This is a genomic window from Thalassotalea algicola (assembly GCF_012932965.1).
Lineage (GTDB): Bacteria > Pseudomonadota > Gammaproteobacteria > Enterobacterales > Alteromonadaceae > Thalassotalea_F > Thalassotalea_F algicola.
Genome location: NZ_JABBXH010000009.1, coordinates 1 through 57671, shown reverse-complemented (window position 1 = coordinate 57671; position 57671 = coordinate 1). Strand labels below are relative to the sequence as shown.

Genomic DNA, 57671 nt, shown 5'->3' with positions numbered 1-57671 from the left:
ATGCAATAACATAATCTGGCAGACGGCCTTCTTGTTTCAATAGCTGCTGCTTGGCTTCCTCACCAATCATTTTTTGGAACTCTCGAACTATCGTTGGGAAAGGATGAGGGCCCGCAGCGGTACCAAGTAAATAATGCGCATTGTCATAATTGCCTGACCAGTCACGCAACGCTTCATTTACGGCATCTTTTAGTGTGCCGCTACCAGCGGTTACAGGAATGACTTCTGCGCCCATTAACCGCATGCGGAATACATTTGGCTGCTGACGTTCACAGTCTTTTGCTCCCATGTATACTCGACATTTTAACCCTAGTAATGAACATGCAATTGCAGATGCTACTCCATGTTGTCCAGCACCGGTTTCTGCAATGATTTCAGTTTTTCCCATACGTTTAGCCAGTAGTGCTTGGCCAAGTACTTGGTTGGTTTTATGAGCACCACCATGCAATAAATCTTCACGCTTTAAATATATTTTGGCCAGAGGGTTAGGCGATAAATTTCTACAAAGCGTTAATGGGGTTGGTCTACCGGCATAATCGGTTAGTAGTCGATTAAATTCTTCGATAAACTCTTCATCTGATTGCGAGTCAACAAAGGCTTTTTCTAGTTGTTCTAGGGCGGGAACTAATAGTTCACTAACGTACATCCCCCCGAAATCGCCAAAATAAGGCGGTAGTGTTTCTAATGCTTTTGGTTTTTCAAATTCTTGAGTGGTCATTATTAATAATTCCTAATATGGGCAAATACTTGTTCGATTTTTGCCGCAGACTTGATACCAGGCTCGTTTTCAATCCCAGAGTTAATATCAAGACCAAATAATTCATGTTGTGTTGCTGTATCTATCGCGGTATCAATATTGTCGATACCTATACCTCCGGCCAATAAACAAGCTGATAAGTCTTGTTCTGAGCTGGCTAACGCTTGCCAATTAAAAGCCTTGCCACTTCCGGGCGATTTACCATCGAGTAGCCACTTGTCTACCTTTAAGTTTAGATCTGGTACTTGGTCTTCAACTGATATTGCTTTCCAAATAACGCAACCTGCCGGTAACAAAGGTTTCAGCGCTGCAATGTAGTCTTGATTTTCATTACCGTGAAGTTGCACAGCAAAGAGATTAATGGTGTTTGCTATTTCAGCGACTGTCGATACCGGATGATTTACAAAAACACCGATATAATTTAAACCGTTTACCTTATTAGTAATGGTTTTGGCTTGTTCAATATCGATACAACGAGGCGATTTTTCAGCAAAAATTAGCCCGCCATAAATTGCACCTTGTGCCTTTATTGCTAAGGCATCCTCATTCCTTGTTAAACCACAAACTTTATTGTGACCATAAATGAGTTCTCTACAAGCTAGGTCAATGTCATCTTTTGCCATTATTGAGCTACCAACTAAAAAGCCATTAACAGCTGGCGCTAATTCGCGAACTTGAGCATTGGTGTATATACCAGATTCTGATATGACTAATCTGTCATCTGGAATGTAAGGAGCAAACTCAAATGTACGAGTAATGTCAGTTGAAAGATCACGCAAATTACGATTGTTGATACCGATTAATTTTGCATCTAATGCTATGGCTCGTTCAACTTCTTCTTGATTAGATACCTCAGTTAATATCGCTAGATTATACGACTTTGCCACGTTTGCTAATGATTGATATTGCTCATCGTTTAGCACACTTAACATAAGCAATATTGCGTCAGCGCCATAATAACGAGCCAAATGAACTTGGTAGGTGTCAATAAAAAAGTCTTTATTTAGTACAGGTGACTTAACAACGTCTGTCACTTGTTTTAGGTAGTCAAAAGTTCCTTGGAAGTACTTTTCATCGGTAAGAACAGATATACCCGCGGCATACTTGTCATAGGTTTTAGCAATTTCAACCACATCAAAGTCTGGACGAATCAAGCCTTTAGAAGGTGAAGCTTTTTTACATTCCAAAATAAATCCAGCATCATCTTTGGATAATTCGCCATAAAGATCTTTTTGTGTCGGCTTCAACTGGTTAATAAAGCTTTCAAGTGGTTTACTTTTTTTCAAGGCATCAATTTCAATATACTTATCAGCGACAATTTTTTCTAATACATTTGCCATTATTGCTGCTCCTGATTAGACAAGCGCACTAAATCATTTAAGGTGGTAAATGCTTTGCCTGAAAGTAGTGTTTGTTCAGCAATAGACCTTGCTTCTTGCAGATTGTTAGCTTTGCCATGTAAATAAAGCAAGGCCGCACAGTTAATAATTACCGCAGCATTATGAGCCGCTGGGCCACTGCCGGAGAGGATCTGCTTGATAGCTTGAGCGTTTTGCTCTGGTGTTCCGCCTTTAATATCTTCCAAGCTATATGAATCAAGCCCAAAATCTTCAGGTGTAATGGTTTTCTCGGTAACCGTGCCGTTGTTTAGTTCAATGATCTGTGTTGGGCCGTGCAAGGCAATTTCATCTAAACCGCTGCCATGTATTACCCAACCTCGTTTGACACCGGTTAATACCAGCGCATCAGCCATCACTTTTAGTAATTGCGGGGTGTACACACCTAACAACATTGTTGTCGGTGCAGACGGGTTAACGAGTGGTCCTAGGATATTGAACAAGGTTCTTACACCCATAGCCTTTCTTACAGGTGCTGCATGCTTAAACCCGGGATGATAAGCTGGCGCATATAGGAAACAAATATTAGCTTTTTCTAAACAGTTTGCCGCGGTTTGTGGCGACATCATTAGGTTGACGCCAAAAGCTTCGAGTAAATCTGCAGAGCCTGACATGGAAGAAACACTTCTGTTTCCATGCTTAGCCATTTTTAAGCCGCACGCGGCTGCTAAGATTGCTGCAGTAGTCGAAATATTAATGGTATTGGCGCCGTCTCCTCCGGTGCCGACACAATCGGCTACAGTAAAATCGAGTGACGGGAATGACGTAGCGTTATTTCTAACGGCTAGAGCGGCACCGGCTATTTCTTGCGGTGTTTCGCCTTTTATTTTTAACGCGGTTAGTACCGAAGCTAATAATTCTGGTGCAACATCACCTTGGATCATTTGCTCAAAAAACGTAAGTGCTTGCTCTTGTGTTAATGATTGTTGACTAATTAGGGTGTCTAATACTGAATTCATGGCAACAATTATCCTTTTTGTTCTATGTAGTTAGCGCTAAATAAGTGAAATACATGGTCAATGGCTTGGGCTAGTAAGTGGCTGCCATACGTGGTGAGCACTGACTCTGGATGAAATTGAAATCCAACCACGGCATCAGTTTTATGCTCAATGGCCATCACTAAATCATCAACAGTTGCAGTTGTAGTTAGTGTGTCTGGCATTACAGTCGCTACGAGAGAGTGATAGCGTGCAACTGGAATAGGATTATTGATCCCATCAAAAGCGCCACATGCACTATGTGTAATAGCAGAAGATTTACCATGGACAATTTGCGGTGCCCGATCCACTTTCCCGCCATAGTGCTCTATGAGGGCTTGGTGGCCCAGGCAAATACCGACAATAGGATACTTGCCAACTGTCTTCGCAATTAACTCCATTAAACAGCCGGCTTGGCTAGGGCAACCTGGACCAGGGGAAAGCACCAACAGTACTTCACCTTCTAGCTTTTCAATTTGTGAAATAATGAAGTCCACATCAATGGTATTTCGGTAAACCTTTGGTTCAAAACCAAGTTGATAAAATTCATCAACTAAGTTGTAGGTAAATGAATCCAAATTGTCGAGCATAACAATATGTCGAGTGTTGATTGCTGCTTCCATTAGGCTTCTCCTTGCTCAGCAATGGCAATAGCATTTAAAACTGCTTGCGCTTTTTGTCGAGTTTCATTTGCTTCGGCTTGAGGATCAGAGTCATAAACAACACCAGCACCGGCTTGAACATGCGCAGTTTCATTTTTCACAAAGGCGGAACGGATAACAATACAGGTGTCCATTTCGCCCTCGCCTGTCATGTAACCGACAGCACCGCCATAACTACCACGACGTTTTCCTTCAAATTGGCGAATTAATTCAGTTGCTTTTACTTTTGGCGCGCCAGATAAAGTGCCCATATTCATACAAGCTTGATAGGCGTGAAGGGCATCTAAATCAGGCTTAAGTTGCCCGCAAACACGTGATACTAAATGCATAACATGAGAATAACGATCAACTTTTAATAGTTCTGCAACGTGGCGCGTGCCAGGAATTGAAACTCGAGCGATGTCGTTACGTGCTAAATCAACCAGCATGATATGTTCGGCTAGCTCTTTTTGATCTTGCCTGAGCTCAAGTTCAATACGACTGTCCAAATCAGGTGATAACTCACCGTTAATTTTTCCACGAGGGCGGGTACCTGCGATTGGATATAGCTCTACTTGGTTATTTGATGTTTGATATTTTAATGCTGACTCAGGTGACGCGCCAAAAATACAAAAATCGTCGTCTTGCATAAAGAACATATAAGGGCTTGGGTTAGTCCTTTTTAATGCTTGGTAAGCTGCAATAGGATTTGGACAAGGCAAACTGAATGTACGAGAAGGTACTACTTGAAATATATCGCCGGCGCGGATATGTTCCTTAAGCGCTTCAACGTTTTGACAAAATTGCTCGTCTTCAATATCAACATTTACGCTTGGCGCTGGTGAAGTTTGCTTATTCTCATTCTTTGCTGAAATTGAAATAGGCGTGGCTAATAGCTGTTTGATTTCGGACAGTCGGCGACTGATCTCAAAATAACATTTTTGCTGCTCAGGCCCTGAAAACACATTGCCGATTATTTCCGAACTTCGTTTTTCATGGTCTACAACCACTATAGTTTCGGCAAGATAGAAAACATAATCGGGGCAGGTGTTTTCACCGTCGTTCACATGGGGTAATTGTTCGGCAACCGACATCATATCAAACGCAAAACAACCGGCTAAAAATATTGCGAAGTCGTGATGATCGTTATTGGTGATTTGTTTAAAAGCACGCAATGCATCAAATGAATTACTCGCTTTTAAGCGTGATACTTCATCAAGGTTGATATTTACAGAATTAAAAGTAGCCGTTATGCCATCTTTAGAAGTCACTAACTGCGCTTTACTTGCTAATTGTTCTGCTACATAAGTTAATGCAGCTTCACCATTGAGACTTAGTGCTTTAAACGTCACTTGGTTGCCATTGCAGGTTATTTTTACTGCGCTATCGGTGACTAGTAAGCTTTTCAATTCATGCTTTTTATCTATTTCCGCAGATTCTAGCAATACGCTATTTGGTTTATGCTGGCACAAGCGTTGATATACTGCTAGCGGATCACTTTGGTAATTAGCATTGCCAGACAATGTATTAACAGCACCAATTTCCTTGTTAATGTCGACTCTCATGTCATTTCCTATTTCATCGTTTTGCCAGCGGCATTTACGAAAGGTTTTATATCTGCCATTAGCTTAGCAAAGTCATCTGCGGTTAATGCTTGATGTCCGTCAGATAATGCTTCTTTAGGATTTAAATGTGCTTCAACAATAATACCGTCAGCGCCCACGGCTGCAGCAGCGCGAGAAAGCGGGTTAATTAATGATTTCACGCCAGTACCATGAGACGGGTCGACCAGTACCGGTAAATGAGTTTTTTCTTTTAAATAGGCGACGGCATTTAAATCAAGGGTATTACGAGTTGCCGTTTCAAAAGTGCGAATGCCTCGCTCACATAAAATAACGTTAGGGTTACCGGCATTAATAATGTATTCGGCGGCTAGTAACAGCTCTTCAATAGTCGCGCTCATTCCGCGTTTTAATAGTACCGGAATTTTTTGTTTACCAACGGCCTCTAATAACCGAAAGTTTTGCATATTGCGAGCGCCTATTTGATAACAGTCTATATACTCTGCCATCAACTCAGCATCAACAGGGTCGATGATTTCAGATACTGTCGGTAATTGATATTGTGCTTTGGCCGCTTTAAGTAATTTAAGTCCGTCTTCACCCAAACCTTGGAAGCTGTATGGACTTGTTCTAGGTTTATAAGCGCCACCTCTTAATAAAGGCACGCCATGAGACTTAATCATTTCAGCAACACTAAATAATTGCTGCTCTGACTCTACTGAACATGGCCCTGCAATAACCGTAAAGTTACCACCACCGACTTTGGTACCACCAATTGATACAATAGAGTCATGAGCTTGTAGCTCTCGGCTTACTAATTTATATGGGCTTAATACAGGTTTGATTTCATCTACCATTGGGTAGCTATCTAAATGAAGTTGGCGAAGTACTCGTTCGTCGCCAAGTGCACCAAGTACCGTGCGTTCTACTCCTGGCATATAAAGAGGTTTTAAACCTAAAGAGGCTATTTTTTCTAAAATTTCGTTTGCGTCCGCTTCTGTCGCTTGCGGTTTAAGTACAATAATCATTTGTTATGTTTCCTAATCGTTAATTTATTTGTGTCATCCGGCGTAAATTGGCTGTAGCCACCAAATAAACCAACTTTTTACTTTTGTTGTTAACATTTTAATTTCCAAAAAATCAAAGCGTATAAATGCAAAAACCCGCCAGAAGGCGGGTTTTCAGAATCTTTTTTTATCATTTACATGACATGCACAAAAGCTCATAACCCACCTATGTAGAGTTATGCCACCACCAAATCAGTTGTAATGTATATTTTGTGTTGTTCATGTCTTTATCGTAATTGCTGTTAATTAATGTTGGTTCCAAGTAGAATCAACGCTATATATAAGAATGCATATTTGGTTTTATGTCAATAGCTGATTTTGACTTTAATTTATCCACTCGTTGTGATTTTCATACACACACAAACCTTTCAGACGGCAAGCTAAAGCCAGAGCAGCTCATTGATAGAGCTGTAAATTTTCAGGTTCAGGCTCTTGCCATTACCGATCATGACACGGTTGCCGCGTTCGATAGTGCAAATCGTTATATTTTAGAACAATCTTATAAACTGACACTTATTTCTGGTATTGAATTGTCCACATTGTGGCAAAATTTTGAAATTCATATCGTGGGCTTGAACATAGATATTGAACACCCAGCATTATTAGCATTGATAGCAAAGCAGCAACAGGCTCGTGAAGCTAGAGCGTTAATGATGAATGAAAAGCTAGCTAAGTGTGGCTTTGATAGTATGTTGTCAAAAGCGAAAGCTTTAGCTGGTGAGGGCTCTATTACTCGCGCCCACTTTGCACGGGTACTTCATGACGAAGGTCATGTAAGTACAATGCAAGCCGCTTTTGATAAGTATATTGGCAAAGGAAAACGCGCTTTTGTGAAACCACAATGGTGTGATATTGAAGCGGCTGTTTCAGCAATTCACCAAGCAGGTGGCACGGCAATCATTGCGCATCCAATGCGCTATGATATGACGTCTAAATGGTTGAGACGACTAATTCTTGATTTTAAGGAAGTAGGTGGTGATGGAATGGAAATCGTTTTGCCACAAATGAACCCAGAACAAAGGCGACTTATGCTAACCTTTTGTCTAGAATATGATTTATATGCATCGCTTGGTTCAGATTTTCATTACCCGAGTAAATGGAGTGATTTAGGGCGCAATTTATCCTTACCTGAACAAGTAAAACCGATTTGGCAACTTTGGCAGTAAGCCGCAAAGGAATTTTCTATGAGCCAGTTCTTCTATGTACACCCAGACAACCCTCAAGGCAGACTAATGAAACAGGCCGCAACACTTATTAAAGATGGTGCTGTGGTCGTTTATCCAACTGATTCAGGCTATGCGCTTGGATGCCATTTAGGTGATAAAAAAGCACTTGAACGTATTTGTCAGATTAGAAATATCGATATGGATCATGACTTTGCTTTGGTTTGTCGTGATTTATCTGAATTATCTGAATATGCCAAGGTTGATAACACCGCTTTTAGGTTGATGAAGAATAATACGCCAGGAGCATATACTTTCATTTTCAAAGCGACGAAAGAGGTGCCTCGGCGTTTAATGAACCCTAAAAAGAAAACCATAGGGATCCGAATTCCAAAAAATGAAATCACTCAAGCACTATTAACCGAACTAGGTGAACCGTTAATGTCTACTACGCTGATAATGCCGGGCGAAGATATGGCAGAGTATGACCCTGAACATATTCGTGATATTTTAGAAAAACGCGTAGATCTTATCTTAAATGGTGGTTACTTGGGGGAGCACCCAACAACCGTTATCGACTTTTCTGAAGGCGACGTAGAAATTGTTCGTGTCGGAGAAGGTGACGCTAGCCCTTTTGAATAACTAATTATAAATGGAACAGCAAGACTTACCGTTGGCGATAGTACGTGGCGAAAATTACACTGAAAAGCCCAATGATCTATATATTCCTGAAGATGCGCTAGAAATACACCTAGATGCTTTCGAAGGGCCTCTCGATTTGCTGCTCTACTTAATCAAAAAACAAAAGTTTGATATTGCCGACCTACCCATTGCGCCTATTTCAATACAATATTTTCGATACATTGAACAACTAGAGCAACAGGATATTGATTTATCTTCAGACTATTTAGTGATGGCTGCAACATTAGCCCATATTAAGTCACGTTTATTGTTACCTAAACCAGCTATAGAGGAAGATGAAGAAGATCCAAGAGCAGAGTTAGTTAGGCGGTTACAAGAATATCAGCGAATTAAACATGCTTCTGAAGTTATGGAGTCTTTGCCGAGAGAAGAGCGAGATTTTTTTGTTAGTGCTGTAATAAATGAACATGTTGAACCACGTGCATTTGAGGAAGTTTCACTAAACGAACTGGTGGTTGCTTTCCAGAAAATATTAAAAAAACAAGCGGCTTTTGAGCATCATCATATTCAGCGAGAAGCAATTGCTACACATGACAAAATAGAATATTTGCTGTTGATACTCACAAATGAAAATAAACCAATGCCACTGAATGAATTGTTTAATGTTGAAGAAGGTAGGCAAGGGGCTGTCGTCACGTTTTTAGCAGTATTGGAGCTGTTGAAGCTGCAAAAAATTAATTGTCTAGAATACAATGGAATACTTGAGGTTTCATTAATATGAGTGAGCACATCAAAGGACTCGTTGAAGCTATTTTATTTAGCCATAGCCAGCCACTTAGTAGTCAAAAGCTTAAACAGCTGCTTAGCGAAAATATCGGCATTGCAGTGTCTTCACAACAAATTAAACTAGCCATAAATCAGTTGGTAAATGACTATGATGGTCGTGGTGTCAACCTGATATCGGTTGCAAACGGATATCGATTTCAAACGGCCAATAGATTTAAAGATGAATTAACATCGCTTCATCAAGAGAAATCAACTAAAATCTCGCCGGCGATGATGGAAACCTTGGCAACAATTGCCTATAAACAACCAATAACTCGCTCAGAAATAGAAGAAATTCGCGGAGTGGCCCTAAGTAGTTATATAATAAAGACACTTAGTGAGCGTCAATGGATTAAGGTTATTGGCCATAGAGAAGTTCCTGGGCGGCCGGCAATATATGGAACGACCAAAATATTTCTATCGTATTTTGGCTTACAATCGCTAAAGCAGTTACCAGAGGTAATGCCAATCAGTCATTCAACTGTAGAGGTTGAAGACATTAATATTAAAGAGACAGAAGCGTAGCGCACTTTATTTGCGTGAAGCTACTGACGTATTGAGATAAAGACCTATGTCTGAAAAGTTACAAAAAGTACTTGCGCGTGCAGGTAAAGGCTCTCGTAGGGAAATGGAAGCTGTTATAAGTGCTGGACGAGTAAGTGTAAATGGCAAAACCGCCTACCTTGGTGATCGTGTTGAAGGTAACGAACAAATTCGTGTTGATGGTCATGCGGTTGTTCTTAAGCCGGCGGAAGAACAAGTCTGTCGCATTCTAATGTACAATAAGCCTGAAGGCGAAATGTGTACTCGAAAAGATCCAGAAGGTAGACCAACCGTTTTCGATCGCTTGCCACCGTTAGAAAGTGGACGTTGGATCGCTGTCGGCCGTCTTGATATCAACACTTCTGGCATGTTGCTATTTACCACTGACGGTGAACTTGCCAACCGTCTTATGCACCCATCCCATAAAATAGAACGTGAATATGCCGTACGTGTCTTTGGTGAAGTAGATGATGCTATGCTGCAACGCCTGCGCAATGGTGTAAAACTTGAAGACGGCCCAGCCAAATTCCAAAAAATAACGTACCGTGGTGGTGAAGGACGAAATCATTGGTTCCATGTGGTGTTATCTGAAGGTCGTAACCGTGAAGTTCGTCGTCTATGGGAAAGCCAAGATGTGCAGGTAAGTCGTCTGATCCGTGTCCGCTATGGAGATTTAGAATTACAGCGTCAACTGCCAGTTGGTGGTTGGACTGAGCTTGGTCTTAAAGATGTTAACTATTATCGTAAAGCCGTCAAACTTCCTGTTGAAACGGAATCTAAGGTTAAGGTAAACGAAAAAATGATCGACAATGCGAAAAACAGGCGCATTCGTCGTAGTGTTAAAAAGCACCAACAACGTCATAAGCAATCTGTACGAAGAAATAGAAAGTAACAAATACCCGTTTCTACTTGGTTTCTTCGTCAATTTACGATAACGTGCAAGCCTTGTAACCACCTATGATTATTCAATTGTATAGGTGGTTGAACAGTTAATTTACCTAAGTTCATTATGCGTTAATCAGGGCGGTTTATACGTGCAGCGTCATTACATTCAAGATCAAACATCACTTAATCAATTATGTGAGCACTATCAAAATGCAAAAGTATTAGTTGTTGATACTGAGTTTGTACGTACAAGAACCCTATACCCAAGATTAGGCTTACTTCAAATCAATGATGGCCAGCAATTAGCGCTAATCGATCCGATAGAAATTAGTGATTTAACGCCGTTTTGGCAGCTATTAGAAAATGACCAAATCAAAAAAGTCATCCATGCCTGCTCAGAAGATTTAGAGGTGTTCTTAACCGCAGGTAATTGTCGGCCGAAAAATCTAATTGACAGCCAAGTAATGATGACGTTCTTAGGGCACGGGCTATCACTTGGCTATGCGGCGACGGTAAAGCACTATTTAGACATTGAACTTGATAAGTCAGAGTCTCGCACTGACTGGACCAAAAGACCGTTAAGTGAAAAGCAAATTCGTTATGCACAAGCTGATGTTGATTATTTGTATCAGTTGTATCCAAAATTGTTAGAAGAAGTAGAGCACAAAGGGTGGTTACAAGCTTGTGAGCAAGAAACGGAATTAATGGTAGAGCGTAAGTTCACTGAAATTAATGAAGATGAGCTGTATCGAAATATTAAAATGGCTTGGAAATTAAACCCTAAGCAACTTAATAACCTAAAGCATTTAGCGCGTTGGCGTTATCAAAAGGCTAAAACCAAAGATCAACCTTTAAGTTTTATTGTTAAAGATCATAGTTTGTTCTATGTCGCTCAATATTCGCCAAAAAATACCGGAGCTATGGCGGCTATCGAAGGTGTTGAAAATTTGGATATACGTTATCAAGGAAAGGCAATGTTAGCTGTACTAAGAGAAGCACAACAAGAATCGCCTGAACTATATCCGCAAAAGATTACACGCTTAGATGAATATCCAGGTTATAAGCAGATATTTAAGAAAGTGAAAAACTTCGTCGCGCAAACTGCAGAGCAGCATGCATTAAGCCCTGAGAACTTGGCCTCAAAAAAGCAAATTAACCAGTTCTTAACCCATTACTTTAAATTAAATGGCGCAGGCGATAACGCCGAGCAAGTTGATATATTGCGCCCTTGGCGAAATACCATTTTAGGAACGTCGTTAACGGTATTTGCTGACAATGGATTTAGTGAGTAAAACGATTATCTGCTTTAACACAAATTTTCACGATTAACCGATTTCAAGCCAACATGGCTCATGTTATATTGGCATTTCGTTTATTTTCAACAACTCATAGGTCTCCGTTATGCTATGTGCGGTGTATAAAAGCCCCAAAAAAGATCAAACATATTTATTCGTCAACAAACGTGATGATTTCTCTGAGGTACCAGAAGCGTTATTAAAAACCTTTGGCTCCCCGATATTAGTTACCGTATTGAACCTTGCTAGCCAAGAAAAACTCGCTTTAGCAGATATTGATAAGGTGAAAGAAAACCTTTCAGAACAAGGCTTTTATCTGCAATTACCACCGCCTCAGGAAAACCTGTTAGACGAGCATAAAGCGATGTTAAAAAAACAAAAAGAGGGTTAATTGGCCATGTTATCTTGTCGTAAAATTAGTTCGATGGCGCTCGCTATTGCACTGAATATTTCTCCTTTCTTCTTTTCAAATGCAATGGCTGCTGGACAAGCCGACGATGAAATTATCGATGCAAAAATCAGCTATGAAGAGTATGTCGAAATATTAAAAACTGAAGCACTCGCCAAGGGGTTTTCACAGCAATTGCTTGATCAAAGCTTTGCAAATATCCAATTTTATAAACGAGCAGTGAAAGCGGATCGTAATCAACCGGAAACTGTCGAAACACTTGATACTTACTTGCCCAAGCGTGTGCCACAATGGAAGGTTGATAGAGCAAGAAAGCGATATAAAGAACATCAAGAGTTATTAACCAAGATTGGCAATGAATATGGCGTACAGCCAAGGTTTATCGTAGCGCTTTGGGGCTTAGAAACTAATTTTGGTAAAATCATGGGTAACTTTAATGTTGTGTCAGCATTATCAACCCTTGCTTATGAAGGTCGCCGAGAAGCTTTCTTTAAGAAGCAACTTTGGGCAGCATTGTCAATTTTAGAAGAAGGTCATATTAGTGTTGAAAATATGAAGGGCTCTTGGGCTGGTGCAATGGGGCAAAATCAGTTCATGCCAACATCGTTTATGAGCTATGCCGTTGATGGCGATGGTGATGGCAAAAAAGACATTTGGGGCAATCAAGCCGATGTCTTTGCTTCAATGGCTAACTACCTTAAGAAGGAAGGTTGGAGCGATGAGTTAACCTGGGGAAGACAAGTTAAATTACCAGAAGGTTTTGATACGTCCTTAGCCATTCCAAAGAATACTGGTAGTCGTAAAAACTGGTTGAAAGCCTGGACTAACACTGAAAAAACGTTGCAAGAATGGCAAGAGCTAGGGGTTAGACGCACTGACGGTACGGCATTACCCAAAGTGGAGATAAAAGCTGCTTTAGTATTTCCTGATGATGCAAACGGTAGAGCTTATCTTGCTTACAATAATTATAAGAGTTTGATGCATTGGAACTTGTCTTATTACTTTGTAAGTTCTGTCGGTCACCTATCTGATCGTATTAAGTTTCCACCAATTCAGTAGAGCGCCGCATGTATCAACATATTGATATCAATGGACACGCCATAGAACTTCCTGTTGGAAAGGTGGTTTGCGTGGGCCAAAACTATCATGATCATATAAAAGAAATGAATAGCATCGTTAATGGTGAAGCGGTGCTATTTATGAAACCCAACACTGCGATTTGTTCGCTTTTATCGCCCGTTGTTATCCCTAGTGGGCAAGGTGAATGTCATAACGAAGCTGAAATAGCAGTATTAATTAATAAACCGTTAAAAGCGGCCTCTCCTCAGCAAGCAATAGCTGCAATTTGGGGGGTAGGGATAGGCTTAGATTTAACGCTTAGAGATGTTCAACGCGCAATGAAAGAATTAGGTCGACCATGGGAGGTTGCCAAGTCGTTCGATTTGTCGGCACCAGTTTCGCCTTTCATTCCGTTAAATAAAGTTTCAGATTTAAGCAAGATAGAATTTAGCTTAACGGTAAATGATGTGTTAAGGCAGCAAGGGCAATCAGCATTGATGATCCGCAGTATTGCCGAGCTTGTTTCGATAATTAGCAAGCATTTCACCTTGCTACCGGGTGATATAGTGTTTACAGGTACACCTAAAGGTGTAGCACCACTATTTGCTGGTGATAAGCTATCCTTAACGTTAGAGAATCACCAATTTGAAGGTGTTGTTAGCAATGACTAAGCCTGCTATTCCCCCATTTTGGGAAACTAAATCGTTAACTGAAATGACTCGCCAAGAATGGGAGTCGCTATGTGATGGTTGTGCTAAATGTTGCTTACACAAATTCATAGAAAGCGAAGACACCGCTGAAGAAGACGAGTTTAAACCAACTGACTATATTCATGAAGATGAACAGTTAGTTTATACCAATATCGCTTGTTATTTATTGAACGATAAAACTTGTGCCTGCACGCAATATGAAAAGCGTACTACATTAGTACCAGACTGCGTAAAGCTAACGCAAGATAACCTTGATGATGTATTTTTTATGCCGCCAAGTTGCACATATCGCCGCCTGCAAGAAGGTAAGGGGATGCCAAGCTGGCACCCGTTATTAAATAAGGGGAAGAAAAGTGCAATGCACAAAGCTGGAATGTCAGTTCGTGGAAAAATAGTGAAAGATAACGATGTTTACCTTGAAGACTATGACGAGCATATTGTTACATGGCCACTGAATGAATTGGATTAATACCTAACATCCTAGCTTAGTTTAAACTGTGAATTGATTTAAATACCGGGTTAATCAAGCGCAGTTAAGTGCTTAACGTAGTGCTGGCCGTTATGGACATAATGGTCGGCTGACTTTCTCAGTAAATCATGTGTTTTTTCATCTAGCGGCTTAACCACTTTTGCTGGTGAGCCTAGCGCTAAATGGCCATCAGGCACTTCCATATTTTCAGTAACTAGGCTGTTGGCACCAATAATACAATTCTTACCAATTTTTGCACCATTAAGCACTACAGCATTCATGCCAATTAAGGTGTTATCACCTATGCTGCACCCATGAAGCATAACTTTATGACCAATAGTTACACCTTCACCAATATCGATAGGAATTCCTTTGTCGACATGCAACACGCTACCGTCTTGAATGTTCGTATCTTTAGCTATTTTTATTTCGTCCATGTCGCCACGCATGACAACGTTAAACCAAATGCTGACATTTTCGGCTAACACTACATTACCAATAACAGCACTGTTAGGAGCAATAAAACAACTAGGGTGAATATCGGGAATAAGTTTATTTAATTGGTAACGCATTGTTTTCTCATATCCTTTAATAACTTGACTTACATCAACATCAAGCACTTTATCATCGTAATTTGTGCAAAGATATTATTAATTAGTCGTATAAAAAACAAACCAGAAGTGGTAAAACATTAATCACCTGTTGAATAAAAATAACAAGGGTGAATTATGCAAATAGGGATACCCAAAGAATCACTGAAAGGTGAAAATCGAGTGGCAGCCACTCCAAGCTCTGTTAAAGCGCTTGTAGCACGTGGCTTTGAAGTTAAACTTGAAAAGTTAGCTGGTAAAAAAGCGAGCTTTAATGATAGTGATTACTTGGATAATGGTGCTGTAACAGACAAAAAAGAACAAGTCTGGCAGAGCGATATAATTTTCAAAGTTAATCCTCCGACCGAAGAAGAAGTTGAACTAATGAAGGATGGTGCAACGCTGGTGAGTTTCATTCAGCCCGCACAAAATGCCGAATTGGTTGCACTACTACATAAAAGAAACATTACCACGCTCGCCATGGATATGGTGCCAAGGTTAACCCGTTCTCAGTCGCTTGATGCACTAAGTTCTATGGCGAATATCGCTGGTTATCGCGCTGTTGTTGAAGCGTCTCATCATTTTGGTCGCTTTTTTACAGGCCAAATTACGGCTGCAGGCAACTTACCACCAGCGAAGGTGTTGGTTATTGGTGCAGGTGTCGCAGGCCTTGCGGCAATAGGTGCAGCAGGAAGCTTAGGTGCGGTAGTTAGAGCGTTTGATACGCGTCCTGAGGTTAAAGAACAAATTGAAAGTATGGGTGCGGAATTTCTAGAGCTTGATTATGAAGAAGATGAACAAGCAGGCTCTGGTGACGGTTATGCTAAAGAAATGAGTAAAGCGTTTATTGACGCGGAAATGGCGTTGTTTGCTGAGCAAGCAAAAGATGTCGACATCATTATTACTACTGCGATGATACCGGGTAAGCCAGCACCGAAACTCATTACTGCTGAGATGGTTGAATCAATGAAGCCGGGCAGTGTCATCGTGGACTTAGCCGCCGCTGGCGGTGGTAACTGTGAACTGACCAAACCGGAAAAGCTGTCAACAATTAAAGGCGTAAAAATTATTGGTTACACTGATTTAGTCTCTCGTTTGCCGAATCAGTCGTCTCAATTGTACGCCAATAATTTAGTGAATTTAACTAAGCTTATTTGCCCAGCAAAAGATGGTGAAATCACGATTGATTTTGATGATCAAGTTATTCGCAATATGACCGTGGTTCATCAAGGCGAAATAACTTTCCCGCCACCGCCAATTCAGGTGAGTGCGGCGCCAACTCAGCCTAAACAAACGTTAGCGAGCAAACTGGAAGTTGACGAATCTAAAGTCGCCAAGCCAGAAAAAACACGTACCAAGTACGTATCAATGGCAATTGGGGGGATGTTATTTGCTTGGTTAGCGAGTGTAGCGCCATCAGACTTCCTTTCTCACTTTACGGTATTTATTTTGTCTTGTGTGGTTGGTTATCACGTGGTGTGGAATGTTAGTCATTCTTTGCATACGCCACTGATGAGTGTTACTAACGCAATTTCAGGCATTATTATTGTCGGTGCGTTGCTGCAAGTAGGTAGTGACATTCCTATTGTGCAAGTATTAGCCGGTATCGCAATTTTAATTGCGACCATTAATATCGTTGGTGGCTTCTTTGTTACCAAGCGCATGTTAAAAATGTTTAGGAAGTAGGGGAGCAACATGGAATTATCTCAAGGTTTAATCACTGCTGCCTATATCATTGCTGCGTTACTATTTATCTTTAGCCTAGCAGGTTTAAGTAAACAAGAAACCGCACAAGAAGGTAATAACTTTGGTATTGCTGGTATGGCTATAGCGTTATATGCCACGATTCTCGATCCGAGAGTAAGCAATGTCACTGTCATATTAGTCGCTATGGCAATTGGTGCAGCTATTGGTTTTAGATTAGCTAAAAAAGTTGAAATGACCGAAATGCCAGAGCTTGTTGCTATCCTGCATAGCTTTGTAGGTTTAGCGGCAGTATTTGTTGGTTATAACAGTTATTTTGAAGCACATAGTGTGATGTCTTCGTTTACCCTTACAGATCAAGCTCAGATCGAGCAAAACATTCACTTAGTTGAAGTGTTTTTAGGCGTATTTATTGGTGCTGTGACCTTTACAGGATCAGTAGTCGCCTTTGGTAAACTTAGAGGCATCATTAATTCTGCTGCTTTAATGTTACCTCATCGTCATAAAATGAATTTAGCGGCTGGCGTTATTAGCTTTCTGCTAATGATAATGTTTGTTTCAGATGGAGGCAGTAACGCAGCATTATACGCGATGACAGCTATTGCACTCGTATTTGGCTGGCATCTTGTCGCGTCAATTGGCGGAGCAGATATGCCAGTAGTTGTCTCTATGCTTAACAGTTATTCGGGTTGGGCAGCAGCAGCAGCAGGCTTTATGTTAAGTAATGATCTATTAATTGTCACGGGTGCCTTAGTAGGTTCATCGGGTGCAATTCTTTCTTACATTATGTGTAAAGCGATGAACCGTTCATTTATCAGTGTTATCGCGGGTGGTTTTGGTACAGAGGTTACTGTAGATAACGATAAAGATTATGGTGAGCATAAAGAAGTTCAAGCTGAGCAAGTAGCAGAAATGCTAAGTAATGCAAAGTCTGTAATTATTACACCTGGCTACGGTATGGCAGTTGCTCAAGCACAATATCCAGTATATGAACTTACGCAAAAGCTTAAAGCCAAAGGTATAGAAGTTCGTTTCGGTATACACCCGGTAGCAGGGCGTTTACCTGGTCATATGAACGTATTGCTAGCTGAAGCTAAAGTCTCCTATGACATAGTGCTAGGTATGGAAGATATTAATGATGATTTTTCAGATACCGATGTAGTGCTAGTGATTGGAGCAAACGATACGGTAAACCCAGCAGCAAACGAAGACCCTACAAGCCCTATTGCGGGTATGCCAGTACTTGAGGTTTGGAATGCTAAGAATGTCATTGTCTTTAAACGTTCAATGAACACGGGTTATGCAGGTGTTCAAAATCCGTTGTTCTTTAAGGACAATAGCCAAATGCTCTTTGGTGATGCGAAAGCATCAGTTGATAAAATAGTACACGCTTTATAAGAAAAACGAATAAATGTAAGAAGCCCTGGCCAATTTGGTACAGGGCTTTTTTTTGTTTTAATAAAAGGGTTGACTTATAGGTATATTGTATACAAAAATTAGCATTACGATAAGCTAATAAGTGTTGCCGATGAATAATAATAACGATGGCAGTAATGAAAATACCATATCATTCACCGAAAATGAGGTGAGTAGCGGTTTTCCGCGAACTTTCTATATCGCCAACACCATGGAGATATTTGAACGATTAGCGTGGTACGGCTTTTTTGCACTTTCCTCTATCTACATGACAACGCCAGTTGAGCAGGGAGGAGTTGGCTTTACCGATGGCCAGCGCGGTGCACTACAAGGCATCATTCCATTTTTTTTATACTTATTGCCTGTATTCACTGGTGCGTTAGCTGACAGGTATGGGTATCGTAAAATGTTCTTAGTGTCCTTTATCATTATGGCGCCCAGTTACTATTTATTGGGGCAAGCAACAAGCTTCGGTGGCTTTTTTCTCGCTTTTATGATGGTTGCATTAGGGGCTGCCTGCTTTAAGCCAGTGGTGGTAGGCACAATTAGTCATGCGACTAACGATAAAAACCGAGGACTAGGCTTTGGTGTTTTTTATACCATGGTTAATATAGGTGGTTTTTTGGGGCCGTTAGTCGCTGGTTATTTACGCGCCATTAGTTGGGATGCTGTATTCCTAATGTCGGCGATTTGGATTGTCATTAACTTTATTCCAGTGTTGTTTTTTTACAGAGAGCCTGAGCAGATAAAAAGGAGTTCTGCACGTTTTACCCAAGTGTTAGCGCAGGCACAACAAGTGCTAGGCAACGGACGCTTTGCATTATTTATATTTCCCTGCATTTTTCTACTTATGGTTGCAGGTGCACAGTGGGTAAGTTATTCCTTGGCGTTTGGGTTAATTGTAGGCTGGTTAATTGTTAACGCGATTTGGCAACATTTTTCTCAACCAAATGCTGCCAAGTGGTACTTAACCAAAGCAACTGTAAGTAATAAGCCGTTTGCGCTCTATCTATTATTGTTAACTGGTTTTTGGGCTGTGTATAACCAGCTTTTTTATACGATGCCGCTATTTATTCGCGACTTTGTTGATACACGAGATTTGGTGGAATTCATCGCAATTTTTGGTGAAGGAGCAGTAAAATTCTTTGCATCGGTCAACACTGAATTATTGGCAGAGAAAGTTCATACAATGCTGTCTCAAGGGCAAGATGCCACAATAATAGCTAAAGAGCTGGTGCATCTGAAAGTGCTAGTTCCGTTGACAGATATTAACCAAGCGATCAATCAGTTTGGTCTTGATATTAATTTGGTTCAAGCGGGCGAAGTGGCCAATAGTTGGGCAAATCAATACCGCCAAATAAACCCCGAATATATTATTAATCTGGACTTTACCGCTATTGTTGTTTGTCAAATTGCGGTCAGCCTAATCTGTGCTCGATTTAAAACGATTAATGTATTGGTTGCTGGCGTTATTGTCTTCGCCTTTGGATGTTTCATCGCAGCATTAGCAAACAGTTTACTTGCTGGCGGAGTTGTGGCCGTTATTGCTGTATTAATGATGGCATTTGGTGAAATGATCACCTCGCCAAAATCTCAAGAATATGTTGCTGCCATTGCTCCTAAAAACCAAGCGGCACTTTATATGGGTTACTATTTTGTATCTATGGCATTGGGTTTCTTATTTGCAGGTTTGCTTTCAGGTTGGGGCTATGGCGAGATTGCCAAGAAAATGAATAACCCTGAGCTAATGTGGGCGATATTTGCCACGCTGGGTCTGCTCACATCAGCTGGACTTTTTTGGTTTAACCGTTCTTATTTGCAGCGGAATCAATTTCAAGCAAATACTTCATCAGCTATAAACGAATCTTAATGGAAATTTTATCGTGAACAACTTTATCTCTGCTGAACAAATTAACCAGCGACTTACGCCAAGGGCATTGGTAGACAAACTTGCTAAGGCATTTGCAAGCGATATAACGACGCCAATGCGACAACATTTTGATATTGATAACCCATATTCTGAGCGAGAAACAACCTTATTGGTTATGCCATCGTGGCAACAAGGAAAAGACATTGGCATTAAGTTAGTGACGGTTGTCCCGGACAGTTACAAATATGACTTACCTTCTATTCAAGGGGTTTATGTCTTGCTTGATGCGGTCAAAGGGAATGTAAAGGCGATACTTGATGCGCCTACGTTAACCGCAAAAAGAACGGCGGCTGCGTCAGCATTGGCGAGTCAATTCATGTCCAGAGCCGATAGCAAAGTATTAACCATGGTGGGTACTGGCACTTTAGCACCTGAACTTATTAAGGCGCATGCCGTAACCAGGCCTATTACAACAGTAAATATATGGGGTCGTAACTTGAGTAAAGCTCAAGCGTTAGCAGACGCTTTGACTCATTTGGCGCTTAAAATAAATGTCGTAGAGTCGTTAGAAGTTGCGGTGTCTGAAGCTGATATTATCTCTTGCGCGACTATGTCTCAAACGCCTTTAATCAAGGGGCACTGGCTTAAACAAGGTCAGCATTTAGACATGGTTGGCGCGTATCGCCCTGATATGCGAGAGGCGGATGATGAATGTATACGCCGAAGCCGAATTGTCGTTGATAACTATCAAGGTGCTTGCAAAGAAACTGGCGATATAAGAATTCCGCTCGATAAAGGCATCTTAACTAAAGATGGTATCGTTGCCGACTTATTTGAACTCTGCAAAAAGCAGAAGGAATTTGTGCGTCGAAGTGGTGATATAACCTTTTTTAAATCAGTTGGCCACGCGTTAGAAGACTTGGCGGCAGCGCAACTCGTTTATGAATGCCAGGGAGAAAGTAAATGATTGATGTATATGCTAGCAGACGAGAAAAATTGTTAGCCCAACTGCCGCAAGACAGTGTAGTAATTCTAGTGGGTAATACCGAAAAAGTGCGCAATAAAAATATACTTTTCCCGTTTAGACAAGATCATGATTTTTACTATTTTACTGGCTATGCCGAGCCTGATGCCGTCGCAATATTAAGACCCGATAGTAAGCAACGCTTTGTTATATTTAATCAACCCAACGATGAATATCAAGAAGTGTGGTTTGCTGGCAGGGCAGGGCAACAAGGGGCGGTTGAACAATACGGCGCTGATAACGCTTACGATATTGCTGAACTTGAAGCTCGTTTACCTGAATTAATGGCGCAGCGTGCCAATGTTTATTACTCAGACGAACTAGGCCGTTATCACCACCGAGTGTTTGATTGGTTGGCCAACCAACGTAAAGCCGCAAAATTTGATGAGGTTAAAGCGTTTCGTCATTTAATTAACGTATTACCATTGACGCAAAATATGCGTAGAGTCAAAGATGAACATGAAGTTTCATTAATCCGTAAAGCAGTCGACGCATCAGTAGCCGGACATCAACATTTAATGAAAATGTGCCAGCCAGGCCGTACAGAGCAGCAGCTAACCGCTGAATTTTATAATGTAATATCGCAACATGGTTGTACAGATGTGGGTTACCCAACCATCATGGCGGCGGGTAACAATGCTTGTTGCCTACATTACTCTGAAAATAAAGATATATTGCGTGATGGTCAAATGCTGTTGGTTGATGCGGGTGGTGATTATCAATATTACACTGCCGATATTACGCGCACATATCCGGTAAATGGCAAATTCTCAAGTGAACAAAAAGATATTTACCAACTGGTATTAAATGCTTTAGATGCTGCAATTACTACAGTAAATCCCGGTGCATCATGGAATAGCATGTACCCCAAAGCAATGGAGGTGCTAGCGCAGGGTCTGCTTGATCTCGGCATAATAACGGGCAGCATAGAACAGGTGATGGAGCAAGAATTATATAAACCATTTACGTTGCATAAAACAGGGCACTGGATGGGGTTAGATGTGCATGACGTTGGCGCTTACCATCAAGATGATGGTCAATGGTTAACACTGGAACCTAACATGGTATTTACTATAGAGCCGGGCTTATATTTTCCGCGGCATTGCGAAGCGGTAGATGCCCGATGGCGCGGAATGGGCGTGCGTATTGAAGATGATATATTAGTTACGTCAACAGGTTGTGAAAACTTATCTAGAAAAGCGCCGCGCACGATAAAAGACATCGAATCTATTATGGGGTGTTAGTTTAATTAACTTAAGAATAAATAGAGTAGTGAGCAAGGTGAAGCAATTGCTATTGCACCTTGTTTTAGTGCTACTAGTACTTATGGTGAGAAAGGTTGGTATTACCGGTTTTCGCTTTTAAGGGATTTAATGGCAAGATTTGCTGTATGGCTAAGTAAACTTGCATCACCCATCTTGCCGTGACCTGGTACTACAATTTCGATATCAGGGAATTGATTGATGACATTCTTTATAGAACTTGGCCAGTCAGCTATTGATGCATCTTCGGTGTTACCTAAATTCTTACTTTTTAGGCTTTTAACAAAACACCCGCCAAACAAAATTTTTGATTGTGGCAACCAAATGACAATATTGTCTTGGCTATGACCTGCGCCAGGGTAAAACACTTCAATCTTATTTTTTACTAATTCATAGGTGTGGTGAGTTATTTCATCACTTGCTTTCTCTTTATGTGCTGAGTGCAACAGGTGATTAGTGCGTGAGGTAGCATAGGTTGTTATATTGGACTTATTAAGAAATGGTATACCACCACTGGCATCTCGATGAAAATGGGTTGCAACGGCACTTTTAACGACCAAGCCTTTTGAATACGCCCATTGGGTTAGTTTTTCTGTGTCATCTGATGACCATGGGGTATCGATTATGTGGGCTTCAGAGCCGTCAATTACGACTAAGCCTGATGCTGCAACCATTCCCCAGGGTTCGATGTTCTCATAGGAAATATGTTGATAGACATTATCGGCGAGCTTTTTAATAGTTAATTGTGGGCTTTTGGCGAATGTAATAGCTGAAAATAACCCTAACAAAGAGAAGGCTAGCGTGCGTTGGAGTAACTTATTAGTATTCATTAGGTAATTGTTCGCCTTTAAAATATTTTACATCTGCAATACTTAACATTGCGAGATCTTCTCTAGTATCGCCGTAAGCATATACTTTATCGAATAAACTTAAGGTAATTGCATTTTGAATTGACAATAACTTTTCGTAGCCGCTGCAGTCTCCGTTTACATATTTACCGGAATATTGGCCATTTATTATTTCGAGTTTACTGCAAAGTACGTTTACGCCATGCTGCGCACACCATAAGTTAAGATAAGGAGATAAAGATGCTGAAACAACATACACCTCATCGCCATTTTTCTGGTGCCAGTGAATTTTCTCTAGCATGTTATTTCTGATAACTTTTGGTAGGTAATTGTTTACAAACGCGTTAGTAACATCTGAAATGTCATGCTGTTTTCTATTTTTAAACGAAAACCAAGTCACTAATGGGCGAACTTTAGATGCCGGTAATAGATTAAGTTTATATAAAATAATCACGGGAAAAAGCAGTATAAAACCAAGAAACAACCGGACATTTGGCGTCGAAGTGATTATAAATTTAGTGTAAGTATCTTCGGTGGTAATCGTTCCATCGAAATCGAATAGTGCTAAATTCATAGATATTCTTCCAGTAGTATTTTTTAGGTGCTTTTCTGGTTTTTTACAAGTTTTACTATTAACGCTTCTTTTTTAGGAACTGACCAATTTTGAATTAAATAACTGAGTAAAATGCCAAATGAACCACCGATAAAGCCAGCAAATATTCCATAATCATTATGGAATATTAGATAAATGCCCAATGCAAGTAAGATGAAAAGTAACGTCGTTAATGCGTATCTATGCCACTTCCAGTGAGTGATATATTTGTATGAATCCTGAATGATTTTATTCTCAGACTTGCTATATTTCATAATTACCTAACGCTCCGTCTGGTGCTCATTTTGGTTTGATAATCTTGGTGACAATGTATTTAACAGCATAGATTACTCTATATTTTTTACGACTTGTTAAACTACATTTTTATTTAGAATGTTTTTGAGGCCTTTTAATACTATATGGTCCTTAATCTCGGTAACGAGTACTCTACTAACGATAAGTCCCAAAAACACGGCAAGAAAAAGAGTCCAAGTAGACGGCTCCCAAAATATATAGCTTGCGCCTAACAGTATCAACATACAGCTAACTCGTACAATAAATGTAATAGCAGTAAAACTGAGTAATGCTGAACTCGATTGAATTTCATCTTTCACCTGTTCGAGTATGTCGAATTGTTGCGCTCTACTTAAGTGAGATATTTCATCGAAGCGTTCAATATAATCTTTTGTATTCATAAACTCTCATGTTACAAAATCCTCTCTATGAGAGGAGTAATCGCTTGCAAAAATGTGAAGCAAGGTAAAACCCAGTAATCGATAAATAATCATGCATATACAGCAAATTCGTTTAAACTACTTATCGGCATGTTTTTCTAGTGATTCATCAAGCGCTTTTTGTTGCTTAGAGCGTGCATTTTTACATCTGTTTTTTTCATAGTCGTAAGGGTGATTACAGTTTTTGTCAGCGCCAAAACTGATCAGTAACTGTTGCTCTCTTTCCTTACATTTTAATTCTTGCGCAGGCTCCATATTTACACATGCAGATTTTTTATTACTTACGCCTGATTTTGCGTAATCTTCAGGCTGGTATGCGCTACAGCTACTCAATAATGTCAAAATTACTGTTGCGAGTATTAACTTAACTTTTAAAATCATATACGAACCTTCTTAATAGCTTGTTTTACTTTCCACGTGTTGGATTAGTAGCATGATTGACATAATTTTTCATAAAGCATTTAAATACTATTTGGGAAATTAACGGTTTTCTTTACATTGTGTTTAAGCATTTCAACGTTTTATTTCTGCGTTGTCGCAATGCCAACACCAATTGCTATACCAACACCTATCCCTAACGCTATATTGCCAAGCGCGACACCTAAAGCAACGCCGATAGCAACGCCAACACCAGCGCCAAGAACTACAGGTTTCTCTGCTTTTCCTATTTGGTATTTAAAGCGACTCATATATATTTTCCTCAATTTATATTGCCCATCATTAATTGGCTAGCTACTTTTCTGTTTCAGCTTTTATTGAAAGAATAGGAAACTTACTTTTACCAAACGAAACGGTTATAGATTGAGTTTCTTTACCTTCAAAGTCTAGTTTTAAATTTAGTGGACTTTTCACCTCGCCATCGGCAAAAGTAGCCATGATATGATCGCGTTCAAGCACTCTATTGCCACTAGACAAATTGGTAAGGGTGAGTACCGCCCATCGCTCTCCATATTCATTGCTCATTACCACATAGTTTATTAAATCAAAATCGCTAGATTTTGGTTTGTAACCTTTATCATTAGGGAATGAAAATTCAAGATTATTAGATACGAAACGATCGATTGTTAGCGTATCTTTATCGTTTGCATTTGCCATAAAAACTGGCACTAACAATAATGAGACAATTAACTTATACACTAGTTCCTCCTTGAAATTTAACGACACAATATGATGTGACGCATGCTCGTCGTACTAAAGCTGGGCGAAGCCGGCAAGTAAACAGAATCACTCTTAAATGCTTTGGCATGCTTGTATTGATTGATAGCCAAACCTAGCTAAGTAATGCCAAACCTTTTTTATATCTTGTTCATCATAACCTCGTTCTGTCACAGCTGAGCCCAGAATTCTTGGATTGATGATGCCGTTTAATGCCAATTCTTCAGCTAGCTCAATGAACTGCTGACCCCGATAATAAGGGTGACGATTCATGTGCTCAATTGTTAATTCATAACCACTGTGCCATTTAACTGGGATTCCGAGTTTTAAAGCATCCTGTTCCACTATTGTGGAACGGTAAACTGGATCTAATACAAGGCATTCAACATCATCATTTAAGCGAATAACACCATGTATATGAGCTTCGATATAGTCATCAAGTAAGTCGGCCTTTGATGAAGAAGCTTTGTCTATGAGCAGCTTTACTCGGCTAGAAATAGCAAAATCTTCTGGTTCAAAGAAGCTGTCCGGATAACAAAAGGTTGTTCGCTCAAGCGTATGGCGTTTCAGTATAAAATACGACGAACCAAAACGAGGTGAGGCGCCTGCTTCATAATTGCGGAAATTTAGAGCACCATATTTGGGTCTAAGGTTATCTGGTGCATTCTCATATGCACCATCAAAGACACGTTGTTCCCAAGACCAGCGTTTACCGCCGAAATAGGCAGTCAAACCACCATTACTCGTGCCTGTTTCAAATTGAGATTTCAAATAGCCATTGTCTGCGATAGCTTGGAGTAGGGGCCTATTATCCGAAGTGTAACGATCTGGATGAAAGTTAATTGTAACTGCACAATTCAAGGTGCCATCCGCTCCTTTAGACTTCAAACGGATATTTTCGATTGCTTGCTCTACTAGGTTTTTTCCCATGAAATCCCTTATTTTCGAAAAAGCATAACGCCCAACTCTTAATCTGCCTGTATGAATTTATTTAGCAAGCTCTAATATGGTACTTAACTCGCCGTTTTTAATTTCTTGAACATATATCGCTTTAGGCTTTTTACCAAGTGTTGAGTATATAACAACTTTAGACTCCGTAACTTGAATGCCATACTCGCCAGACTTAATGTAAACCCCACCAGGATAACGACCAGAAGTAACAAGCCAGTTCGCTTTGTTTTCATGTAGCCACTCGCTGAGAACTATATATGCCTTGTCTTGCTGAGTAAGATGTATGTTCTTTTTAGCATCGTCACTAAAGAACACTTTTACCTCAGGCTCTAATTGTAGATCTAATGCCTTACTACAACCCAATAGGCACATCACTAATAACAGAGGAATAACTTTATTCATATGACTAACTCGCACGCCCATTTAAGGGACTTTTTCTTAGTTTGCTAAAACGTACAGCGCATTGGAACCGAGCAAACTGTTCGCAGTCCCGCTTGAATCCTCGTTAGCTGCTTTTGAACCTGATCTGTGAGTAAACAACTGCCACATCATTTTCCATATATAAAACAGATTTAGGATCATTGTTACCATCAGGGAATTCAACTTTTGGAGCATTTTGAAGTAAGCTCATATATAACTTGAACCAAGAACTCGCTTCTTTTTCTACGCCAAATATATCGCACATTAACTGTTTGCAAGAAAGATTCAACAATTGAAACTTATCGCTTAACTCGTGTTGAGAAATCAGCAACTTTAATTGTTGCTCCATATTATAAGCCCAATTATCATCCTCAATAGGATCTTGCTTAACTGGAGGTTGAGTTAAGAACTCATTACCTTTTGAAATCTGTAACTTCATATGTTCTGCATTTTCACTCGACATATGTGTAGTAACCAATTCATTAATAAGATTTTTGTGTAAAATAGACCATTCTTCTAATTCTTTTTGAACAACAGTAATAGGTTCAACAGTTAATCTGTCTTTTACTGCGATATCAGCTTGTTTCTCTTCATTAGACTTATCAAGTTCTAAATTTTGTTCTTTGATCATTGCCGACATTCTAGAGGAACTTGAATTACCTGAATTAGTAATTAACGTTAGGGATGTCTTGGGTGCTGTTACAGCAGGTATATCTTCTTTAAGATTATTCTCGTCTTTAGCATTGCTCGTTAGTATTGCTTTGAATTCAGTATCATTAATCGAGGGATATAAGACATATCCTGATGTAAAGCACACTATTGCGATTATGATATGTGTGATCAGGTTTTTCATTACACGTCCTTGTTTTTTGTTTAAATCTATATGCAGGCTAATAGCTGATTATATAGAATTTTTAGTCATACTCGTCTACTTACATATCTTTAATCTACCAGAAAAATTAAAGCATTCAATTGGATAAGTTTAATGTAATGCCAAAGCTTATCGATTCCAAGGATGTTAGTAAGAATTGATTGTAATTTCTAATCTAGAACGCAGATAAAAAGCTCGATTCATAACGCATTATATAGAGGCCTTGCCATAATGCAGGGAATTACCAAAAGTTCTCAGTAATTCCCTGTTCAAGAATTTATCAAGAATAGGAATAGTGAGGGCGAGCAGAAGTTTAATATTAGTGCATTAATCGGCTATTTATTTTTCAATTACTTTGCTTTTTTCTTCAAAATAAACATTTGATAACCAAATTCTTGATGAAAATTAAGACACAGCTCAATTTCTTTTTGGATATCTTGCAATGCTTTTGAGCCTACCATTGTTGGCATTAACTGCTCGACACGTGCTTTGAGTGGTAGGTAATAGTTGTTCCATGCCTGTCGACTCAGTGCAAAGTCATTAACAATATCGAAACCGCAGGCAACTATTTGCTGTCGTCTAGTTTCTACAGTTTGCATGTCTGGATATTCGTTTTCCCAAAACGCTTTGGCTGCTTTATTCGGCGATGTTGTGGTGTATACCAAGTCGCTAAAAACAAGATAACCTTCGTCATGTAAGTAGTTTTTCCAGCTAGTTAATGCGCTTTCTACTCCCATAATGTAAGCAGCACCTTCAGACCAAATTAAGTCAAAAGCGTTTTTATCACATGTAAGGGCGGTCATGCTTTCACATTTGGTAGTAACTTTGCTTGCAAGCCCCTTATTGGCAAGTAACGTAGATAAACTATCAAGCGCAGATTGTTCATTATCTATGGCGGTGATGTTTGCGGCCAAGCTTTTGGCCAAGACGAGTGTCGCTAAGCCTTTACCACTGCCTATTTCGAGTACATCAGTTGGACTGTGGGGCAACATTGATAAGGCGTTTAGTGTGTCTTGCTCACTACCAGGGCCCCAGTACTCAAGAGGTTCATAGACTTTCATAAAGTCATTCATGTATTGATCGTGTTGTGTCATATTTTTTGATAACCATTTTAATCTTAACGCGTCTTTTTCATCTAAACCTTGTGTTTTCAACCAGTCAAAATGTGCATCTGGTGCTTGTTTTATAGCAGCTTGATGCCAAGACGTTTCATCACCCTCACCAACGATAGCGGCAAGTAAGTTACGTGATTGCCGTTTTTGTTTAATTTCTTCATCAAGTTGTCGAAGGCGGCTTTTAATAAGTGCACCATCAAGTTTGTCATCTAAACAAGCCTGACACTCTTTTAATGTTAAACCCCCTTGATGAAGTTGCTGTATTAATTTAATGCGTTGTAAATCAAAATCGCTATAAACACGATAACCATTTTCTAGCCGTTGCCCTTGAATAAGGTTTAGCTTTTCGTAGTAAAGTAGGGCAGTGCGAGACAATCCAACTTTACTGGCTAATTCTGATATGCGATACACAATAAGTGCTCCACTAAACTAATGAACAAAGCTTAAACTATAAAGTATTAGACAGGTCAACAACTAGTTTGTTGAAAATAGTTACGCAAAATTAGCTGCTGAACACAGTTAAGCAAGATTTAAGCGTAGGGTAGATTTCTGAATTTTTAGCTAGAGCCAGATAAACAGGTTGGCGACCAAACTTATTAATGTTTTTGATATGACTTAATTGCTTTTGGTTAATTAAGTAGTCAACAATTTCAGTTACGCCAACGATAAAGTCAACTCGGCCTGATGCTAACATTTGCACTGCTTGTTCAAATCGAACCACTTCAAAAATTTTAGCGTCTTTCATTGCGGATTTGTCGTAGTTTATATCACGTGGAATGGCAACAGTGTGTTGGCTGCTCAGCTGAGCTAGTGTGGTGGTGTTTTGGATATTCGAATACAGACTAAGTGAAACATCAGATACTTTGTATAGTGAATAATCTAGATATTCACTTCGTTCAACGTTGTGCATTGCAGGGTAAATGGCGTCAGTTCTCCCTTGCTCTGCTAATTTTAATACCCTAGCCCAATTCGCTGTTTTGATAGTAATTGTCTGTACTTTATTTGCTAAGAAAGCTTGTATGTTGTTGGTATAGTCACCAGTAACTTTATTGTTTTTCATAGTCACTAGCGGCGGTACAATTGCTGTGGTTACGCTTATGTTTAAGTTGCATTGATTTTCGTCAGTGAGTGAAGCTGTTGAAGCGAAGATAAAACTTAGCAACGTAAAACAATAATAATTCTTCAAGATTTCTAGCAAATAGAATTGGTTTATATGCTAATTATAGAAACTAAAAGTGTTAATTAATAGTTAATAATATTGAATATCACTCACTTAGATAGTGAACATCCTCATTAGAAATTAATAGGCATACTCAAATTACCGAAGGATAAAGCCTGCTTTTAATGGGTCGTACTCATCGACTAAAAACTGGTGGACACCTGTGATAAAAGCACTGCCAGAGACTCTAGGTATAACGCAGTCTTTACCGTTAAATCTAGCTTGTTTTGTTGCAGATACCGTCATTTTGCTACTGATAATGCTTTCAATAGTAATTGTTTGATTTAACGCGACTTCACCTTTGTGATGCAATAATGCTGCTCTTGCACTTACACCTGTTCCCGTTGGTGAACGATCTACTTCACCGTCGGCAAATATGCAGACATGACGAGAGTGACTGCTAGCGTCAGTTGTTTTTTTAGAGGTAAATATTGTCCCATACAAGAAACTTAAATCTTGGTGTTCAGGATGTTCAATATCATAGCTATTGGCAACTGCCTGCTTAATTGATCGGCCAAGCGTTATAAGTTGTTCAACATTGTTGGGTGAGCAATCAATGTTGTGAATGTCGGCATCGACATAGGCATAATAGGCACCTCCAAAAGCGATATCATAGGTAACGTTGCCAAAGCCTGGTATGGTTATAGTTCGATCACAAACTTCGACATATGAGCGAACGCAATCAAAGTAAACGTTTGGCTTGCCGTCTTTTTTACTAGCATATGCGGTTATTTGACCTGCCGGCGAATCGATTAACACGACTTTAGTTTCATTATCAGCTAATTTAATGTCGTTACATTCAATTGCAGCAGAAACGGTGGCAATAATGGCGTGGCCGCACATGCTGGAATAGCCTTCATTGTGCATAAATAAAATGCCAAAGCTAGAATCGGGAGATACAGGCTCGGTAATAATCGCGCCGTACATATCGGCATGGCCGCGCGGCTCGAACATCAGCACTTTACGCAAATGATCTAAGTGCTTAGTAACATACTGACGCTTTTCTAATATTGTACTTCCAGGAATAGTAGGGTAACCCGAAGTGACGATACGAAGTGGTTCACCTTCGGTATGAGCATCAAGTGTGGTGAGTTTCGTAAAACGGCTGTGGTTAGCGAGTTCAAACTTCATGGTGTTTCTTCCGTTTCCGTTTGTTATTTGCATGTAGATAATTGTGCATGACAAACGACTTGTTAATCAAAAATAAATAATGTATACAATATATCATGTGTTTTTTGTTAAGTTAACTAATCGTCGTGAACAAATTTAAATGGAATAAAAATAATCGCTTAGCGCTAGCATTTGCGCTGGCTTCAGCAAGTGTTGTTGGTTGTAGTTCCTCTACAAATCAAACGGAATATCAAGAAAGCGAGCAAAAAATATCAGCTCAATCAGCAGAGTTAAAAGCGATATCACTTGGCAGTGTAGATATTTGGCAGGCAAGTTATCAGCATAATGTTCAAGAATTCACTGACGTATTATCGGCTATTGAGCAGTCGGTTGCGGCTGGCAACAATGAGGAACTCGATAGCTATTTTTATTACTTGAGAGCGTTTAGTTATTGGGGAGATTTATCAGAGTTAGAGCCAAAACACTGGCAAAAACTACATCAAGTGACGGTTGAGGTTGCCTCTGCTGTGACTTCCTCGATTGGCAATGAAGAACACTGGCGGCTCCAAGAACATGTTTGGGTAACGCTATATCAATTTTATGGTAGCAAGCATGCTGATAAATCAATTCTTAACGCATTACCAGAATTTCTACCTGCGATTATCGCGGCTATTAACTCCACTGCCATTCAATCTACACAGCGCTCAGTAGCTAATGTGCAGCAAGATTATGCTCAGCTAGAGTTATATCGAGCGCTAGGGTTTATGGCATACAATGGCGTAAGGAAAGAAGAAATAAAACAGTTCTTAATTCAAGACCCTAAGCTTATCGATACGTTAACTCAACATATGATGCAGTATAACCACGGCAAACAAGGTGGTGCTTGGCAGTTACGACATGCACTATGGTTGTTAGCGGGCATTCATGTGTTGCAGGAAGACGTAGCGCAGAAAGCGCTTGATGAAACCATTCAAACTTACTTATTTGAGTCAGGCGGTTTTACAGAGCCACAAGCAAAGTACCTATTTAGTCAGCTGTATCTAGCTAATTCATTTCGTACGACAGATCACTGTAATGATCAATTTAAAGGCAAGTGTGTCATTAAAACGGTAGATGAAGTACTGCCTATTAACCATAGTTGCTCCGATCGACTATTTATTCGTGCAAATAGCATGACTAAGGCTCAGCTTACCGAGTCTTGTGACAACTTAATCGCACAAGAAGATTTCTTTCATTCAACGTTAGGTACTGAGCTAAAGCCGGTGGCTAATGATTTTAATAATAAGTTGCGAGTGGTCATTTTCGATAACTACTCTCAATATAATCAACACGGGCAATTAACGTTTAACATTTTTACTAATAACGGTGGTATGTATATTGAGGGCACGCCAAGTGCAGATGTTAATCAAGCAACTTTTTACTCTTTTCAGGCGTTTTGGAAGCAGCCTGATTTTTCTGTCTGGAATTTAGCGCATGAGTATGTTCATTATCTGGATGGGCGATTTGTTAAATATGGCGGCTTTGGCTATTTTCCTGAGAAGCTCGTTTGGTGGGCTGAGGGTATTGGTGAGTTTATTTCTAAACAACATGACAACGATCGTGCACTTAAGTTGGCTGCAGAGACCCCACAAGCTGAATGGCCGACTTTGGCAGAGATATTTTCGACAACATATGATGACGGATCTGAACGTGTTTACCAATGGAGTTATCTAGCGCATCGCTTTATTTTCACTTTCCACCCTGAGCAAGGTAGGAAGATGGCACACTACCTAAAACGTGATTATTTTGATGGCTACAATGACACATTAAACGCTTATCAAGAACAACATCAGCAGGCATTTCAGCAATGGTTAGTGGAGCAAGTAGCAGCATATAATTTAAAGCCAGAAAATGATGAAGCTAAAGCGAACACCCCTAAATATCTATATCGCTATTTATACCGCGACTATTTAAGACCTACTCATCTACCCATTACTAATAAACACCAACACTATGTGAATTGGGGATAATATCAACGGCTTAGTTAAATTTTAATTAACTAAGCCGTTTTCTTTCTAGCAAACAAATTCAATTAATCTAAATTAATTCTGTTAAGCTAGTTCACAATATAAATTTAAATCAATGGCTTAAGAATGATAGAACAGTGGGTTGGCTTTATAAATGGTTACTTGTGGGGCTACGTCCTCATATATTTGCTAACAGGCTGTGGCATTTGGTTTAGCTGGAAATTAAGGCTGCTTCAACTACGTCACTTTACGCATATGTTTAGCTTACTAAAGTCGAGCCGTAAATCTAGCGAACATGGAATTTCTTCATTTCAGGCGCTTTGTACTTCTCTTGCTGCGAGAGTTGGTACAGGTAATTTAATGGGAGTTGCTGTTGCGATAACGCTTGGCGGACCAGGTGCAATTTTCTGGATGTGGGTTATCGCATTTGTCGGTATGGCAACAGCCTATGCCGAAAGTGCGCTTGGCCAGCTTTACAAAGAAAAAGACGAAAATAATAATTTTCGAGGTGGCCCTGCTTATTACATGCGCAAAGGCATTAACAGCCCGAAATTAGCCATTATTTTTTCAGTATGCTTATTTTTTGGTTATGGTTTTGTGTTCAGCTCTGTTCAAGCCAATTCAATTACTGATGCTTTTCAAGGTTCGTTTGGTGTAGACCCAATGATATGCGGCATAGTGATCACTGTATTAGCGGGTTACATTATTTTAGGTGGTTTAAGAAATATCGCGCGATTTGCTGAGCTTGCCGTTCCATTTATGGGGCTTGCCTATATTCTAGTGGCATTATTTGTTATCGCGATAAATATTGAACAAATACCAGCGATCATTGCTGATATTGTCGGCTCTGCACTTGGCCTGAACCAGGCCGCCGGAGGTGTTGTTGGTATCGCAATATTGCAAGGCGTACAACGCGGACTTTATTCAAACGAAGCGGGTATGGGAAGCTCGCCAAATGCAGCTGCGGCGGCTGATCCAAATCCGCCACATCCAGCTTCTCAAGGGTATATACAGTCGTTAGCAGTATTTTTTGATACTATGCTGATTTGTACCTGTACTGCATTTATTATCTTACTGGCAGACGGAACTGCTGATACCGCTATGGGTATTCAAATGACTCAACAAGCACTATCACAGCAAGTGGGTAGTTGGGGAGCGGAGTTTATTACTATTGCTATCTTGTTTTTTGGCTTTACCTCTATTGTTGCTAACTATGCATACGCCGATAACAATTTAAAGTATTTGAATTTAGACAATATGCTTGGCCGTTGGTTTTTACGTATCGGCTTTTTGGCTATGTTGGTATTCGGTTCATCAGCGTCTCTACCTGAAGTTATTGCACTGGCAGATCTTGCCACCGGGTTGATGACAGTCGTTAACGTAACCGCATTGTTTTTATTATCCAAAGTTGTGGTCTCGATAACTAAAGACTACCAACAACAAGTTAAGCAAGGTAAAACACCTAATTACCAAGTAAGTGAAGAGGAAGAAATATCGTTAGGTTTAAGCTCGGGTATTTGGCGAAAATAATTTATAATGAGGTAACAAGCTAAAACATGGCAAAGGACAAATGCTTAATGTAACGCTTCAGCCTAATTATGGAATTGCCATTTTTGAGATGGACGGGCAGCTTTCGGTTCAAGATTTCAACCATGCTGCCCATAAGTTAGCCCCTTATATCGAACAGGCTGGAGGTCTTAAAGGCTGTATTGTTTGTTCAACTAATTGGCCTAAGTGGGATTCTCCCTATGCGCTTTTGGCACACCTTCACTTTATAAACTTCCACCATAACTATATTGATAAAGTTGCCCTCGTATCTGACTCTATGTCATTCAAATGGCTAGTGCCGTTATGCACAACGACATTGCACTGTAAGCTTCGGTGTTATTCGTTTGATGCGCTTGAACAAAGCAAAGCTTGGATTTTATTGGAATAACACTCAACAGCGTTAAACATTTGCTGCTATAATCGCGCCAGATTTTTGTGAAGGTGTTTATTATGAGTGTTGATGCAATTGGTTTGTCTGAAGGGTTATTAAAAGCGGTTAAGCAATGTGGCTATAAACAGCTTACGCCTATTCAGCAACAAGCAATCCCTGTGATTCGCTCAGGTGCTGATTTATTAGCAAGCGCACAAACAGGCACTGGTAAGACTGCTGCATTTACATTGCCAATTTTAGATAAGTTAGCGTATCAAACCAACGATGACGTTAGTGAATTAAAAGCGCTTATCTTAACGCCAACACGAGAGCTTGCTATTCAAGTCGCTGAAAACGTTAAGACTTACAGTGAATTTCTTCCAATTCGTTCTGGCGTTATCTATGGTGGCGCTGGCATGGCTGGCCAAGAGAAAATGCTAAAACAAGGTGTTGATATACTCGTCGCGACACCAGGACGTTTACTAGAACATTTAGCGCTAAGAAACCTCTCTTTATCGCAAGTAAAATACTTAGTGTTAGATGAGGCAGATCGTATGTTGGATATGGGCTTTTTAACCGACATTGAACGTATCACGACGCATATAAAGCATAAACATCAAACGCTTATGTTTAGTGCGACCTTTTCAAATAAAGTGAAAGGTTTAGCGAATGAAATTTTATTCACGCCAAAAACAATTGAAGTGGCTAAGCAAAATACGACATCAGGTAAAGTAAAACAGTCTGTTTATTGGGTGTCAGAAGCAAGGAAACGCGAACTTCTTTCAGAAATCATAGGTGTAAATAACTGGCATCAAGTGATGGTGTTTGCTGGCACCCGGGAAAGTGCTAATCAATTAGCAAAAGAATTAAAGCTTGACGGGATTAAAGCTGCCTTGTGTCATGGTGAAAAATCACAAGGTGCCAGAAACAAAGCCCTAGAACAATTTGTTTCAGGTGAAGTTAGAGTGTTAGTGGCAACAGATGTGGCTGCACGAGGGTTGGATATTCCCAATTTACCTTATGTAGTAAATTTCCATTTACCATTCCTTGCTGAAGATTATGTTCATCGTGTTGGTCGAACAGGCCGAGCGGGTAAGTCAGGCACGGCTATTTCACTTGTTAGCCCGAAAGATGAAAAATTCCTTGGTAATATCGAGCAGTTGATCGGCAGACATTTTGAACGAATAGTGTTACCAGGTTATGAAATGTCAGAGCAAGAATACAGTGCAAGTAAAAAACATGTCACTGATGCTGGCAAGAAGAATCGATATCAAACAACTCGTGACAAGAACCGAGTGATTACCAAGAAAAAGTCAACCAGTGGTAGCAAGCCTCAAACAGTAAAGGCTAAAGCCGGTAAAAAAGGTAAGAAGCGTAAGTAATACCTATAGCGCCAATGCAAATAGATTGTTTAATAGATATTCCTTTTGAATTTCGACATACCTGCTACTTCTGTGGAGAGCCGAGCAATCGGTTCTTTTCATTTCCTCATAGTGCCCATATTGTACTCGCCTGCTCACACCCTAAACTAACGCTGCCATGTTGTAATGAATGTCGTTACATTGCCTATACGGTTAAACAAGATGACGTTTGGCAAGTAGTTGAGAAAGTTAAACAAACACTGATTAAAAAATACCAAAAAGATTTAGCGATTGGCGTTAACTGGACCCGAGAGGAACTAGCAAATAGTGGTTTTGAGGGGGGAAATTTCGAATCTTTTCAAAAAAGCGCATGGTTTATGTTTGAAGTTGCTAGAGATAGGGTGAACTTTCCTGCTTGGCCAATCTCTCTTAACGGGATAGAGCTTGAACGGTTATGGCAGAAAAGCACCTTTGTTTTCGACGGAATTAGTTTTCCGTCCATCGACGATGCAGTTGGTTATTACTGCAAGGCATTTGATTTAAACAAGCAATGGCTAAGAAATGTGCTGGCAAAGCTTGGGGTTGAAAAGTTTGCCGTAGCGGTTAGGTTTTGCCGCAATATGAAAGGTGCTACGCCAAATGAAATGCAAGTGGCGTTAGCACAATTAAGACTTTAAAATCGGTTAGCTACACTAAGCTTAAGGCTGAGTGCATATTCATTTTCTTACGGTATAGCGCTTGGTCTGCACGTTCAAAAAATGAAGACTCTGTGTCAGCTCTATTCATAAAAGTACCGCCTAAAGAACAACTTACTTGATATTTTTCTAGATACCCATCACTTGCAACAGCACTATGGATACGATGGTACATGACATCTAAAGACTCTTTACTTGCCGCTTCAATTAAAATGACAAACTCATCGCCACCAAAGCGGAATATACTATCTGAATCGCGAACGCTTACCCGCAGGGCGTCAGCGAAATGAATGAGTACTTTATCACCTACAGAGTGACCGTATGTGTCATTTATTGCTTTAAATTTGTTTAAGTCGGCAACTAAAATCCCAACTAAAGAGTTATTTCTTTTAGCTTGGTGCATAGCGCGTTTTAGCTGCTCATCAAAGTACCTACGATTACCTAGACCAGTTAAACCGTCTTGCATTGCTAGCATCATTGCTCTTTGATACATCACTGCATTGTTAATAGGATGCATAAGATATTGATGTAATTCTTCTAATATTTTTGTATTAGAACCCGAAAGAGGGCTGTTCATCGCATAAGAAAGTGTACCTATTGATTGTCCACCAATTGCTAATATGAACTGACGCTCGATTTTTCCTTTGCGACTTCCGCGCAAAGTGACTTCAATTTCACCTGTTTTGAAGTAAAGTCCTGAAAATTCGACGTATTTACTTGCTTCCATTGCAAATTTACTGATTAGCGCATCTAACTCTAAAGTGGTTTGCAGTTGTTCAAGCAACGCTAAACCTCGTTTATTGTTATTAACATGGTTAGATTCAAATATTCTAAATGCATTAAAGTCCGAAAACTGTTGTTCAAGTAAATTAAGCGTTTGCATATTATACCTACATCGTTAGATCGGCTTTCCTGTCAGAAAGTCGACATTGCTCTGGTTCGGTATTAATTAAGCAATATGCGTGCCTACGAATGTTTAGTGTTTTTGCTCCTTTTAATTAATTGAATATTAAGGTATAAATTTAATGTGATAATGATATTGGTGAAATGCTGATAAATCGCTAATGATCAATATATCTTTCTCTCCAATTCATGAGGCTTATGTGACAGGTCATCTCGAAATTCTAGCAATACTCGCTTGTGCTGTAGCAATAGTGTTCATTTTTAGAAAACTAAATTTACCGGCAATATTGGCTTATTTAATTGCTGGTGTGTTAGTAGGTGAGCATGGTTTAGCGCTTGCTCAGGAAAGTATTGACTATGATCATTTTGCTGAGCTCGGCATTGTTTTCTTGTTGTTTACATTGGGATTGGAGTTTTCACTTCCTAAGCTAATGGCAATGCGACATTTGGTTGTTGCAGTGGGTAGTTTACAGGTCGGTATTTCGCTTGTCGTCTTTACTATTTTAGCCCTAGTGTTTGGACAATCATTTGCTAGCGCATTTGTTATTGGCGCAATTCTAGCACTTTCCTCTACAGCTATCGTTATTCGGCAGCTAAGTGAAACAGGAGCTATGAAACGAAAATCTGGGCAGATATCTGTCGCAGTTTTATTATTTCAAGATGTCGCTGTTGTACCGCTATTAATTGTTATCCCTATGCTCGCACCAGGCACTGAAGGCTCAATGTTTGTAGCGCTTTCACTTGCTCTTATCAAAGGGGTATTTGTCGTTGGTATACTATTATTAACAGGAAAATGGGTATTACCTAAGTTGTTTGATTTGGTAGCGCGTGTTAGAACCGATGAATTGTTTGTATTAACGACGCTGCTGGTAACACTAATGGCTGCGGCGCTTACTCAGTGGTTTGGGCTCTCTATGGCGCTTGGTGCGTTTCTAGCAGGTATGATGCTAGGTGAGAGTGAATATAAACATCAGTTAGAGGCAGATATTCGCCCTTATCGCGATATTTTATTAGGTTTATTCTTCGTTACTATAGGTATGAAGCTCGACTTAAGCTTATTGCTCGCATCACCTTTGACCATTATTTTAACCATGGTTGCGTTTATGCTAATCAAAGTTATGGTGATAAAGCAGTTGGCGGTGCGAGCTGGTGAAGCCAGTAAAGATGGATGGGCAACCGGCTTTATGTTATCACAAATGGGTGAGTTTGGTTTTGTGCTGGTTGCCTTAGCCACGCAAGTTGAAATTCTTTCAATTGAAGTCGCTTCAATGCTGTTAGGTGCTGGTGTCATTAGTATGGCAATTACACCATATATTATGAACCATGCACGCAAATGGGGTCGTTGGCTGGCAAATGAAGAGCCGATGGATACCAGTGATTTAGAATCCTTGCCAGAGTCAACAAAGACTTTAAGTAATCATGTGATTATTTGTGGTTTTGGTCGGATTGGACAAACGGTTAGCCGCTTTTTAAAACAAGAAGATATCGATTTTGTCGCGATTGATATTGATCCGCTTAGAACACGGAAAGCTAGAGAAGCTGGTGAAAATGTACTCTTTGGCTCTTCGAGGCAGGCTGAGCTGCTTCATGCAGCACATTTACAATATGCAAAACTAGTCGTTATAGCCTTTGGTGAAGATAAGCAGTCTGCCGAAGTGATACAAAAAGTGCGAAGTCTAGCGCCGAAAGTGCCTATTCTGGTTCGTACACGCAATGATGACCAATTAGAAATGTTGCAAAACGCTGGTGCTAACGAAGTGGTGCCAGAAAGTTTAGAAGGCGCATTAATGTTAGTCTCTCAAGTCCTATCGTTATCAGGTGTCCCTTTTTCTCGGATTGTACGTAGAGTCCAGAAAGAGCGTAAAAATCACTATAATCACTTACATGGCTTCTTCCAAGGTGAACACACTGATATGAGCCCAGAAGCTATCGACAGAATTGAATTTGCGCATGCTGTATTGTTAACCAGTGACTGTTATGCCGTAGGCCAGACAATTGAATCACTTGATTTAGCTAGTAGACGCGTAAATGTTATCGCGTTAAAAAGAGATGAACAAGAAATTGAAGAGCCAGATGCTAATACAATTCTAAAACCAGAAGACACGCTTATTCTAAGAGGAAAGCCACGCAGGGTAGAGCGGACTGAACGGTATCTACAAGAAGGGAATTAGCGCATACACTATAAAGAAAGAAATGCTCTAATTTCATCTTCTTTTGCAGCAGCATCGTCAAAACCTAACTTGATTAAATGACTACAAAAGTGTTTATCAAATAAAAGGTAACTTAATAAACTCGATTCTGGATCATTCTTTACTCCAACACTGCGTAACAGCATTTTTATACCAAAAGGTAAATAAGAATAATACTCGGCGGCGATCGCGTTAAAGTCATGGCTAGGGTTAATAACAAAGGTATCGATTTGTTGAAGTCCTTCTTTCTTCCTCCGTTTCTCTTCATCTATTAGTGAAAGTGTATTATTGATTCGGTGTAAGCGCTCTAAATCGCTCTGTAAGGTGTCTGAGAACACCGAGTCAAGCATATGGCCTGCTATCGTCGAAATGGTCGGAGGATGCGGGTTGTTTTCCATAGCATGCATTGGCTCTTTCGGTTGTTCAACGCCAATGATAAATATGCGCTTTGCACCAAGGTGAATTGGCGGGCTAAGTGGCGATAGTTGATGAATTGAACCATCACCAAAATGCTGCTTCCTAATTTTTACTGAAGGGAACACTAGTGGAATAGCCGCAGATGCCATCAAGTGCTCACTATTTATTTGTGCGGGTTCGCCACGACGTTTGGCTCTATGCCAAGGTTTGATATGACTGGCCGACTGAAAAAAGGTGATTGAATCACCTGTTGTGTAATTTGAGGCAGTGACAGACAGCGAAGATAAATAATCGTTAAGTATGTTTACATCAATACGTTTAAAGTCCATTACCTGATTAAGTAGCCCGCGTAATGGATCGTTGTTAAGTAAGCTACGAGCCGTTCTATTAGCGTAGTCTGCTTGAAAGGTTGCTAGCATTCCTGAGAAAAGGTTGCCAAATACTTGGCTAGAGTTGCTATGGTATATTTTTTCGCAGGTTAAGTTCTTCCATATCCATTCAAGTTTCTTTACACCTAAATGAAAGCACGAGGCATAACAGGCTAGGGCTGTTGTGTTAATTGCGCCAGCGGAAGTACCTGAAAGTATAGGAAATGGAATGCCGTGATTTCTTGGAATAAACTTGGTAATAGCTGAAAGAACGCCTACTTGATATGCAGCTCTCGCTCCACCACCAGTAAGCAATAAGGAGGTTTTACTACCTTTGTATGTTTTCTTAGACGCCATTTATTTTAAGTAATTTACGACTTAGTGCTTAATTAAAGTGTAATTGATACTTGGCTTTGCCTCTACTTTTCTTTTAAAAATCAGGCAATAAAAAAGCCAGCAAAGCTGGCTTTTTAACTTATTAGCGACATAAGAATTATTAGCTAGTAAACAATTATAACTAACGCCTACCAGAAATAATTAACTGTTAACTCGTTTGTTAGCAGCGTCAACTAAAGGTTGCGATCCTGCCTGTAGTGAAGCCAAATTTGCAGAAACAATTTTCTTCGATAATTTTTTAATCATCAATGAACCTGTTTTTACAGAGTCTTTCGCTACGGCAAACTCCAACAAGTTCTGACCATTACATTGAATACCATCAAAAATACTACGTATTTTTAATTTGTTCGACTTTAAAAATGAACGCATGCGTTTTTTGTCATCAGCGGCAACGTATTCACATACACTTTGTGCAATGTTATTTGCGTTAGCCTGTGGTGCTGTAACTACAGACGTCAATGTTAAAGCTGCGATGGTAGAAGCTAGTAATAATTTTTTCATTTTAATAACCTTAAAGCTAAATTTAGTTCAGTTAAAAAAAGAAAAAACCACTGGAACGTACCCTTTTGATGAGGTAACTCCGCTGTCGTAGGCGTCAATGCCCTTAGACCGGTGGTTTTGCGTAGCACACTTTCATATGCTTTGCCTTTTCTTTGTCACCTTTAGTATTAGCAAATTTTGTAACGATATGCAACAGATACTTGAAAGTTTTTCATTTATATGTCACGTAAATTCAGAGTATGAAAAAGGGGCTGTAAGCCCCTTAATATGATAGTTAACTATTGGTTTGATGCAGCTTAAAACTGCATTTCTGGCACGTGCTCTGGCACGACCATTTCGCCACTAGTAAGTTTTACAATCTCTTCAACGGAAACGCCTGGTGCGCGTTCTAACAGGTGAAATTTGCCCTCTTTAATTTCAATAAAGGCTAAATCAGTTAGTACTTTCTTAATACAACCCTTACCTGTTAGTGGCAGAGTGCACTCAGGCAGTAGCTTAGAGTCGCCGTGTTTTGAGGCGTGGGTCATGGTAACAATAATGTTATCCGCGCCAGCAACTAAGTCCATTGCACCACCCATACCTTTAATCAGCTTTCCTGGGATCATATAAGAAGCAATGTTACCGTTTACATCTACTTCGAATGCACCTAGAACAGTCAGGTCAACATGACCACCGCGGATCATTGCAAATGATTCAGCTGAATCGAAAATCGACGCACCAGTTGTTGCAGTTACTGTTTGTTTACCTGCATTGATCATATCTGCGTCAAGCTCATCTTCGGTTGGGAATTGCCCCATACCCAATAAGCCATTTTCTGATTGCAACATTACTTCCATACCTTGTGGTACGTAATTCGCAACTAGTGTTGGTATGCCGATACCTAAATTAACGTAGTAACCATCTTGTAGTTCTTGCGCAACGCGCATAGCGATTTGTTCACGAGATAAAGCCATGATATTTCTCCTTTGCGCGATTAGCTATTGTCTGCTGTACGAATGGTACGTTGTTCGATACGCTTTTCAAATGTACCTTGAATAAGACGGTCAACGTAGATGCCTGGTGTATGAATTTGATCCGGGTCTAACTCACCAGGTTCAACAATTTCTTCTACTTCTACTACGGTAATTTTACCGGCAGTAGCAGCCATTGGGTTGAAGTTGCGTGCGGTTTTTCTAAATACTAGATTGCCATAACGATCGGCTTTCCATGCTTTAACAATGGCAAAGTCACCTTTAATCGATTCTTCCATGATGTACTTACGGCCATCGAATTCTCTTTCTTCTTTACCTTCTGCTACAGGTGTTCCGTATCCAGTTGCAGTGAAAAATGCAGGGATACCAGCACCACCAGCACGCATTTTTTCTGCTAATGTGCCTTGTGGAGTTAATTCTACTTCTAATTCACCTGACATCATTTGACGTTCAAACTCAGCGTTTTCGCCTACATAAGACGCTACAATTTTCTTAATTTGACGATCAGGTAATAGGACACCTAAACCAAAATCATCTACGCCGCAGTTATTTGAAACTACAGTTAAGTCTTTTGTGCCTTTACGCTTTATTTCTGCAATCAGGTTTTCTGGTATGCCACATAAGCCAAATCCACCAGCGATTACCGTCATATTGTCTTCAAGACCGGCCATCGCTTCTTCATAACTTGAAACGACTTTATCGAATCCTGCCATTGTAAACTCCTCAATAAACGCAGTAGTTGCGTAAATAATTTATTATTCTTTCAGCCTAAGCATATCGCAGGCTTAATCTACTCGTTGCGCTCGAAACGCATTTGATACTTTAGATACAGGGGCTCGACCTAATATGTCGCTAATAAACCAACCTGCTTTTAGTAATTTGTCTAAATCGATACCACTATCGATACCTAGTCCATTTAGCATGTATACAACATCTTCTGTTGCTACGTTGCCTGACGCGCCTTTAGCATAAGGACAACCGCCTAAACCAGCAACAGCGCTATCTACAACAGAAACTCCCATGCTTAACGCGGTGTAAATATTGGTTAACGCTTGACCATAGGTATCATGAAAGTGAACCGCTAGTTTTTCAACCGGTACTTTAGTACCAACAGCCTGTAGCATTTTTTGTACACTTGCTGCTGTACCAACACCGATCGTGTCGCCTAATGAAATTTCATAACAGCCCATCTTTAAAAGCTTTTCTGCTACATCTGCTACTTTCTCTGGCGCAATTTCGCCATCGTAAGGACAGCCAACAACGCAAGATACGTAACCTCTAACATTTATGCCATGTGTTTTCGCTGTCGCCATAATTGGTGCGAAGCGTTCGAGACTCTCATCAATTGAACAGTTAATATTTTTTTGGCTAAAGCTTTCTGAAGCAGCACCGAAAATGGCAACTTCATCGACGCCAGCTGCAATTGCTGCTTCAAAGCCTTTCATATTTGGTGTTAAAGCAGCGTACGTAACGCCACTTTTTTTATTAATACCTGTAAATACATCGGTTGAAGTTGCCATTTGTGGAACCCATTTAGGTGACACAAAACTACCACTTTCAACATAGCTTAAACCAGCATCTGACAGTTGATTAATCAACGCGATTTTGTCGGCAGATTCAATAAACTGCTTTTCGTTTTGTAGGCCATCTCGAGGACCAACTTCAACGATTTTTACTTTTTTAGGTAAATTCATATTTAACATTCACTTCAGTTTGTCAATTGCTCAGTCTGCTGCACATACCCCAAGCTCATAGTTAACTTATAGCTAGTCACCTAGCTAGTTTCATGCTGAGCTTATCGAAGGATTATTCTGCTTCAAATGCTAGAAGCTCGGCTCCACCGTCAACCATATCTCCGGCCGAAAAGAATAATTCAGTTACTGTGCCAGCAGAAGGCGCTTTAATGGTGTGTTCCATTTTCATCGCTTCCATAATGACAAGCGGCTGATCTTTTTCGACTGAATCGCCTTTAGCGACTAATACATCAACCATTGTGCCGTTCATTGGAGCCGCTAATCCACCTTGGCCTGCATCTTCGTCTGTGTCACCTAGATCAGGCAATACACGAGTGAAGTTAAAGACTCCATTGGGACGATATAAACTGATATGTTCATCGTTGTGCGCAATGGTTGCACAGCTTCTATAGCCATTAATCGTGAAATACAAGCTGTTGTCTTTGATATAACCTTGGCAGTCGAACGTTTTACCTTCAACGGTAATTAAGTAGAAACTGTCGTAGCCTTGGCGTTTTTGTTCTACAACAACATCATACTGCACTTCACCATGGCTAAGACTTAACTCATGAATATGTGCTTCATTTACTCGCCAAGCATTTGTTGTATTCCATGGTGAGTATGGATCATTAGTCTTTGCTGCAACCTGTTTGGCAGTTTTAGCGCGACTAAGCACAAGGTAAAGCGCTGCCATTGGCAATTCATTTGCGAGGGTTTGCTCATCATTATGAAAAATTAATGATTGATGGTTTTCAATAAAGCCAGTATCTAATTCGGCATCTACAAATGGTCTACAAGTCGCCAAGTTGTATAAGAAATCGATATTAGTTGTTACACCACTAACTCGATATTCAGCTAATGCTTTGGCCATACGTTGCAGGGCTTTTTCGCGTGATTCGTCCCAAACAATTAGTTTGGCTATCATAGGGTCGTAATAAACGCTTACTTCATCACCTTGACGAACACCTGTATCTACTCGTACATGTTCACTTTCGATAGGTGGTACAAGGAATGATAGTTTTCCAGTCGCCGGTAGGAAGTCATTGTTAGGATCTTCAGCATATATACGTGCTTCAAAAGCATGACCTTTTATTTCAAGTTCGCTTTGTTTTTTAGGTAGCAGTTCACCTGCAGCGACACGTAATTGCCATTCAACTAGATCTTGTCCCGTAATAAGCTCGGTAACAGGGTGTTCTACCTGAAGACGGGTGTTCATTTCCATAAAGTAGAATGAACCATCAACATCAAGTAAGAATTCAACGGTACCAGCGCCTTGGTAGCCAATTGCTTTTGCTGCTTGTATTGCTGCTTGACCCATTTGATCACGTAAGTCCTCAGACATGCCTGGTGCAGGCGCTTCTTCAATGACTTTTTGATGACGTCTTTGAACAGAGCAGTCACGCTCGAATAAATAGACTGCATTTTCATGGTTATCACAAAATACTTGAATTTCAACGTGACGAGGTTGTGTGAGATATTTTTCAACTAGCATTATGTCATCACCAAATGACGACATGGCCTCGCGTTTCGCAGCTGCTAAACCTTCAGAAAACTCTTCTGCAGACCAGACTTGGCGCATACCTTTACCACCACCTCCTGCAGCAGCTTTTAATAAAACCGGATAACCCATATCGTCTGCGGTTTGCTTTAAAATAGCTTCTGATTGGTCATCACCATGGTAACCAGGTACTAGTGGTACATTGGCCTTTTCCATAATGGTTTTGGCAGCAGACTTTGAGCCCATTGCTTCAATCGCGCCGATTGGCGGGCCAATGAAGGTAATATTGTTATCTGCGCACATTCGACAAAAGTCAGCGTTCTCGGATAGAAAGCCGTAACCTGGATGAATAGCTTGGGCGCCTGTCATTTTCGCTGCTTCAATTACTTTTTCAGAAACAAGGTAACTTTCGCGCGAAGGTGAAGGGCCTAAGTAAACGGCTTCATCTGCCATATTAACGTGAAGAGAATCTTTATCTGCATCTGAATATACAGCTACCGTTAAAATGCCCATTTCACGCGCAGTTTTAATTACGCGACATGCTATTTCACCGCGGTTAGCAATCAGAATTTTTGTAAACATTTTCGTTGTCATTATTTTTACTCCTGCTGCACTTTATTTGTGTAGCCAGTTTGGGGCACGTTTATCAAAGAAAGAGGTCAGTCCTTCTTGGCCCTCTTCTGACACGCGAATAGCAGCGATACGCTCACTGGTATCTTTCATTAGTTCTGGTGTAATAGCTTGGTAAGCAACATCAAATGCTAGTTGTTTAGCTTGTCTTGTCGCAGTAGGGGCATTAGCTAGTAATGCTGAGATTAACTTTTCAACTGAATCGCTTAATTCATCAGGCGACGAAATTTCGTCTACTAAGCCTAAACGTTCAGCTTTATCTGCAAAGAACCGCTCGGCAGTTTGGAAATAGCGACGGCTTGCTTTTAAGCCAATAGCATTAACAACATAAGGGCTTATTGTAGCGGGGATTAGGCCCAGCTTTACTTCACTTAAACAAAAGCTCGCCTTTTCACTCGCAACGACCATGTCACAACAGCTAGCTAAGCCAACAGCACCGCCGAACGCTGCACCTTGGACTTTAGCAATCGTAGGCATAGGCATAAAATTAAGGGCATGTAGCATTTGGGCGAGAGCATTGGCGTCTTTCAGGTTTTCTTCGTAGCTATACGAAGCCATGCGTTTCATCCAACCTAAATCAGCTCCCGCTGAAAAGCTTTTACCGGTTGAAGCTAGCACCATGACACGCACGCTTTCATTTTCCGCAATAGCATTAAACGCCTTGGTTAATTCAGCAATAATACTGTCATCGAAAGCATTATGTTTATCAGGATTGTTTAAAGTAACGGTTGCAACGCCCCGAACATCTATCTCAGTAAGGATTAAATTACTCATTTGTCGCAGTTCCTTACATTCTAAAGATGCCGAATTGCGTATTAGCAATTGGCTTATTAAGTGATGCTGAAATTGCTAAACCCAACACTTGACGTGTTTCCGCAGGATCGATTACACCATCATCCCAAAGGCGGGCAGAGGCATAATAAGGGTGACCTTGGTGCTCATAGGTATCGATAATTGGCTGTTTGAATTCGGTTTGCTCTTGCTCTGACCAAGTTTCGCCGCGTTTTGCCATTTGATCATTTTTAACCTGCGCTAATACACCTGCAGCTTGTTCACCACCCATTACAGAGATTCGTGAATTAGGCCACATAAATAAGAAACGAGGATCATAGGCTCGACCACACATGCCGTAGTTACCGGCACCGAAGCTACCACCTATAAGCACGGTAAATTTTGGCACTTGGGCACATGCAACCGCGGTAACCATTTTCGCACCGTGTTTGGCTATTCCGCCTGATTCATATTGCTTACCTACCATAAAGCCTGTGATGTTTTGTAAAAACACTAATGGGATTTTACGTTGCGCACAAAGCTCTACGAAGTGGGCACCTTTTTGTGCCGATTCACCAAATAAAATACCGTTATTAGCAACAATACCCACTGGGTAACCATAAATACGGGCAAATCCACAAACAAGAGTGGTGCCGTAAAGCGCTTTAAATTCGTCGAATTCGCTACCATCTACTACGCGAGCAATAACTTCACGTACATCGTATGGCTGACGAGCATCTTTCGGGATTACTCCGTAAATTTCTTTCGGATCGTAATCTGGCTCTTCAACCGCTTGAATATTTAACTGCATTGGTTTTACGCGATTAAGATTACTCACTGCGTTGCGTGCAAGCTCAAGTGCATGATGGTCGTTTTGTGCAAAGTGGTCAGATACACCAGAGGTACGACAATGAACATCGGCACCACCAAGTTCTTCTGCAGAAACGACCTCTCCTGTTGCTGCTTTTACTAGCGGTGGCCCGGCTAAGAAAATCGTTCCTTGTTCTTTTACGATAATTGATTCATCAGCCATTGCTGGCACATAGGCGCCACCAGCAGTACAAGAGCCCATAACTACCGCTATTTGAGGAATGTTTTGTGCTGACATGTTGGCTTGGTTAAAGAAAATACGGCCAAAGTGTTCTTTATCAGGGAATACGTCGTCTTGATTGGGTAAGTTAGCACCACCAGAATCGACTAAATAAATACAAGGTAGATTGTTTTCTTGGGCGACTGTTTGTGCACGAAGATGCTTTTTCACCGTTAATGGGTAGTAAGTACCCCCTTTAACTGTTGCATCGTTTGCTACGATCACACATTCTTGACCGCCTACACGTCCAATACCGGTAATAATGCCCGCCGCAGGGACGTTGTCGTCATATACTTCAAATGCCGCCATTTGAGATAACTCTAAAAATGGTGAACCAGCATCGAGTAACTGGTACACGCGATCTCTTGGTAATAGCTTACCTCGTGATAAATGGCGCTCTCGGCTCTTTTCGCCGCCACCAAGTTTGATTTCTTCTAGTTTAGCTTTCAAATCATCAACTTGAGCTTGCATATGCTCAGCGTTGTCAAGAAAATCTTGGCTTCTTGTATTTATTTTGGAAGTAATCTTTGGCACGATATTTTCCTTTCTTATAATTTCAATTTAGTAAGTGAGTGTTACAAAGTTAGTCGGTTTAATATGAGGAAAAGGCGCGTAACGTAGCAGTCTACGTGAGCACCTTTGACAATGTATTAAAGCGAATAGCGACGTAAAGTTACTTACTCTCGTTGAATAGTTCACGACCTATCAACATGCGTCGAATTTCTGAAGTACCCGCGCCAATCTCGTAAAGTTTCGCATCACGCAATAAACGACCTGCTGGGAATTCGTTGATATAGCCATTACCACCTAACAACTGAATAGCGTCTAACGCCATTTTTGTCGCAAGCTCTGCAGAATAAAGAATTACGGCAGCCGCATCTTTACGAGTAGTCTCACCACGGTCACATGCTTGAGCTACCATATAAACATATGATTTTGCTGCATTCATTTGTGTGTACATGTCAGCAACTTTACCTTGTACCAATTGGAATTCACCAATTGATTGGCCGAATTGTTTACGATCGTGAATATAAGGTACAACCAAGTCCATACAGGCATCCATAATACCTAACGGGCCACCAGACAGCACTAATCGCTCATAATCCAAACCAGACATAAGTACACGAACACCTTTGCCTTCTTCACCTAAAATATTTTCAGCAGGAACTTCACAGTCTTCAAATACTAATTCACAGGTATTTGAACCACGCATTCCTAACTTGTCTAATTTCTGATGGCGGCTAAAGCCAGGGAAGTCACGTTCTACAATAAAAGCTGTAATGCCTTTAGAGCCTGCATTCACATCAGTTTTTGCGTAGATAATATAAACGTGAGCATCTGGACCATTGGTAATCCACATTTTGTTGCCGTTTAAGATGTATTTGTCACCTTTTTTTTCCGCACGTAATTTCATGCTTACTACATCTGAACCTGCGTTTGGTTCTGACATGGCTAATGCACCGATATGTTCACCAGAACAAAGCTTTGGCAAATATTTGAGTTTTTGTTCGTGCGAACCGTTTTTACGTAACTGGTTTAGGCATAAGTTAGACATAGCGCCGTACGACAAACCAACAGAAGCAGAGGCACGACTGATTTCTTGCATCGCAATAGTATGCTCTAAATAGCCTAGGCCAGTACCACCATATTCTTCTTCAACCGTCATACCCAATAAGCCTAAATCGCCAAACTTTCGCCACAAATCCATTGGGAATTCATTGTCGATATCGATTTGTGCTGCACGTGGAGCAATTTCATCGCGAGCAAATGCGTTAACTTGATCGCGAATCATGTCAACTGTTTCACCTAAGTTGAAATTTAGAGAAGAAAAGGTAGAAATCATGTGTGTTCCTTAAGTAATGTTCGTTTTACTCTTTAATTTTTGAAAGTGTTTCTAAACAGCTTTGTTCTAGATTTTGCAGTTCTACTAAGACAATTTTTATGTCTTCCATCTGTTGCGTTAAGTCAGATTTTTTATCTGCAATAAGCCCCATGATGGTTTCTAGCTGTTTAGCACTTGATTTATCTGCATCGTACAATTCAAAAAGACGACCTGTTTCTGCTAATGAAAAGCCAAGGCGTTTACCGCGTAAGATTAACTTTAGTCGAACTTTATCTCTTTGGTTGTATATTCTGGTTTGTCCTTTACGTGTAGGGCTTAACAACCCCTGATCTTCGTAAAAGCGGATACTACGAGTAGTAATATCGAATTCTTTAGCGAGTTCACCAATAGCGTAAGTTGTTGGTTTTGTGCTTGCCATTTATGTAGCTTTGCCATAATTAAATCTGGAATTACTATAGGGTAAGTTTACGTAAAGGTAAAGTTGGTGTTGTAGGTATATAAATAATCAAAGTGTAAGGGATAAGTTACATTGAAAGCTGGCACGACCATCTTGATTTTATCTGTCGTTAATGCACTTAGTCTTTATTTCATCTAGAGTGAGGGCCGATTTTTCTTATATAAAATGGCATAAATTGATTTAACTCATAGGACTAAAGTTCTATTTAAGTTGACGTTGGCGTAAACGTAAAATTGAGTTAATCTAACGGCCATTCAAAATTGGCCTATTATTTAACGCAACAAAACTAGTTGCCGAAGTGGAGAATATTTTATGTCTATCACGGATCCTATCGTAATTGTTTCAGCTACTCGTACGCCAATGGGCGGCTTTCAAGGTTCACTTTCCGCAGTAACAACACCAGAGTTAGGCGCTGTAGCTATTAAAGCTGCTGTTGAAAAAGCAGGTTTGGCTGCTGATCAAATTGATGAAGTAGTAATGGGTTGTGTGTTACCTGCTGGTTTAAAACAAGCACCAGCACGCCAAGCTGCATTAGCAGCAGGTTTAGCTCAATCAACAGTATGTAACACCATTAATAAAGTCTGTGGTTCAGGAATGAAATCTGTAATGGATGTTCATGACTCTATTTTAGTCGGCTCAATTGATGTTGCTGTTGCTGGAGGCATGGAAAGTATGTCAAATGCACCTTACATGTTGCCAAAAGCACGTGGTGGTATGCGCATGGGGCATGGCCAAGTACTTGATCATATGATGTTAGATGGTTTGGAGAATGCTTACGACGGTATTTCTATGGGGTGTTTTGCTCAAACGACTGCTGATGGCGAAGCATATACTCGTGAAGCTATGGATGAGTATGCAATTCGCTCATTATCTCGCGCGAATGCGGCGATTGAATCAGGTGCTTTTGTTAATGAAATAGCACCCGTAACCGTTAAGTCGCGTCGAGGTGATACGGTTGTTGAAATTGATGAGCAGCCAGGGAATGCTCGTCCAGATAAAATTCCTTCATTACGTCCTGCATTTAAAAAAGACGGCACTATCACTGCTGCCAACTCTAGCTCAATTTCAGACGGCGCAGCTGCGTTAGTATTAATGAAACAATCTGAAGCCGAAAAGCGTGGTTTAACGCCGCTTTGTAAAGTGGTAGCGCATGCAACACATGCTCAAGCGCCTGAAGAGTTTACTGTTGCACCTGTTGGAGCAGTAAATAAGTTATTAAATAAAGCAGGTTGGGCGGCAGCAGATGTTGACTTATTTGAAGTTAACGAAGCGTTTGCCATGGTGAGCATGTTAGCGCTTGATAAGCTGGGCCTTGATGTTGAAAAGGTAAATATTAATGGCGGTGCATGTGCTTTAGGTCACCCATTAGGTGCTAGTGGTGCTCGTATCATGGTTACGCTGATTCATGCGCTTAAGAACAAAGGTTTAAGCAAAGGTGTTGCAACACTTTGCATTGGTGGCGGTGAAGCAACGGCCATCGCAGTAGAAATGCTTTAATAAGCAAATAATAAATTATTACAACAGGCTCAACTGACTCGAATAAAAATAATAACGAGTCATTTGAGCTTTCGCGTATTTGATTGTCTATAAACTTATAGGCGAACAATAGAGGATTTTTAAGTGAATTTTAACTTAACTGAAGATCAGCAAATGTTTGCTGATACGGCAAAACAATTTGCTGACGCTGAGTTTGCACCTAATGCAGCTAAGTGGGACGCCGAACATATTTTTCCTAAAGAAGTGATTGCTAAAGCAGGTGAGCTTGGTTTTTGTGGTTTGTATTCACCTGAAGATGCAGGTGGTTTAGGTTTGAGCCGTTTAGATTCGTCAATTATTTTTGAACAGCTAGCAATGGGCTGTACTGCTACGACAGCAATGATGACTATTCATAATATGGCAACGTGGATGATTGCGACTTGGGGGCAACAATCTGTTAAAGATACTTGGTGCCCAGAATTAGTCATGGGTGAAAAGTTGGCGTCATACTGTTTAACCGAGCCTGGCGCAGGTTCTGATGCTGCAAGTTTGAGAACTACAGCTAAAAAAGAAGGTGACTATTACCTAGTTAATGGTTCAAAAATGTTTATTTCAGGCGCGGGTGAAACAGATGTGCTTGTAGTTATGGTGCGAACTGGTGAAGCGGGCGCCAAAGGTATTTCAGCAATCGCAATTCCAGCCGACAGTGACGGTATTATCTATGGTAAAGCGGAAGAAAAATTAGGGTGGAATGCACAACCAACTAAGCTGATTACGTTTGAAGATGTAAAAGTGCCAGTAGAAAATTTATTGGGCGCTGAAGGTGAAGGTTTTAAAATCGCCATGAAAGGGCTTGATGGTGGACGTATTAATATTGCAACTTGCTCTATTGGGACCGCACAGCAAGCATTGAACACAGCTATGGAATATATGAAAGAGCGCCAGCAATTTGGTAAGCCAATAGCCGCATTTCAAGGACTTCAATTTAAATTGTCTGATATGGCGACAGAATTAGTCGCTGCCCGTCAAATGGTGCGCCTAGCGGCTTTTAAACTAGATAGTAATGACCCAGAGAAAACGGCTTATTGTGCAATGGCTAAGCAGTTTGCTACTGATGTTGGCTTTAAAGTATGTGATGCTGCGCTGCAAATTCATGGTGGCTATGGCTACATTAAAGAATACCCATTAGAACGTCATTTTCGTGATGTTCGTGTTCATCAAATTCTTGAAGGCACCAATGAAATTATGCGTGTGATTATCGCGCGTAGATTATTAACTGAAGGCGCAGGCCAATTATTGTAGGAGCTGAATATGTCTGATGTAGTAATTTTTGAAACGCTAGAATGTGAAAATGGCAAAAAAATCGGTATTGCCACTTTGAATTCAGAAAAATCGTTGAACGCCTTAAGTGGCGATATGATAGATGCTTTATTTCCACAACTATCTCTGTGGAAAGAAGACGAAAATATTGCTTTGGTTTTACTTCAAGGAGCTGGTGAAAAATCATTCTGTGCTGGTGGTGATATCGTTAAGCTTTATAACGAAATGAAATCACACCCTGGTGATTATGCTCCTGCAATTGAAGATTACTTCACTAAAGAATATAAGCTTGATTATTTGATCCATACGTTTAACAAGCCATTTATCGTTTGGGGTAATGGCATTGTAATGGGGGGAGGCTTAGGCATGATGGTCGGTGCTAGTCATCGAGTGGTTACTGAGACCAGTCGTATTGCGATGCCGGAAATTAGCATTGGTTTATATCCCGATGTTGGTGGAACTTACTTCCTTAATAAAATGCCTGAAAGTTGTGGGTTGTTCTTAGGTTTGACAGGTGCTTCGATCAATGCAAGCGACGCTAAATACACAGGTTTAGCTGACTTCTTTATGCTTGCAGAAAAGAAGTCGGTTTTCGTAGAACAACTTAAGTCGGTAAATTGGGGTAATACGGTTGCTTTAAATCATGACAAATTAAACGACTTAATGCATGAACATGAACTTATGTCGAATGCGCAATTACCTGTATCACATGTTAGAGCTAACAAAGCACTGATTGAACATGTGACTGCTGGTGATGATTTTGCAGATATTGTCAATGCTATTGTAACTTGTGAAGTAGAAGATAAATGGTTTAATAGAGCACAAAAATCATTAAAACATGGTAGTGCAATTAGCGGACATTTAGTTTATCGCCAATTAGTTCAAGGTAAATCGTTAAGTTTGGCTGAGTGTTTTAGATTAGAGCTAGGCTTATCTGTGAAGTGTGGTCAATACGGTGAGTTTTTTGAAGGCGTAAGAGCACTATTAATTGATAAAGATAATAATCCGAGCTGGAAGTATAGCTCTATCGCTGAGGTAGACGAGGAAGTAATCGATTGGTTCTTTACTTCAAAATGGTCTGCTGATGAGCATCCATTAGCGCAGCTAGGGAAATAAAGGGGAAAGTTATGGCGAATATTGCATTTATTGGATTAGGTAATATGGGTGGCCCAATGGCCATTAACTTAATAAAAGCAGGACATCACGTTTGTGTCTACGATCTTTCAGCACAGGCTGTCATTGATGTGGTAGAGAATGGCGCTGGTACGGCATCTTCTGCACAAGAAGCTGTTACCAATGCAGAAGTTATTGTTTCTATGCTGCCAGCGGGCAAGCATGTTACAAGCTTGTATACCGGCGAAAATGGTTTAGTGAACCACATTAAAGAAGGAGCTTTAGTTATTGATTCATCTACTATTGATGTTGCTTCAGTTAAAGCGGTTGGTGAAGCTTTGGCTCAAGCTGGTATTGAGTTTATTGACGCACCAGTATCTGGCGGTGTTGGTGGTGCTAAAGCTGGTACACTTAGTTTTATGGTTGGCGGCAGTAAAGCTGCTTTTGAAAAAGCTCAACCTATTTTAGCAAGCATGGGTAAAAACTTATTCCACGCGGGTGATTTAGGGGCAGGTCAAGTCGCTAAAGTATGTAATAACATGCTGCTCTCTGTATTAATGGTCGGTACATCAGAAGCCTTACAATTGGGTATAGCAAATGGTTTAGATCCTAAAGTACTATCAGAGATCATGAGTAAATCGTCGGGATCGAATTGGACATTAGATGTATATAACCCATGTCCTGAAGTTATGGAAGGCGTTCCATCTTCAAATAATTATGATGGTGGCTTCATGGTTGATTTAATGGCAAAGGATTTAGGTCTTGCGATGGATACTGCAGTAAGTAGTCAATCATCAACTCCTATGGGGGCGTTAGCTCGTAGCTTATATGCTATGCATTCAGGTGCAGGTAACGGTAGTAAAGATTTCTCAAGCATATTCAATTTATTTAATAAATAAACTGCTGAGCATCATTAATTAGAAAGACAAAGCTGGTGCACAACTAGCTTTGTTAAATTAGAGACAGTGAGATGAATGTACAAGATAAGGTAATTGTAATTACTGGTGGTGGCCAAGGTTTAGGTCGTGCTATTGCCGTTAATTTAGCCAAAATTGGTGCTAAATTAGCATTGATTGATTTAAATGAAGAATTGCTTAAAGAAACTGTTAGTTTAATTGAGCAAGAAGGTTCTAATGCTAACTACTATTTAGCAAATGTAACTAATGAATCAGAAGTAGAAGCTACGTTTAATCAGATAAACGATGACTTTAGTGGTTTTGATGGTTTAATTAATAATGCCGGAATCTTGCGAGATGGCATGCTATTAAAAGCTAAAGACGGCGAAATTGTTAAAAAGATGTCTTTAGAGCAATTTCAATCGGTCATTGATGTTAATTTGACCGGCGTTTTTCTATGTGGCCGAGAGGCGGCTGCTCATATGGTAAAAAATGAGCGAAAAGGCGTTATTGTCAATATGTCGTCAATTGCTCGTAACGGTAATATGGGGCAGACAAACTATGCTGCATCAAAAGCTGGTGTCGTTGCGATGACTGTTTGTTGGGCACGTGAACTTGGTCGTCATGGTATTCGTGTTGGTGCTATTGCTCCTGGCGTTGTTCGAACAGCAATGACTGATGCAATGAAACCAGAAATGCGTGAACGATTAGAAAAAATGAAACCTGTCGGCCGTTTAGGTGAAGCTGATGAAATAGCGCATACGGTAAAGTATATTTTTGAAAATGAATTCTTTACAGGTCGAGTCGTTGAAATCGATGGCGGACTAAGCATGTAAGTTTTTTTACTTATATGATGCTATTCTTATTAAAGAAAGATAAAAGGCGAGTTAAAGACTCGTCTTTTGTTTTATTGAGGCAAAGAGCTGAGAATAACAACTAATGAAAAGAGCACTATTCCTAGATCGAGATGGCATTATTAACGTCGACTTTGGCTATGTACATCAAATAAAAGACTTTGAGTTTGTAGATGGGATATTTGATGTCTGTCGCTATGCTCAAGATATGGGCTTCGAAATTTTTGTAATTACCAATCAGGCTGGAATTGCTAGAGGCTATTACTCAGTTGAGGACTTTTTATCGTTAACACAATGGATGAAAAGTGAGTTTGCTAAAGAAGATATTAAAATAGCTGATGTTTACTTTTGCCCGCACCATCCAGAAAAAGGAGACAATGAGTACGTTCTTACGTGTAAATGTCGTAAACCTGAACCTGGGATGTTACTTAAGGCACAAAAGGAGCACGGTGTAGATTTAACACACAGCGCATTTATTGGCGATAAAGTTTCGGACATGAAAGCGGCTGAGGCTGCTGGTATCCATAATAAGGTACTAGTAGCAAGCCAATATCAAGACGATCTTCATATACATGCGCACCGAGTGAAGGCTGTGAAAGAGGCAATTGCATTTCTCAGCTAAGTATTTTTTTTAAAATTGTGCAAAATATCAGCACTTGAACTAAAATAAGAGATTATTCGAAAAAAGGTGTTGACGCAGGCGAATAAATCTCTAAAATGCGCTCCACTTCTTCAGGGAGACCTAAGAAGCTTGTTTTGAACAGTTTAGTTCCTTAATAAAGTAATTAAACGGGTCAGATAACTTAGAAAAATAAATTAAAGTTTTTTTCAAAAAGTTGTTGACATTAAAACAGGGAAGCGTAAAATGCGCATCCGCTCTCAACGGTGGAGCACACGCCAAACACGAATGTGATGTCTGGCGAGATTCGAAAGAATCTTTTCTTTAACAATTAGTTATCATGCAATTTGTGTGGACATTCACA

Annotated in this window: 58 protein-coding genes and 1 riboswitch (1 of these 59 running past the window's edge); of the genes, 27 read left to right on the top strand and 31 right to left on the bottom strand. The window is 40.2% G+C overall.

Annotated elements, in window-relative coordinates; genetic code table 11:
- The 6 genes in view from trpB to aroF are tightly spaced (at most 8 nt apart) and all read right to left on the bottom strand, a layout consistent with a single transcriptional unit that may run on beyond the window.
- Positions 1-718 carry the 5' portion of a tryptophan synthase subunit beta gene (gene trpB, locus HII17_RS18240; protein ID WP_169076806.1) on the bottom strand. The gene continues 509 nt to the left of window position 1, outside the view, so the window shows 718 of its 1227 coding nt (coding positions 1-718); its start codon is at positions 716-718; its stop codon lies off the left edge, out of view.
- 2 nt (positions 719-720) lie between these two features.
- A complete protein-coding gene (trpCF, locus tag HII17_RS18235; RefSeq protein WP_169076805.1) occupies positions 721-2097 on the bottom strand; it encodes a bifunctional indole-3-glycerol-phosphate synthase TrpC/phosphoribosylanthranilate isomerase TrpF in 1377 nt (458 codons plus the stop codon).
- A complete protein-coding gene (gene trpD, locus HII17_RS18230) occupies positions 2097-3113 on the bottom strand; it encodes an anthranilate phosphoribosyltransferase (RefSeq protein WP_169076804.1) in 1017 nt (338 codons plus the stop codon). Before trpD ends, trpCF begins: the two co-directional genes overlap by 1 nt.
- A gap of 8 nt (positions 3114-3121) precedes the next feature.
- Positions 3122-3754: an aminodeoxychorismate/anthranilate synthase component II gene (locus HII17_RS18225; RefSeq protein ID WP_169076803.1), complete on the bottom strand. Its 633-nt coding sequence runs from the start codon at positions 3752-3754 to the stop codon at positions 3122-3124.
- The gene (locus tag HII17_RS18220; RefSeq protein ID WP_169076802.1) at positions 3754-5337 is read right to left on the bottom strand and encodes an anthranilate synthase component 1; all 1584 of its coding nucleotides are present in this window, start codon (positions 5335-5337) and stop codon (positions 3754-3756) included. Before HII17_RS18220 ends, HII17_RS18225 begins: the two co-directional genes overlap by 1 nt.
- Before the next feature lie 8 nt (positions 5338-5345).
- Positions 5346-6362 carry a 3-deoxy-7-phosphoheptulonate synthase gene (gene aroF / locus HII17_RS18215; protein ID WP_169076801.1) on the bottom strand — a complete coding sequence of 339 codons (1017 nt, stop codon included), beginning with the start codon at positions 6360-6362 and terminating at the stop codon, positions 5346-5348.
- Positions 6363-6703: 341 nt separating this feature from the next.
- On the opposite strand from aroF, the gene rnm reads away from it, so the two are divergent.
- From rnm to HII17_RS18165, 10 genes are all read left to right on the top strand, one after another.
- The gene (rnm, locus tag HII17_RS18210; protein ID WP_169076800.1) at positions 6704-7567 is read left to right on the top strand and encodes an RNase RNM; all 864 of its coding nucleotides are present in this window, start codon (positions 6704-6706) and stop codon (positions 7565-7567) included.
- A gap of 18 nt (positions 7568-7585) precedes the next feature.
- Positions 7586-8206: an L-threonylcarbamoyladenylate synthase gene (locus HII17_RS18205; RefSeq protein WP_169076799.1), complete on the top strand. Its 621-nt coding sequence runs from the start codon at positions 7586-7588 to the stop codon at positions 8204-8206.
- Positions 8207-8216: 10 nt separating this feature from the next.
- Positions 8217-8987 (top strand): segregation and condensation protein A, encoded by a 771-nt coding sequence (locus HII17_RS18200; protein ID WP_169076798.1) that lies wholly within the window; start codon positions 8217-8219, stop codon positions 8985-8987.
- Positions 8984-9556: an SMC-Scp complex subunit ScpB gene (gene scpB / locus HII17_RS18195; RefSeq protein WP_169076797.1), complete on the top strand. Its 573-nt coding sequence runs from the start codon at positions 8984-8986 to the stop codon at positions 9554-9556. The genes HII17_RS18200 and scpB overlap by 4 nt, the downstream gene beginning before the upstream one ends.
- A gap of 46 nt (positions 9557-9602) precedes the next feature.
- The gene (rluB, locus tag HII17_RS18190; protein WP_169076796.1) at positions 9603-10466 is read left to right on the top strand and encodes a 23S rRNA pseudouridine(2605) synthase RluB; all 864 of its coding nucleotides are present in this window, start codon (positions 9603-9605) and stop codon (positions 10464-10466) included.
- A 142-nt stretch (positions 10467-10608) separates the two neighbouring features.
- A complete protein-coding gene (gene rnd, locus HII17_RS18185; protein ID WP_169076795.1) occupies positions 10609-11751 on the top strand; it encodes a ribonuclease D in 1143 nt (380 codons plus the stop codon).
- 109 nt (positions 11752-11860) lie between these two features.
- Complete coding sequence (locus HII17_RS18180; protein ID WP_169076794.1) at positions 11861-12145, top strand: YcgL domain-containing protein; 285 nt, start codon at positions 11861-11863, stop codon at positions 12143-12145.
- Between the two features lie 6 nt (positions 12146-12151).
- Entirely contained in the window at positions 12152-13222 is a 1071-nt protein-coding gene (locus HII17_RS18175) for a lytic murein transglycosylase (protein WP_169076831.1), read from the top strand.
- Positions 13223-13230: 8 nt separating this feature from the next.
- Positions 13231-13893: a fumarylacetoacetate hydrolase family protein gene (locus tag HII17_RS18170; RefSeq protein WP_169076793.1), complete on the top strand. Its 663-nt coding sequence runs from the start codon at positions 13231-13233 to the stop codon at positions 13891-13893.
- Positions 13886-14401, top strand: a complete 516-nt coding sequence (locus HII17_RS18165) for a YcgN family cysteine cluster protein (protein ID WP_211185415.1) — start codon at positions 13886-13888, stop codon at positions 14399-14401. The genes HII17_RS18170 and HII17_RS18165 overlap by 8 nt, the downstream gene beginning before the upstream one ends.
- Positions 14402-14451: 50 nt before the next feature.
- Here HII17_RS18165 and HII17_RS18160 read toward each other — a convergent pair whose 3' ends face one another.
- Positions 14452-14973 (bottom strand): gamma carbonic anhydrase family protein, encoded by a 522-nt coding sequence (locus HII17_RS18160; RefSeq protein WP_169076792.1) that lies wholly within the window; start codon positions 14971-14973, stop codon positions 14452-14454.
- 156 nt (positions 14974-15129) lie between these two features.
- Here HII17_RS18160 and HII17_RS18155 point away from each other — a divergent pair, with 156 nt between their 5' ends.
- The 5 genes from HII17_RS18155 to HII17_RS18135 all read left to right on the top strand — a co-directional run bounded on the left by HII17_RS18155 (position 15130) and on the right by HII17_RS18135 (position 22249).
- A complete protein-coding gene (locus HII17_RS18155; protein WP_169076791.1) occupies positions 15130-16677 on the top strand; it encodes a Re/Si-specific NAD(P)(+) transhydrogenase subunit alpha in 1548 nt (515 codons plus the stop codon).
- Positions 16678-16686: 9 nt separating this feature from the next.
- Positions 16687-18093 (top strand): Re/Si-specific NAD(P)(+) transhydrogenase subunit beta, encoded by a 1407-nt coding sequence (pntB, locus tag HII17_RS18150; protein WP_169076790.1) that lies wholly within the window; start codon positions 16687-16689, stop codon positions 18091-18093.
- Positions 18094-18223: 130 nt separating this feature from the next.
- Positions 18224-19981 (top strand): MFS transporter, encoded by a 1758-nt coding sequence (locus HII17_RS18145; RefSeq protein WP_169076789.1) that lies wholly within the window; start codon positions 18224-18226, stop codon positions 19979-19981.
- Between the two features lie 13 nt (positions 19982-19994).
- Entirely contained in the window at positions 19995-20948 is a 954-nt protein-coding gene (gene lhpI, locus HII17_RS18140; RefSeq protein ID WP_169076788.1) for a bifunctional Delta(1)-pyrroline-2-carboxylate/Delta(1)-piperideine-2-carboxylate reductase, read from the top strand.
- Positions 20945-22249: an aminopeptidase P N-terminal domain-containing protein gene (locus HII17_RS18135; RefSeq protein WP_169076787.1), complete on the top strand. Its 1305-nt coding sequence runs from the start codon at positions 20945-20947 to the stop codon at positions 22247-22249. The genes lhpI and HII17_RS18135 overlap by 4 nt, the downstream gene beginning before the upstream one ends.
- A gap of 101 nt (positions 22250-22350) precedes the next feature.
- Here HII17_RS18135 and bla read toward each other — a convergent pair whose 3' ends face one another.
- The 13 genes from bla to HII17_RS18070 form a co-directional block, all read right to left on the bottom strand.
- Positions 22351-23097, bottom strand: a complete 747-nt coding sequence (gene bla, locus HII17_RS18130) for a subclass B1 metallo-beta-lactamase (RefSeq protein WP_169076786.1) — start codon at positions 23095-23097, stop codon at positions 22351-22353.
- Complete coding sequence (locus tag HII17_RS18125) at positions 23087-23689, bottom strand: HAD-IB family phosphatase (RefSeq protein WP_169076785.1); 603 nt, start codon at positions 23687-23689, stop codon at positions 23087-23089. The genes bla and HII17_RS18125 overlap by 11 nt, the downstream gene beginning before the upstream one ends.
- A gap of 23 nt (positions 23690-23712) precedes the next feature.
- A complete protein-coding gene (locus tag HII17_RS18120; RefSeq protein WP_169076784.1) occupies positions 23713-23982 on the bottom strand; it encodes a hypothetical protein in 270 nt (89 codons plus the stop codon).
- A 96-nt stretch (positions 23983-24078) separates the two neighbouring features.
- Positions 24079-24402 (bottom strand): hypothetical protein, encoded by a 324-nt coding sequence (locus HII17_RS18115; protein WP_169076783.1) that lies wholly within the window; start codon positions 24400-24402, stop codon positions 24079-24081.
- 117 nt (positions 24403-24519) lie between these two features.
- The gene (locus HII17_RS18110) at positions 24520-24822 is read right to left on the bottom strand and encodes a hypothetical protein (RefSeq protein ID WP_169076782.1); all 303 of its coding nucleotides are present in this window, start codon (positions 24820-24822) and stop codon (positions 24520-24522) included.
- Between the two features lie 140 nt (positions 24823-24962).
- Positions 24963-25130 (bottom strand): hypothetical protein, encoded by a 168-nt coding sequence (locus HII17_RS18105; protein WP_169076781.1) that lies wholly within the window; start codon positions 25128-25130, stop codon positions 24963-24965.
- Between the two features lie 43 nt (positions 25131-25173).
- Positions 25174-25578: a hypothetical protein gene (locus tag HII17_RS18100; protein WP_328824573.1), complete on the bottom strand. Its 405-nt coding sequence runs from the start codon at positions 25576-25578 to the stop codon at positions 25174-25176.
- 93 nt (positions 25579-25671) lie between these two features.
- Entirely contained in the window at positions 25672-26526 is an 855-nt protein-coding gene (locus HII17_RS18095; protein WP_169076780.1) for a DUF3626 domain-containing protein, read from the bottom strand.
- 57 nt (positions 26527-26583) lie between these two features.
- Positions 26584-26949 carry a hypothetical protein gene (locus HII17_RS18090; RefSeq protein WP_169076779.1) on the bottom strand — a complete coding sequence of 122 codons (366 nt, stop codon included), beginning with the start codon at positions 26947-26949 and terminating at the stop codon, positions 26584-26586.
- 103 nt (positions 26950-27052) lie between these two features.
- Positions 27053-27820, bottom strand: a complete 768-nt coding sequence (locus HII17_RS18085) for a hypothetical protein (protein ID WP_169076778.1) — start codon at positions 27818-27820, stop codon at positions 27053-27055.
- A gap of 368 nt (positions 27821-28188) precedes the next feature.
- On the bottom strand, positions 28189-29364 hold the full coding sequence (locus tag HII17_RS18080) for a MerR family transcriptional regulator (RefSeq protein ID WP_328824572.1): 1176 nt from the start codon (positions 29362-29364) through the stop codon (positions 28189-28191).
- A gap of 91 nt (positions 29365-29455) precedes the next feature.
- Positions 29456-30013 (bottom strand): substrate-binding periplasmic protein, encoded by a 558-nt coding sequence (locus HII17_RS18075; RefSeq protein WP_169076777.1) that lies wholly within the window; start codon positions 30011-30013, stop codon positions 29456-29458.
- A gap of 258 nt (positions 30014-30271) precedes the next feature.
- Complete coding sequence (locus HII17_RS18070) at positions 30272-31303, bottom strand: proline racemase family protein (RefSeq protein ID WP_169076776.1); 1032 nt, start codon at positions 31301-31303, stop codon at positions 30272-30274.
- 125 nt (positions 31304-31428) lie between these two features.
- On the opposite strand from HII17_RS18070, the gene HII17_RS19355 reads away from it, so the two are divergent.
- From HII17_RS19355 to HII17_RS18045, 5 genes are all read left to right on the top strand, one after another.
- Positions 31429-33291, top strand: coding sequence for a collagenase (locus tag HII17_RS19355; protein WP_169076775.1), 1863 nt, complete (start codon positions 31429-31431; stop codon positions 33289-33291).
- Positions 33292-33414: 123 nt separating this feature from the next.
- Positions 33415-34818 (top strand): alanine/glycine:cation symporter family protein, encoded by a 1404-nt coding sequence (locus tag HII17_RS18060; protein WP_211185414.1) that lies wholly within the window; start codon positions 33415-33417, stop codon positions 34816-34818.
- Between the two features lie 40 nt (positions 34819-34858).
- Positions 34859-35224, top strand: coding sequence for a SpoIIAA family protein (locus HII17_RS18055; protein ID WP_169076774.1), 366 nt, complete (start codon positions 34859-34861; stop codon positions 35222-35224).
- A 62-nt stretch (positions 35225-35286) separates the two neighbouring features.
- Positions 35287-36588 (top strand): DEAD/DEAH box helicase, encoded by a 1302-nt coding sequence (locus HII17_RS18050; protein WP_169076773.1) that lies wholly within the window; start codon positions 35287-35289, stop codon positions 36586-36588.
- A 14-nt stretch (positions 36589-36602) separates the two neighbouring features.
- Positions 36603-37244 (top strand): hypothetical protein, encoded by a 642-nt coding sequence (locus HII17_RS18045; RefSeq protein WP_169076772.1) that lies wholly within the window; start codon positions 36603-36605, stop codon positions 37242-37244.
- Between the two features lie 10 nt (positions 37245-37254).
- Here HII17_RS18045 and HII17_RS18040 read toward each other — a convergent pair whose 3' ends face one another.
- Entirely contained in the window at positions 37255-38145 is an 891-nt protein-coding gene (locus HII17_RS18040; RefSeq protein WP_169076771.1) for a GGDEF domain-containing protein, read from the bottom strand.
- Positions 38146-38365: 220 nt separating this feature from the next.
- Here HII17_RS18040 and HII17_RS18035 point away from each other — a divergent pair, with 220 nt between their 5' ends.
- Entirely contained in the window at positions 38366-40336 is a 1971-nt protein-coding gene (locus tag HII17_RS18035) for a cation:proton antiporter domain-containing protein (RefSeq protein ID WP_328824570.1), read from the top strand.
- A gap of 8 nt (positions 40337-40344) precedes the next feature.
- Here HII17_RS18035 and HII17_RS18030 read toward each other — a convergent pair whose 3' ends face one another.
- From HII17_RS18030 to HII17_RS17985, 10 genes are all read right to left on the bottom strand, one after another.
- A complete protein-coding gene (locus HII17_RS18030) occupies positions 40345-41496 on the bottom strand; it encodes a patatin-like phospholipase family protein (protein ID WP_169076769.1) in 1152 nt (383 codons plus the stop codon).
- 180 nt (positions 41497-41676) lie between these two features.
- Positions 41677-42036, bottom strand: a complete 360-nt coding sequence (locus HII17_RS18025; protein WP_169076768.1) for a DUF3718 domain-containing protein — start codon at positions 42034-42036, stop codon at positions 41677-41679.
- Between the two features lie 69 nt (positions 42037-42105).
- Positions 42106-42192, bottom strand: a riboswitch (cyclic di-GMP riboswitch).
- Between the two features lie 140 nt (positions 42193-42332).
- On the bottom strand, positions 42333-42989 hold the full coding sequence (locus HII17_RS18020) for a 3-oxoacid CoA-transferase subunit B (protein ID WP_169076767.1): 657 nt from the start codon (positions 42987-42989) through the stop codon (positions 42333-42335).
- 20 nt (positions 42990-43009) lie between these two features.
- On the bottom strand, positions 43010-43720 hold the full coding sequence (locus HII17_RS18015; RefSeq protein ID WP_169076766.1) for a CoA transferase subunit A: 711 nt from the start codon (positions 43718-43720) through the stop codon (positions 43010-43012).
- A gap of 72 nt (positions 43721-43792) precedes the next feature.
- Positions 43793-44701 carry a hydroxymethylglutaryl-CoA lyase gene (locus HII17_RS18010; RefSeq protein WP_169076765.1) on the bottom strand — a complete coding sequence of 303 codons (909 nt, stop codon included), beginning with the start codon at positions 44699-44701 and terminating at the stop codon, positions 43793-43795.
- A gap of 112 nt (positions 44702-44813) precedes the next feature.
- Positions 44814-46820 (bottom strand): acetyl/propionyl/methylcrotonyl-CoA carboxylase subunit alpha, encoded by a 2007-nt coding sequence (locus HII17_RS18005; protein ID WP_169076826.1) that lies wholly within the window; start codon positions 46818-46820, stop codon positions 44814-44816.
- A 33-nt stretch (positions 46821-46853) separates the two neighbouring features.
- Positions 46854-47642, bottom strand: a complete 789-nt coding sequence (locus HII17_RS18000) for an enoyl-CoA hydratase/isomerase family protein (RefSeq protein ID WP_169076764.1) — start codon at positions 47640-47642, stop codon at positions 46854-46856.
- 13 nt (positions 47643-47655) lie between these two features.
- A complete protein-coding gene (locus HII17_RS17995; RefSeq protein ID WP_169076763.1) occupies positions 47656-49263 on the bottom strand; it encodes a carboxyl transferase domain-containing protein in 1608 nt (535 codons plus the stop codon).
- 139 nt (positions 49264-49402) lie between these two features.
- Positions 49403-50572 carry an isovaleryl-CoA dehydrogenase gene (locus HII17_RS17990; RefSeq protein ID WP_169076762.1) on the bottom strand — a complete coding sequence of 390 codons (1170 nt, stop codon included), beginning with the start codon at positions 50570-50572 and terminating at the stop codon, positions 49403-49405.
- A 25-nt stretch (positions 50573-50597) separates the two neighbouring features.
- Positions 50598-50990 carry a MerR family transcriptional regulator gene (locus HII17_RS17985; protein ID WP_169076761.1) on the bottom strand — a complete coding sequence of 131 codons (393 nt, stop codon included), beginning with the start codon at positions 50988-50990 and terminating at the stop codon, positions 50598-50600.
- Between the two features lie 351 nt (positions 50991-51341).
- Between HII17_RS17985 and HII17_RS17980 the strand changes: the two genes are divergently transcribed.
- The 6 genes from HII17_RS17980 to gmhB all read left to right on the top strand — a co-directional run bounded on the left by HII17_RS17980 (position 51342) and on the right by gmhB (position 57310).
- Complete coding sequence (locus tag HII17_RS17980) at positions 51342-52526, top strand: acetyl-CoA C-acyltransferase (protein WP_169076760.1); 1185 nt, start codon at positions 51342-51344, stop codon at positions 52524-52526.
- 123 nt (positions 52527-52649) lie between these two features.
- Entirely contained in the window at positions 52650-53807 is a 1158-nt protein-coding gene (locus HII17_RS17975) for an acyl-CoA dehydrogenase family protein (protein WP_169076759.1), read from the top strand.
- A 9-nt stretch (positions 53808-53816) separates the two neighbouring features.
- Entirely contained in the window at positions 53817-54941 is a 1125-nt protein-coding gene (locus tag HII17_RS17970; RefSeq protein ID WP_169076758.1) for an enoyl-CoA hydratase/isomerase family protein, read from the top strand.
- A gap of 11 nt (positions 54942-54952) precedes the next feature.
- Entirely contained in the window at positions 54953-55837 is an 885-nt protein-coding gene (gene mmsB / locus HII17_RS17965; RefSeq protein WP_169076757.1) for a 3-hydroxyisobutyrate dehydrogenase, read from the top strand.
- A 71-nt stretch (positions 55838-55908) separates the two neighbouring features.
- A complete protein-coding gene (locus HII17_RS17960; RefSeq protein WP_169076756.1) occupies positions 55909-56670 on the top strand; it encodes an SDR family oxidoreductase in 762 nt (253 codons plus the stop codon).
- A 103-nt stretch (positions 56671-56773) separates the two neighbouring features.
- A complete protein-coding gene (gene gmhB / locus HII17_RS17955) occupies positions 56774-57310 on the top strand; it encodes a D-glycero-beta-D-manno-heptose 1,7-bisphosphate 7-phosphatase (protein ID WP_169076755.1) in 537 nt (178 codons plus the stop codon).
- Positions 57311-57671 lie beyond the last annotated feature (361 nt).

Coding starts and splice junctions, on each gene's coding strand:
- HII17_RS18040 (WP_169076771.1), bottom strand. CDS start 38,145: ATGCAAACGCTTAATTTACTTGAACAACAGTTTTCGGACTTTAATGCA.
- HII17_RS18160 (WP_169076792.1), bottom strand. CDS start 14,973: ATGCGTTACCAATTAAATAAACTTATTCCCGATATTCACCCTAGTTGT.
- HII17_RS17990 (WP_169076762.1), bottom strand. CDS start 50,572: ATGATTTCTACCTTTTCTTCTCTAAATTTCAACTTAGGTGAAACAGTT.
- gmhB (WP_169076755.1), top strand. CDS start 56,774: ATGAAAAGAGCACTATTCCTAGATCGAGATGGCATTATTAACGTCGAC.
- trpD (WP_169076804.1), bottom strand. CDS start 3,113: ATGAATTCAGTATTAGACACCCTAATTAGTCAACAATCATTAACACAA.
- HII17_RS18115 (WP_169076783.1), bottom strand. CDS start 24,402: ATGAATACAAAAGATTATATTGAACGCTTCGATGAAATATCTCACTTA.
- HII17_RS17960 (WP_169076756.1), top strand. CDS start 55,909: ATGAATGTACAAGATAAGGTAATTGTAATTACTGGTGGTGGCCAAGGT.
- HII17_RS18135 (WP_169076787.1), top strand. CDS start 20,945: ATGATTGATGTATATGCTAGCAGACGAGAAAAATTGTTAGCCCAACTG.
- HII17_RS18070 (WP_169076776.1), bottom strand. CDS start 31,303: ATGAAGTTTGAACTCGCTAACCACAGCCGTTTTACGAAACTCACCACA.
- HII17_RS18155 (WP_169076791.1), top strand. CDS start 15,130: ATGCAAATAGGGATACCCAAAGAATCACTGAAAGGTGAAAATCGAGTG.
- HII17_RS18120 (WP_169076784.1), bottom strand. CDS start 23,982: ATGAAATATAGCAAGTCTGAGAATAAAATCATTCAGGATTCATACAAA.
- HII17_RS18075 (WP_169076777.1), bottom strand. CDS start 30,013: ATGAAAAACAATAAAGTTACTGGTGACTATACCAACAACATACAAGCT.
- HII17_RS18060 (WP_211185414.1), top strand. CDS start 33,415: ATGATAGAACAGTGGGTTGGCTTTATAAATGGTTACTTGTGGGGCTAC.
- HII17_RS18085 (WP_169076778.1), bottom strand. CDS start 27,820: ATGAAAAACCTGATCACACATATCATAATCGCAATAGTGTGCTTTACA.
- HII17_RS18055 (WP_169076774.1), top strand. CDS start 34,859: ATGCTTAATGTAACGCTTCAGCCTAATTATGGAATTGCCATTTTTGAG.
- HII17_RS18090 (WP_169076779.1), bottom strand. CDS start 26,949: ATGAATAAAGTTATTCCTCTGTTATTAGTGATGTGCCTATTGGGTTGT.
- HII17_RS18105 (WP_169076781.1), bottom strand. CDS start 25,130: ATGAGTCGCTTTAAATACCAAATAGGAAAAGCAGAGAAACCTGTAGTT.
- HII17_RS18110 (WP_169076782.1), bottom strand. CDS start 24,822: ATGATTTTAAAAGTTAAGTTAATACTCGCAACAGTAATTTTGACATTA.
- mmsB (WP_169076757.1), top strand. CDS start 54,953: ATGGCGAATATTGCATTTATTGGATTAGGTAATATGGGTGGCCCAATG.
- HII17_RS18200 (WP_169076798.1), top strand. CDS start 8,217: ATGGAACAGCAAGACTTACCGTTGGCGATAGTACGTGGCGAAAATTAC.
- HII17_RS18025 (WP_169076768.1), bottom strand. CDS start 42,036: ATGAAAAAATTATTACTAGCTTCTACCATCGCAGCTTTAACATTGACG.
- HII17_RS18175 (WP_169076831.1), top strand. CDS start 12,152: ATGTTATCTTGTCGTAAAATTAGTTCGATGGCGCTCGCTATTGCACTG.
- HII17_RS17980 (WP_169076760.1), top strand. CDS start 51,342: ATGTCTATCACGGATCCTATCGTAATTGTTTCAGCTACTCGTACGCCA.
- HII17_RS18145 (WP_169076789.1), top strand. CDS start 18,224: ATGAATAATAATAACGATGGCAGTAATGAAAATACCATATCATTCACC.
- HII17_RS18095 (WP_169076780.1), bottom strand. CDS start 26,526: ATGGGAAAAAACCTAGTAGAGCAAGCAATCGAAAATATCCGTTTGAAG.
- HII17_RS18000 (WP_169076764.1), bottom strand. CDS start 47,642: ATGAGTAATTTAATCCTTACTGAGATAGATGTTCGGGGCGTTGCAACC.
- trpCF (WP_169076805.1), bottom strand. CDS start 2,097: ATGGCAAATGTATTAGAAAAAATTGTCGCTGATAAGTATATTGAAATT.
- HII17_RS18125 (WP_169076785.1), bottom strand. CDS start 23,689: ATGAATTTAGCACTATTCGATTTCGATGGAACGATTACCACCGAAGAT.
- HII17_RS18045 (WP_169076772.1), top strand. CDS start 36,603: ATGCAAATAGATTGTTTAATAGATATTCCTTTTGAATTTCGACATACC.
- HII17_RS18165 (WP_211185415.1), top strand. CDS start 13,886: ATGACTAAGCCTGCTATTCCCCCATTTTGGGAAACTAAATCGTTAACT.
- HII17_RS18170 (WP_169076793.1), top strand. CDS start 13,231: ATGTATCAACATATTGATATCAATGGACACGCCATAGAACTTCCTGTT.
- HII17_RS18010 (WP_169076765.1), bottom strand. CDS start 44,701: ATGAATTTACCTAAAAAAGTAAAAATCGTTGAAGTTGGTCCTCGAGAT.
- HII17_RS18005 (WP_169076826.1), bottom strand. CDS start 46,820: ATGTTTACAAAAATTCTGATTGCTAACCGCGGTGAAATAGCATGTCGC.
- HII17_RS17970 (WP_169076758.1), top strand. CDS start 53,817: ATGTCTGATGTAGTAATTTTTGAAACGCTAGAATGTGAAAATGGCAAA.
- HII17_RS18015 (WP_169076766.1), bottom strand. CDS start 43,720: ATGGCAGGATTCGATAAAGTCGTTTCAAGTTATGAAGAAGCGATGGCC.
- pntB (WP_169076790.1), top strand. CDS start 16,687: ATGGAATTATCTCAAGGTTTAATCACTGCTGCCTATATCATTGCTGCG.
- HII17_RS18205 (WP_169076799.1), top strand. CDS start 7,586: ATGAGCCAGTTCTTCTATGTACACCCAGACAACCCTCAAGGCAGACTA.
- HII17_RS18050 (WP_169076773.1), top strand. CDS start 35,287: ATGAGTGTTGATGCAATTGGTTTGTCTGAAGGGTTATTAAAAGCGGTT.
- HII17_RS18180 (WP_169076794.1), top strand. CDS start 11,861: ATGCTATGTGCGGTGTATAAAAGCCCCAAAAAAGATCAAACATATTTA.
- HII17_RS17985 (WP_169076761.1), bottom strand. CDS start 50,990: ATGGCAAGCACAAAACCAACAACTTACGCTATTGGTGAACTCGCTAAA.
- HII17_RS18020 (WP_169076767.1), bottom strand. CDS start 42,989: ATGGCTTTATCTCGTGAACAAATCGCTATGCGCGTTGCGCAAGAACTA.
- HII17_RS18030 (WP_169076769.1), bottom strand. CDS start 41,496: ATGGCGTCTAAGAAAACATACAAAGGTAGTAAAACCTCCTTATTGCTT.
- HII17_RS18220 (WP_169076802.1), bottom strand. CDS start 5,337: ATGAGAGTCGACATTAACAAGGAAATTGGTGCTGTTAATACATTGTCT.
- rnm (WP_169076800.1), top strand. CDS start 6,704: ATGTCAATAGCTGATTTTGACTTTAATTTATCCACTCGTTGTGATTTT.
- rluB (WP_169076796.1), top strand. CDS start 9,603: ATGTCTGAAAAGTTACAAAAAGTACTTGCGCGTGCAGGTAAAGGCTCT.
- aroF (WP_169076801.1), bottom strand. CDS start 6,362: ATGATTATTGTACTTAAACCGCAAGCGACAGAAGCGGACGCAAACGAA.
- scpB (WP_169076797.1), top strand. CDS start 8,984: ATGAGTGAGCACATCAAAGGACTCGTTGAAGCTATTTTATTTAGCCAT.
- HII17_RS18225 (WP_169076803.1), bottom strand. CDS start 3,754: ATGGAAGCAGCAATCAACACTCGACATATTGTTATGCTCGACAATTTG.
- bla (WP_169076786.1), bottom strand. CDS start 23,097: ATGAATACTAATAAGTTACTCCAACGCACGCTAGCCTTCTCTTTGTTA.